General features: G+C 71.0%; 48 protein-coding genes and 1 pseudogene (2 of these 49 only partly in view). 32 read left to right on the top strand and 17 right to left on the bottom strand.

Going from position 1 to position 56,900, the window contains the following annotated elements:
• A protein-coding gene (locus tag ACFQU3_RS06985) for an isocitrate/isopropylmalate dehydrogenase family protein (RefSeq protein ID WP_385908076.1) crosses the window boundary here: on the bottom strand, nucleotides 1-986 show its 5' portion. The gene continues 70 nt to the left of window position 1, outside the view; only the first 986 of its 1,056 coding nucleotides appear in the window; its start codon is at nucleotides 984-986; its stop codon lies beyond the left edge, outside the window.
• A gap of 167 nt (nucleotides 987-1,153) precedes the next feature.
• Between ACFQU3_RS06985 and ACFQU3_RS06980 the strand changes: the two genes are divergently transcribed.
• Both ACFQU3_RS06980 and ACFQU3_RS06975 read left to right on the top strand, forming a co-directional pair.
• On the top strand, nucleotides 1,154-2,581 hold the full coding sequence (locus ACFQU3_RS06980; protein WP_385908074.1) for an amidase: 1,428 nt from the start codon (nucleotides 1,154-1,156) through the stop codon (nucleotides 2,579-2,581).
• Entirely contained in the window at nucleotides 2,578-3,348 is a 771-nt protein-coding gene (locus tag ACFQU3_RS06975; protein ID WP_385908073.1) for a FadR/GntR family transcriptional regulator, read from the top strand. Before ACFQU3_RS06980 ends, ACFQU3_RS06975 begins: the two co-directional genes overlap by 4 nt.
• A 39-nt stretch (nucleotides 3,349-3,387) precedes the next feature.
• On the opposite strand, the gene ACFQU3_RS06970 is transcribed toward ACFQU3_RS06975, so the two are convergent.
• Nucleotides 3,388-3,879 carry an adenosine-specific kinase gene (locus ACFQU3_RS06970; protein ID WP_385908071.1) on the bottom strand — a complete coding sequence of 164 codons (492 nt, stop codon included), beginning with the start codon at nucleotides 3,877-3,879 and terminating at the stop codon, nucleotides 3,388-3,390.
• Nucleotides 3,880-4,071: 192 nt separating this feature from the next.
• Between ACFQU3_RS06970 and ACFQU3_RS06965 the strand changes: the two genes are divergently transcribed.
• Nucleotides 4,072-6,516: a Tex family protein gene (locus ACFQU3_RS06965; protein ID WP_385908069.1), complete on the top strand. Its 2,445-nt coding sequence runs from the start codon at nucleotides 4,072-4,074 to the stop codon at nucleotides 6,514-6,516.
• Nucleotides 6,517-6,633: 117 nt separating this feature from the next.
• Nucleotides 6,634-7,068, top strand: coding sequence for an SRPBCC domain-containing protein (locus tag ACFQU3_RS06960; protein WP_385908068.1), 435 nt, complete (start codon nucleotides 6,634-6,636; stop codon nucleotides 7,066-7,068).
• Nucleotides 7,069-7,070: 2 nt separating this feature from the next.
• Here the strand turns inward: ACFQU3_RS06960 and ACFQU3_RS06955 are convergent, their stop codons facing one another.
• Entirely contained in the window at nucleotides 7,071-7,994 is a 924-nt protein-coding gene (locus ACFQU3_RS06955) for a universal stress protein (RefSeq protein WP_385908066.1), read from the bottom strand.
• Between the two features lie 159 nt (nucleotides 7,995-8,153).
• Between ACFQU3_RS06955 and ACFQU3_RS06950 the strand changes: the two genes are divergently transcribed.
• The 15 genes from ACFQU3_RS06950 (at nucleotide 8,154) to guaD (ending at nucleotide 27,137) form a co-directional block, all read left to right on the top strand.
• Entirely contained in the window at nucleotides 8,154-9,485 is a 1,332-nt protein-coding gene (locus ACFQU3_RS06950; protein ID WP_385908064.1) for a DUF6986 family protein, read from the top strand.
• 225 nt (nucleotides 9,486-9,710) lie between these two features.
• The gene (gene pucL / locus ACFQU3_RS06945; protein ID WP_385908062.1) at nucleotides 9,711-10,631 is read left to right on the top strand and encodes a factor-independent urate hydroxylase; all 921 of its coding nucleotides are present in this window, start codon (nucleotides 9,711-9,713) and stop codon (nucleotides 10,629-10,631) included.
• Nucleotides 10,632-10,651: 20 nt separating this feature from the next.
• Nucleotides 10,652-12,607 carry a 2-oxo-4-hydroxy-4-carboxy-5-ureidoimidazoline decarboxylase gene (gene uraD, locus ACFQU3_RS06940; protein WP_385908060.1) on the top strand — a complete coding sequence of 652 codons (1,956 nt, stop codon included), beginning with the start codon at nucleotides 10,652-10,654 and terminating at the stop codon, nucleotides 12,605-12,607.
• Nucleotides 12,604-13,170, top strand: coding sequence for a 2-oxo-4-hydroxy-4-carboxy-5-ureidoimidazoline decarboxylase (uraD, locus tag ACFQU3_RS06935; protein ID WP_385908058.1), 567 nt, complete (start codon nucleotides 12,604-12,606; stop codon nucleotides 13,168-13,170). The genes uraD (ACFQU3_RS06940) and uraD (ACFQU3_RS06935) overlap by 4 nt, the downstream gene beginning before the upstream one ends.
• Nucleotides 13,170-13,496, top strand: coding sequence for a hydroxyisourate hydrolase (gene uraH / locus ACFQU3_RS06930; RefSeq protein ID WP_385908056.1), 327 nt, complete (start codon nucleotides 13,170-13,172; stop codon nucleotides 13,494-13,496). The genes uraD (ACFQU3_RS06935) and uraH overlap by 1 nt, the downstream gene beginning before the upstream one ends.
• Nucleotides 13,497-13,758: 262 nt before the next feature.
• Nucleotides 13,759-14,634, top strand: a complete 876-nt coding sequence (locus tag ACFQU3_RS06925; protein WP_385908054.1) for a hydroxypyruvate isomerase family protein — start codon at nucleotides 13,759-13,761, stop codon at nucleotides 14,632-14,634.
• 16 nt (nucleotides 14,635-14,650) lie between these two features.
• Nucleotides 14,651-15,535 carry a 2-hydroxy-3-oxopropionate reductase gene (locus ACFQU3_RS06920; protein WP_385908052.1) on the top strand — a complete coding sequence of 295 codons (885 nt, stop codon included), beginning with the start codon at nucleotides 14,651-14,653 and terminating at the stop codon, nucleotides 15,533-15,535.
• Nucleotides 15,536-15,612: 77 nt separating this feature from the next.
• Nucleotides 15,613-17,391: a glyoxylate carboligase gene (gene gcl, locus ACFQU3_RS06915; protein ID WP_385908050.1), complete on the top strand. Its 1,779-nt coding sequence runs from the start codon at nucleotides 15,613-15,615 to the stop codon at nucleotides 17,389-17,391.
• Nucleotides 17,392-17,411: 20 nt separating this feature from the next.
• Nucleotides 17,412-18,626: a glycerate kinase gene (locus ACFQU3_RS06910; RefSeq protein ID WP_385908048.1), complete on the top strand. Its 1,215-nt coding sequence runs from the start codon at nucleotides 17,412-17,414 to the stop codon at nucleotides 18,624-18,626.
• The gene (gene allB, locus ACFQU3_RS06905; protein WP_385908046.1) at nucleotides 18,608-19,972 is read left to right on the top strand and encodes an allantoinase AllB; all 1,365 of its coding nucleotides are present in this window, start codon (nucleotides 18,608-18,610) and stop codon (nucleotides 19,970-19,972) included. Before ACFQU3_RS06910 ends, allB begins: the two co-directional genes overlap by 19 nt.
• Nucleotides 19,969-20,802 (top strand): bifunctional allantoicase/(S)-ureidoglycine aminohydrolase, encoded by an 834-nt coding sequence (locus tag ACFQU3_RS06900; RefSeq protein ID WP_385908044.1) that lies wholly within the window; start codon nucleotides 19,969-19,971, stop codon nucleotides 20,800-20,802. Before allB ends, ACFQU3_RS06900 begins: the two co-directional genes overlap by 4 nt.
• Before the next feature lie 197 nt (nucleotides 20,803-20,999).
• Entirely contained in the window at nucleotides 21,000-22,514 is a 1,515-nt protein-coding gene (locus tag ACFQU3_RS06895) for a xanthine dehydrogenase small subunit (RefSeq protein ID WP_385908042.1), read from the top strand.
• Nucleotides 22,511-24,994, top strand: a complete 2,484-nt coding sequence (gene xdhB, locus ACFQU3_RS06890) for a xanthine dehydrogenase molybdopterin binding subunit (protein WP_385908040.1) — start codon at nucleotides 22,511-22,513, stop codon at nucleotides 24,992-24,994. Before ACFQU3_RS06895 ends, xdhB begins: the two co-directional genes overlap by 4 nt.
• On the top strand, nucleotides 24,991-25,851 hold the full coding sequence (gene xdhC, locus ACFQU3_RS06885) for a xanthine dehydrogenase accessory protein XdhC (RefSeq protein ID WP_385908038.1): 861 nt from the start codon (nucleotides 24,991-24,993) through the stop codon (nucleotides 25,849-25,851). Before xdhB ends, xdhC begins: the two co-directional genes overlap by 4 nt.
• A complete protein-coding gene (gene guaD / locus ACFQU3_RS06880; protein ID WP_385908036.1) occupies nucleotides 25,848-27,137 on the top strand; it encodes a guanine deaminase in 1,290 nt (429 codons plus the stop codon). Before xdhC ends, guaD begins: the two co-directional genes overlap by 4 nt.
• A gap of 18 nt (nucleotides 27,138-27,155) precedes the next feature.
• Here guaD and aceB read toward each other — a convergent pair whose 3' ends face one another.
• Nucleotides 27,156-28,778 (bottom strand): malate synthase A, encoded by a 1,623-nt coding sequence (gene aceB, locus ACFQU3_RS06875; RefSeq protein ID WP_385908034.1) that lies wholly within the window; start codon nucleotides 28,776-28,778, stop codon nucleotides 27,156-27,158.
• Between the two features lie 191 nt (nucleotides 28,779-28,969).
• Between aceB and ACFQU3_RS06870 the strand changes: the two genes are divergently transcribed.
• Together ACFQU3_RS06870 and ACFQU3_RS06865 are read left to right on the top strand one after the other, a co-directional pair.
• Nucleotides 28,970-29,842: an IclR family transcriptional regulator gene (locus ACFQU3_RS06870; protein WP_385908032.1), complete on the top strand. Its 873-nt coding sequence runs from the start codon at nucleotides 28,970-28,972 to the stop codon at nucleotides 29,840-29,842.
• Nucleotides 29,843-29,991: 149 nt separating this feature from the next.
• Complete coding sequence (locus ACFQU3_RS06865; protein WP_385908030.1) at nucleotides 29,992-31,326, top strand: nuclease-related domain-containing protein; 1,335 nt, start codon at nucleotides 29,992-29,994, stop codon at nucleotides 31,324-31,326.
• Nucleotides 31,327-31,348: 22 nt separating this feature from the next.
• Here the strand turns inward: ACFQU3_RS06865 and ACFQU3_RS06860 are convergent, their stop codons facing one another.
• On the bottom strand, nucleotides 31,349-32,278 hold the full coding sequence (locus tag ACFQU3_RS06860; protein WP_385908028.1) for a universal stress protein: 930 nt from the start codon (nucleotides 32,276-32,278) through the stop codon (nucleotides 31,349-31,351).
• Nucleotides 32,279-32,428: 150 nt separating this feature from the next.
• Here ACFQU3_RS06860 and ACFQU3_RS06855 point away from each other — a divergent pair, with 150 nt between their 5' ends.
• The 3 genes from ACFQU3_RS06855 to ACFQU3_RS06845 are packed head-to-tail and all read left to right on the top strand — an operon-like array spanning nucleotide 32,429 to nucleotide 34,101.
• The gene (locus ACFQU3_RS06855; protein WP_385908026.1) at nucleotides 32,429-32,734 is read left to right on the top strand and encodes an ArsR/SmtB family transcription factor; all 306 of its coding nucleotides are present in this window, start codon (nucleotides 32,429-32,431) and stop codon (nucleotides 32,732-32,734) included.
• On the top strand, nucleotides 32,731-33,723 hold the full coding sequence (locus ACFQU3_RS06850) for a TIGR03086 family metal-binding protein (protein WP_385908025.1): 993 nt from the start codon (nucleotides 32,731-32,733) through the stop codon (nucleotides 33,721-33,723). The genes ACFQU3_RS06855 and ACFQU3_RS06850 overlap by 4 nt, the downstream gene beginning before the upstream one ends.
• Nucleotides 33,724-33,765: 42 nt before the next feature.
• Entirely contained in the window at nucleotides 33,766-34,101 is a 336-nt protein-coding gene (locus ACFQU3_RS06845) for a YciI family protein (RefSeq protein ID WP_385908023.1), read from the top strand.
• A 67-nt stretch (nucleotides 34,102-34,168) separates the two neighbouring features.
• Here ACFQU3_RS06845 and ACFQU3_RS06840 read toward each other — a convergent pair whose 3' ends face one another.
• A complete protein-coding gene (locus ACFQU3_RS06840; protein WP_385908021.1) occupies nucleotides 34,169-35,554 on the bottom strand; it encodes a pyridoxal phosphate-dependent decarboxylase family protein in 1,386 nt (461 codons plus the stop codon).
• A 152-nt stretch (nucleotides 35,555-35,706) separates the two neighbouring features.
• Between ACFQU3_RS06840 and ACFQU3_RS06835 the strand changes: the two genes are divergently transcribed.
• Entirely contained in the window at nucleotides 35,707-37,434 is a 1,728-nt protein-coding gene (locus tag ACFQU3_RS06835) for an HNH endonuclease (protein ID WP_385908019.1), read from the top strand.
• A gap of 5 nt (nucleotides 37,435-37,439) precedes the next feature.
• Here ACFQU3_RS06835 and ACFQU3_RS06830 read toward each other — a convergent pair whose 3' ends face one another.
• The 3 genes from ACFQU3_RS06830 to ACFQU3_RS06820 are packed head-to-tail and all read right to left on the bottom strand — an operon-like array spanning nucleotide 37,440 to nucleotide 39,214.
• Complete coding sequence (locus ACFQU3_RS06830) at nucleotides 37,440-37,901, bottom strand: hypothetical protein (protein ID WP_385908018.1); 462 nt, start codon at nucleotides 37,899-37,901, stop codon at nucleotides 37,440-37,442.
• Between the two features lie 36 nt (nucleotides 37,902-37,937).
• Nucleotides 37,938-38,663 carry a hypothetical protein gene (locus tag ACFQU3_RS06825; protein ID WP_385908016.1) on the bottom strand — a complete coding sequence of 242 codons (726 nt, stop codon included), beginning with the start codon at nucleotides 38,661-38,663 and terminating at the stop codon, nucleotides 37,938-37,940.
• Complete coding sequence (locus ACFQU3_RS06820) at nucleotides 38,660-39,214, bottom strand: RNA polymerase sigma factor (protein WP_385908014.1); 555 nt, start codon at nucleotides 39,212-39,214, stop codon at nucleotides 38,660-38,662. Before ACFQU3_RS06820 ends, ACFQU3_RS06825 begins: the two co-directional genes overlap by 4 nt.
• 235 nt (nucleotides 39,215-39,449) lie before the next feature.
• Between ACFQU3_RS06820 and ACFQU3_RS06815 the strand changes: the two genes are divergently transcribed.
• Nucleotides 39,450-39,755 (top strand): hypothetical protein, encoded by a 306-nt coding sequence (locus ACFQU3_RS06815; RefSeq protein ID WP_385908013.1) that lies wholly within the window; start codon nucleotides 39,450-39,452, stop codon nucleotides 39,753-39,755.
• A gap of 91 nt (nucleotides 39,756-39,846) precedes the next feature.
• Here the strand turns inward: ACFQU3_RS06815 and ACFQU3_RS06810 are convergent, their stop codons facing one another.
• Nucleotides 39,847-40,857, bottom strand: a complete 1,011-nt coding sequence (locus tag ACFQU3_RS06810; protein ID WP_385908011.1) for an aldo/keto reductase family protein — start codon at nucleotides 40,855-40,857, stop codon at nucleotides 39,847-39,849.
• Nucleotides 40,858-41,068: 211 nt separating this feature from the next.
• Here ACFQU3_RS06810 and ACFQU3_RS06805 point away from each other — a divergent pair, with 211 nt between their 5' ends.
• Nucleotides 41,069-41,476, top strand: coding sequence for a transferase (locus ACFQU3_RS06805; RefSeq protein WP_385908009.1), 408 nt, complete (start codon nucleotides 41,069-41,071; stop codon nucleotides 41,474-41,476).
• Between the two features lie 22 nt (nucleotides 41,477-41,498).
• Here ACFQU3_RS06805 and ACFQU3_RS06800 read toward each other — a convergent pair whose 3' ends face one another.
• Together ACFQU3_RS06800 and ACFQU3_RS06795 are read right to left on the bottom strand one after the other, a co-directional pair.
• Nucleotides 41,499-42,482, bottom strand: coding sequence for an aldo/keto reductase (locus tag ACFQU3_RS06800; protein ID WP_385908007.1), 984 nt, complete (start codon nucleotides 42,480-42,482; stop codon nucleotides 41,499-41,501).
• A gap of 9 nt (nucleotides 42,483-42,491) precedes the next feature.
• Nucleotides 42,492-43,982 (bottom strand): NAD-dependent malic enzyme, encoded by a 1,491-nt coding sequence (locus ACFQU3_RS06795; RefSeq protein WP_385908006.1) that lies wholly within the window; start codon nucleotides 43,980-43,982, stop codon nucleotides 42,492-42,494.
• A 132-nt stretch (nucleotides 43,983-44,114) separates the two neighbouring features.
• Between ACFQU3_RS06795 and ACFQU3_RS06790 the strand changes: the two genes are divergently transcribed.
• The gene (locus ACFQU3_RS06790) at nucleotides 44,115-45,320 is read left to right on the top strand and encodes a DUF2231 domain-containing protein (protein WP_385908005.1); all 1,206 of its coding nucleotides are present in this window, start codon (nucleotides 44,115-44,117) and stop codon (nucleotides 45,318-45,320) included.
• Between the two features lie 77 nt (nucleotides 45,321-45,397).
• Entirely contained in the window at nucleotides 45,398-45,766 is a 369-nt protein-coding gene (locus tag ACFQU3_RS06785) for a hypothetical protein (protein ID WP_385908003.1), read from the top strand.
• Between the two features lie 95 nt (nucleotides 45,767-45,861).
• On the opposite strand, the gene ACFQU3_RS06780 is transcribed toward ACFQU3_RS06785, so the two are convergent.
• Complete coding sequence (locus tag ACFQU3_RS06780; protein WP_385908001.1) at nucleotides 45,862-47,763, bottom strand: sialidase family protein; 1,902 nt, start codon at nucleotides 47,761-47,763, stop codon at nucleotides 45,862-45,864.
• A gap of 71 nt (nucleotides 47,764-47,834) precedes the next feature.
• Nucleotides 47,835-49,430, bottom strand: a complete 1,596-nt coding sequence (locus ACFQU3_RS06775) for a hypothetical protein (protein ID WP_385907999.1) — start codon at nucleotides 49,428-49,430, stop codon at nucleotides 47,835-47,837.
• Nucleotides 49,431-49,623: 193 nt separating this feature from the next.
• Between ACFQU3_RS06775 and ACFQU3_RS06770 the strand changes: the two genes are divergently transcribed.
• The gene (locus ACFQU3_RS06770) at nucleotides 49,624-50,790 is read left to right on the top strand and encodes a sensor histidine kinase (protein ID WP_385907998.1); all 1,167 of its coding nucleotides are present in this window, start codon (nucleotides 49,624-49,626) and stop codon (nucleotides 50,788-50,790) included.
• A pseudogene (locus tag ACFQU3_RS06765) lies at nucleotides 50,787-51,437 on the top strand (response regulator transcription factor); the annotation flags it as partial. The gene ACFQU3_RS06770 and the pseudogene ACFQU3_RS06765, both read left to right, overlap by 4 nt.
• 159 nt (nucleotides 51,438-51,596) lie before the next feature.
• On the opposite strand, the gene ACFQU3_RS06760 reads toward ACFQU3_RS06765, so the two are convergent.
• From ACFQU3_RS06760 to ACFQU3_RS06750, 3 genes are all read right to left on the bottom strand, one after another.
• Nucleotides 51,597-54,527 (bottom strand): vitamin B12-dependent ribonucleotide reductase, encoded by a 2,931-nt coding sequence (locus ACFQU3_RS06760; RefSeq protein ID WP_385907996.1) that lies wholly within the window; start codon nucleotides 54,525-54,527, stop codon nucleotides 51,597-51,599.
• Between the two features lie 138 nt (nucleotides 54,528-54,665).
• Entirely contained in the window at nucleotides 54,666-55,163 is a 498-nt protein-coding gene (nrdR, locus tag ACFQU3_RS06755) for a transcriptional regulator NrdR (protein ID WP_385907995.1), read from the bottom strand.
• 423 nt (nucleotides 55,164-55,586) lie between these two features.
• A complete protein-coding gene (locus ACFQU3_RS06750; protein WP_385907993.1) occupies nucleotides 55,587-56,015 on the bottom strand; it encodes a Crp/Fnr family transcriptional regulator in 429 nt (142 codons plus the stop codon).
• Between the two features lie 177 nt (nucleotides 56,016-56,192).
• Here ACFQU3_RS06750 and ACFQU3_RS06745 point away from each other — a divergent pair, with 177 nt between their 5' ends.
• A protein-coding gene (locus ACFQU3_RS06745; RefSeq protein WP_385907991.1) for an ATP-binding protein crosses the window boundary here: on the top strand, nucleotides 56,193-56,900 show its 5' portion. The gene runs 537 nt beyond the window's last position; only the first 708 of its 1,245 coding nucleotides appear in the window; its start codon is at nucleotides 56,193-56,195; its stop codon lies beyond the right edge, outside the window.

The raw sequence follows: 56,900 nt of genomic DNA, 5'->3' as shown, positions 1-56,900 counted from the left end.
GGGGTGTGGTTGACCGGTGTGGTCAGGGTTGCAGCCAGGGCCTCCCGGACAGCCTTGGCCGCGGCCTCGTGGCCGAGGTCGTCGAGGAGCATCGCGCCGGAGAGGATGCAGGCCGTCGGGTTGGCGATGCCACGTCCCGCGATGTCGGGTGCGGAGCCGTGCACCGGCTCGTAGACGCCGGGCACGTCACTGCCGGGCAGGATGTTCGCGCTCGGCGCCATCCCCATCCCGCCGGCGAGGACGGCGGCGAGGTCGCTGAGGATGTCGCCGAAGAGGTTGCCCGCGAGCAGCACGTCGAGCGAGCGGGGACTCTGCACCATGCGCGCTGCCATGGCGTCGACGAGCACGATCTCGAGCTCGACGTCGGGATGGCGCTGCCCGACCTCGCGTACGACGGCGTCCCAGAGCGGGTAGCCGTGCTTCATCGCGTTCGACTTCGTGACCAGCGCGAGCCGTCCGGTGCGCTGCTCGGCGAGGCTGAAGGCGTGCTCCGCGGCACGCTCTATGGCACGGCGCGAGTGGACGGCCACCTCGATGCCGAGGTCGTGGCCGGTGCCGGCGTGGGCGAGGCCACCTGCGCCGACGTACTCACCCTCGGTGTTCTCCCGCACGATCACCAGGTCGACACCCTCGACGTCGCGCACCTTGCTCGGCACGCCGGGGAACGCGCGTACGGGGCGGATGTTGACGGCGAGGTCGAGCTGCTGGCGCAGCCCGATGATCAGGCCCCAGACCAGCTCGTGGTCGGGCACGTCGGGACGTCCCACCGCCCCGAAGAGTGCCGCGTCGTGGGCCCGGATGGTGCTCGCGCCGTCGGCCGGCATGGCCGCACCTTCCCGGAGGAACCGCTCACCGCCCCAGTCGAGCTCGGTGGTCTCGAGCCGTTCCCCCTGCTGCTCGAGAGCGGCACGCAACACCGGCACGGTGGCCGCGACGACCTCGGGCCCGACACCGTCGCCAGGGATCACTGCGAGTCGCACCGTCATGGTTCTCCGTCCGTCCGGATGGGTCGTCGTCGACCCAGCCTCATCCACTGGTCTGACCAGTGGACTTTTCTGCATTGACAGGTACGGTTGCTCTCATCAGGCCGGATGTCAAGGGTTCGTCCGGTCCGCCAGACGGCCCCACGGCCGTCCATGAGGGAAGGGCATCGATGACGAACTCCTCTTCGCGAGCGGCGAACCTCACCGCGACAGAGCTCGTGGCGGCCTACCGGACCGGGGACCTCTCCCCGGTCGACGTGCTGCACGATGTCGCGTCGGTGATCGAGGCGCGCGAGCCGCAGCTCAACGCGTTCTGGCAGCTCGACCTCGAGGGTGCAGAGGACGCCGCGACACGCAGCGAGAAGCGCTGGAGCAAGGGCGAGCCGATCGGTCCGGTCGACGGAGTTCCCTTGACCGTCAAGGAGAATCTGGCCCGCGCGGGCGTCCCCATGCCCGCCGGAAACGCCGGCCTCACACCCGTGTGGCCCGAGCGCAGCAGCCCGGTCGTGGAACGCATCGAGGAGGCCGGGGGCGTCATCCTCGGCTCCACCGTCATGCCCGACTGGGGGATGCTCAGCTCCGGCGTGTCGAGCCTGCACGGCATCACCCGATCCCCCTGGAACCCTGTCCTCACCACCGGGGGGTCGAGCTCGGGCGCCGGGGCGGCGGCCGCCGCCGGCTACGGGCCACTGCACGTCGGCACCGACATCGGTGGCTCCATCCGGCTGCCGGGCACCTGGCTCGGGCTCACCACTCTCAAGCCGAGCGCGGGCCGGGTGCCGCTCGACGCGCCCTACCTCGGGCGCGCGGCCGGCCCGATGACGCGGTCCGCGCCGGACGCGGCGCTCCTGATGTCGGTGATCAGCCGTCCCGACCCACGCGACTGGACGAGCCTGCCTCCCGCCGAGCTCGACCTGTCCCTCGACCCCGCGGCGTTCGACGTGACGCGGTTGCGCATCGGCCTGCATCTCGACGCCGGGTGCGGGATGCCGCTCGATCCCGAGGTGCGCACCGCCGTCGAGCACGCGGCGGAGGTGTTCGCGGCGGCGGGTGCGAGGGTGGCAGAGGTCCCGCCGTTCATGACGGAGCGGATGCTCGCCGACCTCGACCAGTTCTGGCGCGTGCGGTCGCTCGTCGACTTCGAGGCCTTGGCGCAGGACGCCCGCGAGCGCGTCCTGCCCTTCATCCAGCGGTGGGTTCTCGCCGTGGCTGACGTCGACGGCCGGTCCGTGCTGCGCGACTACGCGAGCATCATGACCCTGCAGCGGGCCACGGTGACGGCGACCGAGGCCTTCGACTTCGTGCTCTCGCCGGTGGCACCGGTGGCCGCGTTCCCAGCGGAGTGGCCGATGCCCTGGGGCGAGACCGACGAGGGCATGGCGCACATCGGCTTCACCGCCCCGTACAACATGTCCGGCCAGCCGGCGGCCAGCGTGAACTGCGGGTTCACGTCCGACGGACGCACCATCGGGCTGCAGGTGTCCGGCCGACGCTTCGACGACGTGGGTGTGCTCCGTGCCGTCGACTGGTACGAGCAGCACCGAGGGGCCGAGGCGACACCTGCCTGGCCCATCCCCGAAGCAGGTGCGGGCGCATGACTGAGACAGCCGGGGACCCGCGGGGGTTCGAGCAGGTGCGTCCGGTGCGGCTCTACGAGCGCATCGTCGAGCAGATCGAGGAGGCCATCGCCAGGGGTGAGCTGCGGCCGGGGCAGCGCCTGCCGAGCGAGCGCGAGCTCGTCGTCCAGTTCGGAACGAGCCGGGCCACCGTGCGCGAGGCGTTGCGGGTGCTGTCCAGCAACGGCGTCGTGCGCTCCCGACCCGGCGACCCCAACGGCCCGGAGATCCTGCCCGTCACGGCAGGCGGGCTGACGAAGCAGATGCGCCGCCTCGCCCGGGCCGAGCACCTGACTCTCGCGCAGCTGCTCGTCTCACGGATGATGCTCGACTCGACGGCGAACCGGCTCGCCGCCATCCTGCGCACCGACGAGCAGCTCGCCGAGATGGAGGCGGCCATCGAGCGGATGCGCGGGGCGGTCAGCGGCGGCTACACGTCGTTCAGCGAGGCCGACTTCGCCTTCCACGAGGCCATCGCCCGCGCCAGCGGCAACACGCTGATCCAGGTGAGCAACGCCGTCGTACGCGACACCGTCCTCTCGCTCATCTCCGACAAGATCGCCCACGCACGCAACTCGAAGGCGCTCATGAAGCGGTCGCTCACCCACCACGAGCAGGTGCTCACCGCCATCCGTGAAGGCGACGGCCCGGCCGCGGCGCACGCCTCCCTGCACAGCCTCTACGACTACTACGCCAGCTACGTGCCCGCCTCCGAGCGCGCGACGCTCAAGGCCCTGCTCGCGAACTGACCGAACGCCGTCGGTGCTCGTGCACCCGGTCACCCACGGTCAGAGCTTGTACCCGATCGTGCGCAAGAGCGCGTGCCGGGCGCGTTCGTCCTCCTCGGTCTCCACGCCGAGCGGCGATGCGCCGTCGACGACCGCGAGGATGCCGCGCCCCTGGTCGGTCTGCACGACGACGACCTCGAGCGGGTTGGCTGTCGCGGCGTAGACGTGGCACACCTCAGGAACCACCTTGATCTGGTTGAGGACGTTGACCGGGAAGCCGTCACGCAGGAACACGACGAACGAGTGCCCGGCCCCCACGGCGACGGCTGCGTCGACCGCCAGGCCGACGAGCTCGTCGTCGTTGCCCGACCGACGGACGAGGCGTGGGCCGGAGGCCTCGCAGAACGCGATGCCGAAGTGAAGGTGCGGCGAGCTGCCGACGAGTGCCTCGTAGAGGTCCTCGACGGTCTTGATGAAATGGGACTGTCCGAGGATGACGTTGAGCCCCTCCGGCACCTCGACGGGCACCGTGACGATCGCCGGCTCGCTCATGGCGGCCTCCCTCCCTCGTGTGCGACTACCTCGGGGGCCTCGTGACAGCCCCGCTCAAGGGTCCGCCCGTGGGCTCCCGACCGCAACGGCTCGCCGTGGGTGGGCGCCCGGCCGCCTCGCCGGCCCGCCCGGCGTCGGCGCGTGCACTCGCTCGGTGGGTCGCCGTCCGGCCGCGATCTCGTGCCCGGCAGAATGCGTGCCTCAGGCGTCGGTGACAAGGAGTGGGATTCTGTGGGTGTGCAGTCGATCGAGCGTCGCATCGCCGAAGAGCTCGGAGTTCGCGACGGCCAGGTGACCGCAGCCGTCGGTCTGCTCGACGGGGGCTCGACCGTCCCGTTCGTCGCGCGCTACCGCAAGGAGGCCACGGGCGGGCTCGACGACGCGCAGCTGCGCACGCTCGAGGAGCGTCTCGGCTACCTCAGGGAGCTCGAGGAGCGCCGCGCGGCCGTGCTCGCCTCGGTCGAGGAGCAGGGCAAGCTCGACGACACCCTCCGCGCGCAGATCCTCGCAGCCGAGACGAAGGCACGCCTCGAGGACATCTACCTCCCCTTCAAGCCCAAGCGCCGCACCAAGGCGCAGATCGCTCGCGAAGCCGGCCTCGAGCCCCTCGCCGACCTGCTGATCGGCTCCCCTGAGACCGAGCCCGATACGGCCGCAGCCGCATTCGTGGACCCGGAGCGAGCCGTCGCAGACGCCGCTGCCGCTCTCGAGGGAGCCCGCGCCATCCTGGTCGAACGCTTCGCCGAGGACGCCGACCTCATCGGAGACCTGCGCGAGCGTGTCTGGCGGCAGGGCCACCTCGGGTCGCGCGTCCGATCGGGAAAGGAGGAGGAAGGCGCGAAGTTCTCCGACTACTTCGAGTTCACCGAGCCGCTGTCGAAGCTCCCGTCTCACCGCATCCTCGCGCTCTTCCGCGGCGAGAAGGAGGACATCCTCTCGCTCGAGATCCACCCCGAGGACCCAGCCGCCGAGCAGCAACCCGGCCCCACGGCATACGAGCGCTCCATCGCCCGCCGCTTCGGTGTCGAGAACGGCGGCCGCCCCGCGGACAAGTGGCTCGCCGACACGGTCCGCTGGGCCTGGCGCACGAAGATCCTCGTCCACCTCGGCATCGACGCGCGGATGCAGCTGCGCCGCGCCGCCGAGGAGGAGGCCGTACGCGTGTTCGCCGCCAACCTGCGCGACCTGCTGCTCGCTGCCCCTGCCGGTGCGCGTGCCACGATGGGCCTCGACCCGGGCTTCCGCACGGGCGTCAAGGTCGCGGTCGTCGACGGGACCGGCCGCGTCGTCGCCACCGAGGTCATCTACCCACACGTCCCGCAGAACCAGTGGGACCGCTCGATCACCACCTTCGCGAGGCTGGCCAAGGAGCACTCCGTCGAGCTCGTGGCCATCGGCAACGGCACGGCCTCGCGCGAGACCGACCGGCTCGCCGCAGAACTCGTCAAGCGCCACCCGGAGCTCGGGCTGGCGACGGCGGTCGTCTCCGAGGCCGGCGCATCGGTCTACTCCGCGTCGGCCTTCGCGTCGCAGGAGCTGCCAGGCATGGACGTCTCCCTCCGCGGCGCCGTGTCGATCGCGCGGCGCCTGCAGGACCCGCTCGCCGAGCTCGTCAAGATCGACCCGAAGTCGATCGGCGTCGGCCAGTACCAGCACGACCTCAGCCAGACCGCGCTGTCGCGGTCTCTCGACGCGGTCGTCGAGGACTGCGTCAACGCTGTCGGGGTCGACGTCAACACCGCCTCCGCTCCCCTGCTGACCCGCGTCTCGGGCATCACGCCCGGCCTCGCCGACAGCATCGTGGCGCACCGCGACGCGACCGGGCCGTTCCGCACCCGGAGGGCCCTCAAGGACGTGCCGCGCCTCGGGCCCAAGGCGTTCGAGCAGGCGGCGGGCTTCCTCCGCATTCCCGGGGGCGACGACCCGCTCGACGCGTCGGCGGTGCACCCGGAGGCCTACCCGGTCGTCCGCCGCATGCTCGAGTCCACGGGCCGGAAGCTCACCTCACTGATCGGGAACACCCCTGCGCTCCAGGCGATCCGGCCTGCCGACTTCGTCGACGACACGTTCGGGCTCCCGACCGTCACCGACATCCTCAGCGAGCTCGACAAGCCGGGCCGCGACCCGCGACCGACGTTCAGGACGGCCACCTTCAAGGAGGGTGTCGAGGAGATCAAGCACCTGAGGCCCGGCATGACGCTCGAGGGCGTCGTCACGAACGTCGCGGCCTTCGGCGCGTTCATCGACGTCGGCGTGCACCAGGACGGCCTCGCCCACGTCTCCGCACTCTCGAAGAGCTTCGTGCGCGACCCACGCGAGGTCGTCAAGCCCGGCGACGTCGTCATGGTCAAGGTGCTCGACGTCGACGTGCCTCGCAAGCGCATCTCGCTGACACTGCGCCTCGACGACGAGGTGACGCCGGGCGGCACCGCGCAGGGCGGCCAGCGCGGGTCCGGTGCAGGCCAGCGTGGCGGGGGTGGTCAGCCACCGCGACCGGGTCAGCGGCAGGCTGGACAGGGTCAGCGACAGACGCAGGGGCGGGGGCAGGGTGGACCGGCAGGCCGGCAGCGCCGAGACGACGCTCCCGTCGACAGCGCGATGGCCGAGGCGCTCCGGCGCGCCGGCTTCACCGGCTGAGGGGTCGGACGCCCACATCCCACGGCCCAGACCATTGTGATCCGGGCCAGTCTTTGGTCGACTGTCTGTGGTGGGTCGGGCCCATGAGGGGCCGGTCCGAGCGACACGGAGGTACCCATGAGCAGTTCAACCCAGTCGATCCCCGAGTACGCCGAGGACGCGGACTTCGAGGGATCTCCTGCGGGCGTGCACTCGAGCGTCACGCTGGGTGCGCCAGTCCCGCAGGTGTGGCAGCACCTGATCAGTGCACGTGGCACCGAGGCCCTGCTCGGCCCGGGCGTCACGCTCGGCAGCAAGGGAGAGTCCTGGCACAGCGCCGAGGGACCCCACGGCGTGGTGCGCAGCTACCACCCGCTGGAGCAGATTCGCGTCTCGTGGCACCCGCACGAGGACGGCCCCCTCAGCATCGTCGACCTCCAGCTCAAGCCGGACGGTGACGGCACGCGCGTCGACCTCTACCACGAGGGCCAGGGCATCGCCGAGGACGGCGCCGGCGACAAGTCACGCTGGGACGACGCACTCGGCCGGTTCGCACAGACCCTCGACGCCTGAGGTCACCTCACGACCATCACCGGGCAGGTCGCGTCGTGGATGACGCGGTGGCTCACCGAGCCGAGCAGCATCCCGGTGAATCCTCCGTGCCCGCGCGAGCCGACGACGATGAGCCCGGCGGTCGCCCCCAGGTCGGCGAGCGACTGTCCGGGATCGCCGTAGAGCACCTCGGTGGTCACCTCGACCTCGGGGTGCTGCGCACGCACGCGGTCCGCCGAGCGCGTCACGGACTGCTCGGCATGGTCGCGGATCGCGTGCGTCTCCTCCGTGCCGCCCCTGGCCGTCTCGGCGTAGGTCCAGGCCTCCATCGAGGGCGAGCGCGCGACACGGACGATGTGCAAGGTGGCCGTCTCCTGCTCGGCCACGACGGCCGCAGCGTCGACGGCGCGTGCCGCGGCGTCGGAGTCGTCCACTCCCACGACGACGTCGCGCTCCGGGCCGGGGCGCGCAGGCGCGCGCATGTCCTGGGTGTCGTGCCCTCCCGGTCCGCGGACCACGACGACGGGGCAGTGCGCGTGGGCGGCGACGGAGTACGACGTCGAGCCGAGGAGGCCCGCCAGCAGTCGGCCGCGGCCCCTGCTGCCGACGACGACGAGGTCAGCGTCCCTGGACATCTCCACGAGCTGGGCGGCCGAGCTGCCCAGCCAGTACTGGGTCTCGACGCGCGAGGCGTCCAGCAGGCGTCCGACGCGCTCCGCACCCTCGTCGACGAGAGCCTTCGCCGCACTCTCGTACGACGGCTCCACCGGCGAATGGTCCATGGCTGGGCGCGCGGGGACGGTCGTCACGTCGACGCCGTGCACCAGCGTGAGATGCGCTCCCCGGAGTCGGGCCGTCTCCGCGGCCCACGTCAGCGCGAGCCGTGATCCCGTCGAGCCGTCGTAGCCGACGACGATGCCGTGCCTGGTCCGAACCTGGCCGTTCATGGTGGGTGCCTCCTCGGATGAGGCCGGGGCCGATCCACCGGCCATCTCCATCGTCTCTCCACCCCGGTCCGTGGGCGCCGTTCCTCCCTTGAGCGTGCGTTGACTTCCACATTGCAGAAGTTATTATCCGCAGAACAGAAACTGCGAGAGAGTTGAGCCATGCCGACCCAGCCCACCGACCAGCCCACCGACCAGCCCACCGACCAGCCCACCGACCAGCCGTCCCACCAGACCACCGACCAGACCACCGACCACCAAGCCCGGGGAGCGGGGGTCGACGTGGCGGCGCTCGCCGATGCGCTCGACGAGCGCCTCCGCGACGCGGACCGGGAGCTCGCCCGACGCTTTCCCGGGCCGCGGGCGGGTCGGCAGCCCGTGCACACGGTCTATGTCCCGGCCGACCGCTACGACGCCGGCCTCACAGCGGCCTGGGGCGCCGCGGCGACCGCCGCGGTCGACCTGCACCACGACGCGTTCGCCCGCATCGTCGGTGACGACGCCCTCGAGGAGGCGGTCCGCCGCAAGCTCGCGAGCGAGCCCGTCGAGGACCTGAGGATCGACTTCGAGGACGGGTACGGCACCCGCCCGGACGCCGAGGAGGACGCCGCCGTCGATCGGGCAGCCCGAGAGCTGCGCTCCTCCATGGAGCAGGGAACGGCCCCGCCCTTCACGGGCATCCGCTTCAAGTCGTTCGAGTCGCCGACCCGGCGGCGGGGTCTTCGCACCCTGGTCCGGTTCCTCGAACAGCTGTGTCAGGACGGTTCCCTCCCAACCGGCTTCGTGGTCACGCTGCCCAAGGTGACGAGCGTCGACCAGGTCGAGGCCATGGTGCTTGCAGCCCAGCGGATCGAGGCAGGGGTCGGACTGACGACTCCACTCGGCTTCGAGATCCAGGTCGAGACGCCGCAGTCGATCCTCGGCCCGGACGGCACGGCGCTCGTCGCCCGGATGGTCCACGCGGCCGCCGGCCGCTGCACCGGGCTGCACTACGGCACGTATGACTACTCCGCCTCCATCGGTATCGCGGCCGAGTTCCAGGCCATGGACCATCCCGCGGCCGACCACGCCAAGGCCGTCATGCAGGTGGCCGCAGCCGAGACGGGCGTCCGGCTCTCCGACGGGTCGACGAACGTCATCCCCGTCGGCGGACCCGAGTCGGTCGCCGCGGCCTGGGCCCTGCACCACCGGCTCGTCGGCCGCTCCCTCGCGCGCGGCTACTACCAGGGGTGGGACCTGCACCCGGCCCAGCTGCCGACGCGGTACGCCGCCGTGTTCTCCTTCTACCGCAAGGGTTTCGCCGCGGCGTCGACGCGCCTGCATGACTACGTCGCGCAGCGGGAGTCGGCGTTCATGGACGAGCCGGCCACAGCGCGCGCCCTCGCCGACTTCGTCCTTCGGGGCCTGGACTGCGGCGCCCTCGACGATGACGATGCGGTGAGGCGGTGCGGACTCGACCGTGCGGCCCTGGCCCGACTGGCCCGCCGCGCCTGAGGCACCTGACGCGCGACGCGCCCGGCACGCGAGACGGCTCCCCGGCCCCGTTGACGCCGCCGGAGGACCCCGCCTATCCTTCCATTATTCGATAATTTAATTCCGCATCATGGAATCACAGACAAGTGGAGGCGCAACACACTCCACCGCGACCTCAACCACGGCACCCTGTTGGAAAGCACCGTCGCGAAACAGAACCGCCAGCATCGACAACGGAGTTGAAACATGAGCATCGTTCTGGGACCGAACCAGTACGGCAAGGCTGAGAACCGGGTGGTGCGCATCACGCGAGACACCGCCCGCCACGAGATCGTCGACCTCAACGTGTCGACGTCGCTCCGCGGTGACTTCGCCGACGCACACGTGACGGGCGACCAGTCGAAGATCCTTCCGACGGACACGCAGAAGAACACCGCCTTCATCTATGCCAAGAAGCACGGCGTGAGCTCACCCGAGGACTACGCACTCGCCCTCGCCGGCCGCTTCCTCGACGCCGCCCCCGCCGCCACGGGCGCCCGCATCGAGGTCGAGCAGTACCAGTGGGACCGCATCCCCGTCGGCGACACCGGCCACGACCACGCGTTCGTGCGCCGGGGCGGCGACACCCGCACCACGGTCGTCACGGTCGAGCGCCCCGGCCACGAGACGACCGGCGAGCGGACGACGCATGTCGTCTCCGGTCTCACCGACCTCGTCGTCCTCAAGTCGACGGGCTCGGAGTTCAAGGGCTACCTGAAGGACGAGTACACGACCCTCGCCGAGACCGACGACCGGATCCTCGCCACGTCTCTCGTCGCCCGGTGGCGCCACGTCGGCACCGACAGCGACTGGAACAAGTCGTTCGAGAGCGTGCGCGAGACCCTGCTCGAGGTGTTCGCGACGACGTACAGCCGCGCCCTGCAGGAGACCCTGCACGCGATGGGCCAGGCCGTGCTGGAGCGGCACTCCGACATCGCCGAGATCCGGTTCTCCGCTCCCAACAAGCACCACTTCCTCGTCGACTTCTCCGCCTTCCCGGACGTCGAGAACAACGGCGAGGTCTTCATCGCCGCCGACCGGCCCTACGGACTCATCGAGGCGACGGTGCTGCGCGACGACGTGCCGGCCGCCCCCGAGGCCTGGCTCGCAACCCCCGGCTTCTGCTGACCGGAAAGGGAATTCACACCATGACCACCGCTGCCACCGGAGCCACTCAGGCCCCGTCCCCGCGCCCCCGCAGGTCCCGCCACCCCGTCGACGAGGTCCTGCCCGCCCCGAAGCTCTTCGTCTACGGCTTCCAGCACGTCCTCGCCTTCTACGCCGGGGCCGTCATCGTGCCGATCCTGCTCGCGAGCGCGATCGACCTGTCGACCGAGGAGCTCATCCACCTCATCAACGCCGACCTCTTCACGTGCGGCATCGCCTCGATCATCCAGTCGGTGGGCTTCTGGAAGATCGGCGTGCGCCTGCCACTGCTGCAGGGCGTGACGTTCACGGCCGTCTCCCCCATGATCGCCATCGGCCTCGCGGCCGGTGGCGGCACCGAGGGACTGCTCGTCATCTACGGCGCCGTCATCGTCGCGGGGCTCTTTACCTTCTTCGTCGCCCCGTACTTCAGCCGCCTGATCCGCTTCTTCCCCCCGGTCGTCACCGGCTCGGTCATCACGATCATCGGCATCGCGCTGCTGCCTGTCGCCGCGGCGGACGCCGTCGGTGGCGCGGGGCCCGGCCTCGACCCCGCGAGCGGGCGCAACATGGCGTACGCCCTCGGCACCCTCGCGCTCATCGTCGTGATCCAGCGTGTCTTCAAGGGGTTCATGGCGACGGTCGCCGTGCTGGTCGGCCTCGTCGCGGGCACGCTCGTCGCCTGGGTGCTCGGAGACGCCCACTTCGCCGACGTCTCGAGCTCGGGATGGTTCGGGGTGACCACGCCGTTCTACTTCGGCTGGCCGAAGTTCTCGGTCGCAGCCATCATCTCGATGGTCGTCGTCATGCTCATCACGGCAGTCGAGACGACGGGAGACGTCTTCGCCACCGGCGAGATCGTCGAGAAGCGCATCGAGCGCGACGACATCGCGCGTGCGCTGCGAGCCGACGGCATGGCCACGACGATCGGCGGCGTCTTCAACTCCTTCCCGTACACGTGCTTCGCCGAGAACGTCGGACTCGTGCGGCTGACCCGGGTCAAGAGCCGCTACGTCGTGGCCATGGCCGGCGCGATCATGATCGTCATCGGACTCATCCCCAAGGCGGGGGCGCTCGTCGCCGGCATCCCGCACCCCGTGCTCGGCGGTGCCGCGCTCGCGATGTTCGCCACGGTCGCCGTCGTCGGCTTCCAGACCCTGTCGCGCGTGGACTTCCACGACCACCGCAACGTCGTCATCGTCGGCACGAGCGTCGGGCTCGCGATGTACGTCACCGCGCAGCCCGACGTCGCCAAGGCCGTTCCCGACTGGGCGCAGATCATCCTCGGCTCGGGCATCACGCTCGGCAGCATCACCGCGATCGTGCTCAACCTCCTCTTCCACCACGTCGGGTCGAGGCGCGGACCCGCCGTCGCAGGCACCCCCGGCTCCCTGATCCGGCTCAGCGAGGTCAACGAGATGACACGGGAGCAGTTCGTCGACACCTTCGGCAGCCTCTTCCAGGGCCCGACGTGGGTCGTCGAGCGCGCCTACGACCAGCGCCCGTTCGCCGACACGAAGGACCTGCGCCAGGCGTTCCAGGAGGCGCTCTTCTCCGCCACGACCGAGGAGCAGCTGGCGCTCATCGACTCCTACCCCGACCTCGGCGCGGAGAGCGTGGCCGGCGGCGACGAGGGCGAGGACTCGCTGCGCGACCAGGCGAGCCGCGGCCTGACGCGGCTCGACGAGAAGGACCACCTGGAGCTCTCCGAGCTGACGCGCCAGTACCGTGAGCGTTTCGGCGTCCCGCTCGTCACGTGCGTGCGTGACCGTGACTCCTACGCCCAGGTCCTGCGTCACGGCTGGGAACGCCTCAACAACTCCGCCAGCCAGGAGCATGCCGCGGCCCTCGTCGAGATCTCCAAGATCGCGGCCTACCGGTTCGACGACCTCGTCGCCGACGCCAACCCGATCCACAGCGCGCGTACGCGCATCGTCGACGTGGACCAGATGGCATGAGCAACCGGACCGACACCAGCCCGTCCGCGGCCGACGCGAGCCCCGCGGCCGACGCGAGCCCCGCGGCCGGGGGGACCCTCGAGGCCTTCAACGAGGAGCCGGCAGCCACCCTGCGGGCCCGCCTGCTCGCCTGCCTCGGCGTCGACCGCTGGGCCGACGACGTGCTCGCCGGACGCCCGTATGCCGCCCGCGCAGCCGTGTTCGAGGCCGCCGACCGAGCAGCTCGCCGGCTCGACGACGGCGAGCTCGCCTCGGCGCTCGCCGGGCACCCGCGGATCGGCGAGCGCGCCAGCGCCCCGCAGCACGACGCCGAGCTCTCGGCGCGTGAGCAGGCGGGCGTCGACCCGGCCGACACCGAGGTCCGGGCGGCGCTGGCGGCCGGCAACACGGCATACGAGGAGCGCTTCGACCGCGTCTTCCTCATCCGCGCCGCGGGCCGCTCCGCACACGAGATCCTCGCCGAGCTGCGCCGGCGCCTGGGCAACGGGGACGAGGCAGAGCGGACCGAGACGGTCGACCAGCTGCGCGAGATCGCCCTGCTGCGGCTCGAGTCGGTGCTGTGATGGGCACGCTCTCGACCCACGTCCTCGACACCAGCACCGGGCGTCCCGCGCAGGGCCTCACGGTCACGCTCGAGTCGGCTTCCGGGCAGAGTCTCGGCACCGGGACGACGGACGCCGACGGACGCATCCCCTCGATCGGGCCCGAGCGGCTCGACGCCGGCGACTACCGGCTCCGCTTCGACACCGGTGCGTGGTTCGCGGCAACCGGAACCCGAGGCTTCTACCCCGAGGTGACGATCGCGTTCACGGTCGCCGACGCCGAGGAGCACTACCACGTGCCGCTGCTGCTCAACCCGTTCGGCTACTCCACGTACCGCGGCAGCTGAGCCACCCACCGGCAGCTTCCCACCACCCACCACCCACCACCCACCACCGTCGAGTGGGCACTTTGCACCGGGGTTCCCGGGCCCGGGTGCAAAGTGCCCATTCGACGTGTCTGTGGCGCGGCGACTCGTGACGTCGTAGGCCCTTGCAGCACAACGCTGTTCACCAGGTGGGACAGCGAGACCTCGGACCTTGACCCTCGGGGTCTCGAGCCCTACCGTTTTGCATATCGGAAATTAGTTTCCACATTACGGAAGTGATGAGATGACGACGAACCAGCCCTCCGGGACCCCGGCCGCCCCGGCCGCCCCGGCCGCCCCCGCCGGCCTGCGCTACCTGGCCAACTGCTCGATGCTCTTCACCGAGCTGCCCCTCCTCGAGCGCCCGCAGGCCGCCCGCGACGCCGGCTTCGACACCATCGAGCTGTGGTGGCCGTGGCCCGAGCAGCCGGTGCCGGGCGACCGCGAGGTCGAGGAGCTCGTCCGGGCCGTCGGGGATGCCGGTGTGCGCCTGGCCGGGCTCAACTTCTTCGCCGGCGACCTGGCCGGCCCCGACTGCGGCGTGCTCTCGATCCCCTCCGGGGTGAAGCAGTTCCGGGACAACATCGACGTCGCCGTCGGCATCGGTGAGCGGCTCGGCGTCAGCGCGTTCAACGCGCTCTACGGCAACCGCGTCAGCGACTCCACGCCCGCGGAGCAGGACGCGCTCGGCCGGGAGAGCATCATCGCCGCGGCCCACGCGGCCGACGGCATCGGCGCGACGGTCCTCGTCGAGGCCGTCAGCGGTCCCAAGCCCTACCCGCTGCGCACGGCTGCCGACGCCGTCACGGTCGTCGACGACGTGCGGGCCGCGGGCGCGCACAACGTCGGCTTCCTGCTCGACCTCTTCCACCTGGCCAACAACGGCGACGACCTGGACTCCGCGGTGACCGCGTACGCCGACCGGGTGGCCCACGTCCAGGTGGCCGACTGGCCCGGCCGCGGCGAACCGGGGTCCGGGCGGCTGGACCTCGACCGCCACCTCGAGGCTCTCGCCGACCACGGCTACACCGGCTGGGTCGGCCTCGAGTACACGCCGACGACCTCGACGGCCGAGAGCCTCACCTGGCTCACCGCCCCCGCACACCAGACATCCCACTGACCGCAAGGAGATCGACATGACCACCATCGCCTTCATCGGACTCGGCATCATGGGCAGCCCGATGTCCGTGCACCTGGCCGACGCCGGCTACGACGTCGTCGGCTACAACCTGACCCCCGACCGCTACGGACCGCTCGTCGAGGTCGGGGGGCGCGGCGCCGACTCGATCGCCGAGGCGGTCAAGGCCGCAGACGTCGTCGCCGTCATGGTGCCCGACTCGCCCGACGTCAAGGCGGTCCTCACCGGAGACGACGGCGTCCTCGCGAACGCCCAGCCCGGCACCCTCGTCATCGACTTCTCCTCGATCCGTCCCGACGTCACCGCCGAGCTCGCGACGGAGGCCGCCGCCAAGGGCTTCCGCCTGCTCGACGCACCGGTCTCGGGCGGCGAGGCCGGGGCGCGCAACGCGACGCTGTCGATCATGGTCGGGGGTTCCGATATGGACTTCGCCGAGGCGAAGCCGATCCTCGACACGGTCGGCGGCACCGTCGTCCACGTCGGCGGCAACGGTGCCGGCCAGACCGTCAAGGCCGCGAACCAGCTCATCGTCGCGGCGAACATCCAGGCGCTCGCGGAGGCCGTCGTCTTCCTCCGCGCCTACGGCGTCGACCTCGACGCGGCACTCACCGTCCTCGGCGGCGGCCTCGCCGGCTCGAAGGTGCTCGACCAGAAGCGCGACAACATGCTGACCGACTCCTTCGACCCCGGCTTCCGGATCGACCTGCACCACAAGGACATGGGCATCGTCAGCTCTGCAGCCCGCGAGGCGGGCGTCGTACTCCCGCTCGGCAACCTCGTCGCGACGCTCATGGCCGCGGCCCGCGCCAACGGCGACGGCGGCCTCGACCACTCCGGCCTGCTCCGCGGTGTGCAGCGCCTCTCGGGCCAACGGCCCGCCTGACCGACAGACCTCGCCCGACGGCATACGGCCCGAACAGCAGCCGTATGCCGTGGGGTGGCCCACGCAAGGACACGAACATGGCACGCATGACAGCAGCCCAGGCAGCGGTGGAGATCCTCAAGAAGGAGGGCATCACCAACCTCTTCGGCCTCCCGGGGGCAGCGATCAACCCGTTCTACAAGGCGATGCAGACCAACGGGGGCCTGCACCACACCCTCGCGCGGCACGTCGAGGGCGCCTCCCACATGGCCGAGGGCTGGACCCGCGCGAGGGCCGGCAACATCGGCGTCTGCGTCGGCACGAGCGGTCCGGCCGGCACCGACATGATCACCGGGCTCTATTCGGCGAGCGCCGACTCCATCCCGATCCTCTGCATCACCGGGCAGGCGCCGGTCGCCAAGCTGCACAAGGAGGACTTCCAGGCCGTCGACATCGCCGCCATCGCCAAGCCCCTGACGAAGATGGCGGTGACGGTGCTCGAGGCCGCCCAGGTGCCGGGCACCTTCCAGCAGGCGTTCCACCTCATGCGGTCCGGCCGCCCCGGGCCCGTGCTCATCGACCTGCCCATCGACGTGCAGCTGACCGAGATCGAGTTCGACGTCGACACCTACGAGCCGCTGCCCGTCTACAAGCCGGCCGCGAGCCGACGCCAGGTCGACAAGGCGCTCGACCTGCTCGAGTCGGCGGAGCGACCGCTCATCGTGGCCGGCGGCGGCATCATCAACGCCGACGCCGCCGACCTGCTCGTCGAGCTCGCCGAGCTGACCGGCGTGCCCGTCGTCCCGACCCTCATGGGCTGGGGCACGATCCCGGACGACCACGCTCTCAACGTCGGCATGGTCGGGCTCCAGACGAGCCACCGCTACGGCAACGCGACGCTGCTCGCGTCGGACTTCGTGCTCGGCATCGGCAACCGGTGGGCCAACCGCCACACCGGTGACCTCGAGACCTACACGCAGGGGCGCACGTTCGTGCACGTCGACATCGAGCCGACCCAGATCGGGCGCGTCTTCGCCCCCGACTACGGCATCGTCTCCGACGCGAAGGCGGCACTCGAGCTGTTCGTCGAGGCGGCCCACGAGCGCCGTGACGCTGGTCGTCTGCCCGACCGCACCGGCTGGGCGGCGGACTGCGCCGAGCGCAAGCGCACCCTCTGGCGCAAGACGAACTTCGACGCCGTGCCGATCAAGCCGCAGCGCGTCTACCAGGAGATGAACAAGGCCTTCGGCGCCGACGTGCGCTACGTCAGCACGATCGGCCTCTCCCAGATCCAGGCTGCCCAGCTGCTCCACGTCTACCAGCCGCGCCACTGGATCAACGCCGGCCAGGCGGGACCCCTCGGCTGGACCGTGCCCGCCGCCCTCGGGGTGGCCACGGCCGACCCCGACTCCACCGTCGTGGCCCTGTCCGGTGACTACGACTTCCAGTTCATGATCGAGGAGCTCGCGGTCGGCGCCCAGTTCAACATCCCCTACATCCACGTGCTGGTGAACAACGCGTACCTCGGGCTCATCCGTCAGGCCCAGCGCGGCTTCGACATGGACTACTGCGTCCAGCTCTCCTTCGACAACGTCAACGCCCCGGAGGTCAACGGCTACGGCGTCGACCACGTCAAGGTCGCCGAAGGACTGGGGTGCAAGGCGATTCGCGTCACCGAGCCTGACGACATCCTGCCCGCGCTGGAGCAGGCGAAGAAGCTGATGGTCGAGCACCGGGTGCCCGTCATCGTCGAGGTCATCCTCGAGCGGGTGACCAACGTGTCGATGGGGACCTCGGTCGGCAACGTCACCGAGTTCGAGGAGCTCGCCCTCAGCGAGCTCGACGCCCCGACCGCGCTCTACGCGAACCTCGACTGAGCGTCGAGGAAGGAGAGCCGATGCCTCGCGTCGTCATCGCCCCGGACAAGTTCAAGGGCAGCCTGAGCGCAGCCACCGTCGCGACCTGCCTCGCCGTGGGTGTCCTGGCGGGATGCCCGGGCGCCGACGTCGTCACGGTCCCGGTCGCTGACGGCGGTGACGGCACCGTCGACGCGGCCGTCGCGGCCGGCTTCGACCGCGTGCGGCTCCGGGCGACCGGCCCGACCGGCGTCCCGGTGACGACGTCGTGGGCCCGCCGGGGTGACGACGCCGTCGTCGAGCTCGCCGACGTCAGCGGCTTGGGCCGTCTGCCCGACGGACGTGCGGCACCGCTCTCGTCGACGAGCCGCGGCACCGGTGAGGTCATCGTCGCAGCCCTCGACGCGGGCTGCCGGCGCATCGTCGTCGGCGTCGGCGGCAGCGCCGGCACCGACGGCGGGGCCGGCCTGCTGCGGGCCCTCGGAGCCCGGACCCTGGACGCAGACGGACGAGAGGTCGCGGAGGGCGGCGCGGCGCTGGCTCGCGTCACGACCCTCGACCTCAGCGGCCTGCACCGCCGGGTCCGCCAGGTCGAGCTCGTCGTCGCCTGCGACGTGGACAACCCGCTCACCGGACCACACGGCGCGGCAGCGGTCTACGGTCCGCAGAAGGGGGCAGACCCCGTCGACGTCGTCCGCCTCGACGCCGCCCTCGGCCACTGGGCCGACGTCGTCGCGTCGGCGACGGGCGCCGACCTCCGCGACGTCCCCGGAGCAGGAGCCGCCGGTGGGGTCGGGTTCGCTCTCACGGCCGTTCTGGGGGCGGCCGCGAGACCCGGGGCCGAGCTCGTCTTCGAGCTCACGGGGCTGCTCGACCTGCTCACCGGAGCCGACCTCGTCATCACGGGGGAGGGCTCGCTCGACGAGCAGACCCTGCGCGGCAAGGCGCCTGCTGCGGTCGCGGCGGCCGCGCGCGCGGCCGGCGTGCCCGTCGTCGCGGTCGCCGGCCGATGCCTGGTCGACCCGCAGACGTGGGCGGCCGCGGGCTTCGCCGACGTGCTCACGACGACCGACGAGGCCGGTTCGGTCGAGGCGTCCCTCGCGGCGCCCGGACCCGCCCTGGAGGCGATCGGTCGGCGCCTCTCGCAGTCCCTCGGGCGAGCTTCGCGCATGAGGTCGCCGGGCTCGGCCGCACGGCATACGGTCGGACACGAAGGCACGACGAAGGAGTCCCCGGCATGGCTCTCGACACCCTGATCCGCGCACCACGCGCCGTCGTCGACGGACGCGTCACCGCCGCGCTCGTCGGCGTGCAGGACGGGCGCGTCGTCGAGGTCCGCACGGCCGAGGCGCTCGATGACCTGGAGCGCTCCGCGGACACGCTCGAGGCCCGCGTCGTCGTCGACCTGAGGCCCGACGAGGTGCTCCTTCCGGGCCTCGTCGACACGCACGTGCACGTCAACGAGCCCGGCCGCACCGAGTGGGAGGGCTTCACGAGCGCCACGCGTGCCGCGGCCCGTGGCGGGGTCACGACGATCGTCGACATGCCCCTCAACTCCGTACCTCCGACGACGAGTGTCCGCGCGCTGGAGGCGAAGCGCGACGTCGCGCGCGGCCAGGCGTTCGTCGACGTCGGCTTCTGGGGCGGAGCGGTGCCGGGCAACCTCGAGGAGCTCGGCCCGCTCCACGACGAGGGCGTGTTGGGCTTCAAGTGCTTCCTGCTGCACTCCGGCGTCGACGAGTTCCCGCACCTCCCGCCCGACGACTTCGAGGCGGCCATGCGCGAGACGGCCCGCCTGGGCGCACTCATGATCGTGCACGCCGAGGACGCGCACGCCATCGAGCACGCGCACCCGGCCGACGGCAGGGCGTATGCCGGTTTCCTGCACTCCCGCCCGCGCGGCGCCGAGAACCTCGCCATCGCCCAGGTCATCGAGCTGGCTCGCTGGACCGGCGCCCGGGCTCACGTGCTCCACCTGTCGAGCTCCGACGCCCTTCCGATGATCCGGTCGGCCCGCGACGACGGGGTCGCACTCAGCGTCGAGACGTGCCCGCACTACCTCACCTTCGCCGCCGAGGAGATCTCCGACGGGGCGACCGAGTTCAAGTGCTGCCCGCCGATCCGCGAGGCCACCAACCGGGACCGGCTCTGGGACGGGCTCGTTCGCGGCGACATCGATCTCGTCGTCACCGACCACTCACCGTGCACGGTCGACCTCAAGGCCTTCGACAGCGGCGACTTCGGCAAGGCCTGGGGCGGCATCGCCGGGCTCCAGCTCGGCCTCGCGGCGACGTGGACCGGCGCCCGTGCCCGCGGCCTGGGCCTGCCGGACGTCGCCCGGTGGATGGCCGAGGCCCCCGCCGCTCTGGTCGGCCTCACGGCCAAGGGACGCATCGCCGTGGGCCTCGACGCCGACCTGGCCGTGTTCGCCCCGGACGACGAGTTCGTCGTCGAGCCGGCCGCCCTGCACCACAAGAACCCCGTGTCGGCGTATGCCGGCCGCACGCTCACGGGCGTCGTGCGCCAGACCTGGCTGCACGGCATACCCGTTGACATCGACGCAGCGCCGCGTGGGCGGCTGCTGCGGAGAGGAGACGCATGAACCAGCCCAGGTACTACTCCCCCACCGGCGGGCTCCCGCCGCAGACGGACCTCACGACCGACCGAGCCGTCTTCACCGAGGCGTATGCCGTGTTGCCGCGCGGGACGATGCGCGACATCGTCACGAGCGCCCTGCCGCACTGGGACCAGACCCGCACGTGGATCATCGCGCGGCCGCTGTCCGGTTTCGCCGAGACGTTCTCGCAGTACATCGTCGAGGTGTCGCCCGGCGGAGGCAGCAGCCGGCCGGAGCTCGACCCCGGCGCCGAGGGCGTGCTGTTCGTCGTGAGGGGTGCCCTGACGCTGGACGTCGACGACCAGTCCTTCGACCTCACCGAGGGCGGCTACGCCTTCCTGCCCCCGGGCGCGGCGTGGACCCTCCGCAACGAGGCCGACGCACCGGCGACGTTCCACTGGGTGCGCAAGGCGTACGAGCCCGTCGAGGGCATCGAGGTGCCCGAGGCGTTCGTGACGAACGAGGCGGACGTCGCCGGTGAGCCGATGCCCGGCACGGACGGCGTCTGGTCGACGAAGCGCTTCGTCGACCCCATGGACGTGCGCCACGACATGCACGTCACCATCGTCAGCTTCGAGCCCGGCGGGGCGATCCCCTTCCCGGAGACCCACGTCATGGAGCACGGGCTCTACGTGCTCGAGGGCAAGGCGGTCTACCTGCTCAACAACGACTGGGTCGAGGTGCAGGCGGGTGACTTCATGTGGCTGCGCGCGTTCTGCCCGCAGGCCTGCTACGCGGGTGGGCCGGGCCGCTTCCGGTACCTGCTCTACAAAGACGTGAACCGCCACGCGAAGCTGTCCCGCCAGTTCCTCTGACCGGAACTTGATATCCACATAGTGGAATAACAGCCGAGCCAAACCTTCCCTTCACGCGGGCCCCCGCGTACGATCGATGCAGCGCCCGACCGTTGTTCTGCATGGATAACCAGCGGCTCGGTTCACCCCCAACCATGCGGCCGATCGTCTTTCACGACCGGTCGAACCCCGGTGCCTCGCACCATGAGGAGTGGACAATGGCGTCTTCGACCACCGCACCGACCCCGTCGGTCACCGTCAACGGCGAGCGCTTCGGCCTCGACGACGTGCCCGCCTGGACTACCGCGCTGGACCTGATCCGGTCGCGCGGGCTCACCGGCGCGAAGGAGGGCTGCGCCGAGGGCGAGTGCGGCGCGTGCGCGATCCTGGTCGCTCGCCCCGACGTCAGCACGGGTGGCACGCCCGAGGGCACCGCCTGGACGGCCATCAACGCGTGCCTCGTGCCGGCGGCCTCGCTCGACGGCCAGGAGATCGTGACCGCCGAGGGTCTGGGCACCCCGTCGAGGCTGCACCCCGTGCAGCAGGAGCTGGCCGTGCGTGGCGGTTCGCAGTGCGGCTACTGCACGCCGGGGTTCGCGTGCAGCATGGCGGCCGAGTACTACCGCCCGGGCCGGTGCAGCGGCGCCGCAGCACACGACGAGGCGCCCACCGCAACGGAGCCCGACCAGCGTGCCGCGCACGAGCACGGACCGAACGGCTTCGACCTGCACGCCCTGTCGGGCAACCTGTGCCGGTGCACCGGGTACCGGCCGATCCGCGACGCCGCGTACGCGTTGGGTGAGCCCAGCGAGTCCGACGTGCTCGCGGCCCGCCGGGGGCAGCCGGCACCGACAGCGGTCGCGACGCGGGTCAGCGCGCCGTCGGGCGGCTACGCCCGAGCGGCCGACCTCGCCGACGTCTTCGCCCTCATGGCCGAGCACCCCGGCGCCGTGCTCGTCGCTGGTTCGACGGACTGGGGCGTCGAGGTCAACCTGCGCGGGGTGAGAGCACCCCAGGTCATCGGGATCGACCGGGTCGAGGAGCTGCGCTGCCTCGAGGTGGGCGACACCTCGATCGAGATCGGTGCTGCCCTGACCCTGTCCGAGGTCGAGAGCAGGCTGGCCGGGCGCGTGCCGCTGCTCGCCGAGGTCTTCCCCCAGTTCGCCTCGCGCCTGATCCGCAACGGCGCCACGATCGGCGGCAACCTCGGCACCGGCTCCCCCATCGGCGACCTGCCCCCGGCGCTCCTCGCCCTCGAGGCGGGCGTCGTCCTCGCCTCCCCCGGCGGAGACCGTGAGGTGCCGCTGGCCGACTACTTCACCGGCTACCGGCAGACGGTCCGGACCACCGACGAGGTGATCCGCGCCGTGCGGATCCCACTGCCGCTCGCACCCGTCTCGGCCTTCCACAAGATCGCGAAGCGCCGGTTCGACGACATCAGCAGCGTCGCCGTGGGCTTCGCCGTGACCGTCGAGGACGGCACCGTCGTCAGGGCCCGGATCGGCCTGGGCGGTGTCGCCGCCACCCCGATCCGCGCGTCGGCCACTGAGGCCGCCCTCGAGGGCCGCGCGTGGAGCAAGGGGGTCGTCCGCGAGGCGGCCGCGGTGATGCGCCGCGAGGGCACACCACTCGACGACCACCGAGCCAGCGCGGCCTACCGAAGCACGATGCTCGGCACGGCCCTGCTCAAGCTCCATGCCCAGCACGCGACGCAGGAGGAGGTCGGAACATGAGCCGGCTTTCCGAGCGACCAACGAACCCCGTTGTCGGACAAGAGATCCCGCACGAGGCGGCAGCGCTCCACGTCACCGGGCGCGCGCTCTACACCGACGACCTCGTCGGTCGCACCGCCGACGTGCTGCATGCCTGGCCGGTGCAGGCACCCCACGCCCGGGCCACCGTCACGGCGCTCCGCACCGACCCCGCCTACGCCGTCGACGGGGTCGTGCGGGTCCTGACCGCCGCCGACGTTCCGGGCGTCAACGACGCCGGCGTCAAGCACGACGAGCCGCTCTTCCCCACCGAGGTCATGTACGTCGGCCACGCCGTCTGCTGGGTGCTCGGTGAGACGCTCGAGGCCGCACGCCTCGGCGCGGCCGCGGTCGAGGTCGACTACGACCCCCACCCCGCGATCGTCACCGTCCGCGAGGCCATCGCCGCGGAGGCGTTCCAGGGAGCTCAGCCACGCCTCGAGCGGGGCGACGTCGAGGCCGCGTTCGCCCGGTCCGCCCGCGTCCTCAGCGGCGAGATCGAGTTCGCCGGGCAGGAGCACTTCTACCTCGAGACCCACTGCTCGCTCGCGCTCGTCGACGAGAACGGCCAGATCTTCGCGCAGTCGAGCACCCAGCACCCGAGCGAGACCCAGGAGATCATCGCCCACGTCCTCGGCGTCCCGAGCAACGAGGTCACCGTGCAGTGCCTGCGGATGGGCGGTGGCTTCGGGGGCAAGGAGATGCAGCCACACGGGCTGGCCGCCATCGCGGCCCTCGGCTCGACCCTCACCGGTCGCCCGGTTCGCCTGCGGCTCAACCGGACCCAGGACATCACCATGACCGGCAAGCGACACGGCTTCCACGCCGAGTGGCGCGTCGGGTTCGACGAGGAAGGGCGCCTCCAGGCCCTCGACGCCACCCTCACGGCCGACGGCGGCTGGAGCCTGGACCTGTCCGAGCCCGTGCTCGCCCGGGCCCTGTGCCACATCGACAACGCCTACTGGATCCCCGACGTCCGCGTGAACGGGCGCATCGCCCGGACGCACAAGACCTCGCAGACGGCGTTCCGCGGGTTCGGCGGACCTCAGGGCATGCTCGTCATCGAGGACATCCTGGGCCGGTGCGCCCCGCTGCTCGGGATCGACCCCGCCGAGCTCAGGCGGCGCAACTTCTACGTCGACGGCCAGAGCACGCCCTACGGCCAGACGGTGCGGCACCCGGAGCGGCTCGTGACGGCCTGGGACAGCGTCGTCGCCGGCGGTGAGCTCGAACGGCGCAGGGCCGAGATCGAGGCGTTCAACGCCGGCCACGACGACACGAAGCGCGCCCTGGCGATCACGCCGGTGAAGTTCGGCATCTCGTTCAACCTCACCGCCTTCAACCAGGCCGGAGCCCTCGTCCACGTCTACAAGGACGGCTCCGTCCTCATCAACCACGGCGGCACGGAGATGGGTCAGGGCCTGCACACGAAGATGCTGCAGGTCGCTGCCACGACTCTCGGGGTGCCGCTGCACAGGGTGCGACTGGCGCCGACCCGCACCGACAAGGTGCCGAACACGTCTGCCACTGCGGCGAGCTCGGGCGCCGACCTCAACGGCGGTGCGGTCAAGAACGCGTGCGAGCAGATCCGTGAACGGCTGGCGCAGGTCGCTGCCGGCACCCTCGGCGTGCACCCGGGTGACGTGCGCTTCGACGACGGCATCGCGCACGCCGTGGGAGGCGCCGGCGAGCAGATCGCATGGGATGACCTCGTCGAGCGGGCGTACTTCCAACGCGTCCAGCTCTGGGCGGCCGGCTTCTACCGGACCGAGGGCCTGCACTGGGACTCCTCACAGATGCAGGGGTCGCCGTTCAAGTACTTCGCCTACGGCGTGGCCGCCACCGAGGTGGAGGTCGACGGTTACACCGGCGCATACCGGACCCTCCGAGTCGACATCGTGCACGACGTCGGCGACAGCCTCTCGCCTCTCGTCGACGTCGGCCAGATCGAGGGTGGCTTCGTCCAGGGCGCCGGGTGGCTCACGCTCGAGGACCTCCGCTGGGACGAGAGCGACGGACCCGCACGGGGCCGGCTCGCCACCCAGTCGGCGAGCACCTACAAGCTCCCGTCCTTCTCCGAGATGCCCGAGGTGTTCAACGTGTCGCTGCTCGAGCACGCTCACGAGGAGGGAGCGGTCTACGGCTCCAAGGCGGTCGGGGAGCCGCCCCTCATGCTCGCCTTCTCGGTGCGCGAGGCGCTGCGCCAGGCCGCCGCGGCGTTCGGGCCCGAGGGCACGAGCGTCGACCTCGCCTCACCGGCCACGCCGGAGGCCGTCTACTGGGCCATCGAGTCAGCCCGTGCCCAGCACGCCGCCGACCGCGCGACCGAGCACGCGGCGAGCGCCGGGATGACCCTCGGTGACCACGCGCCGGCCCCCGAGCAGCCGTCGGACGACGCACCGCGCCTGCGCCCCGACTCCGAGCAGGTCTCCGCCGGCGTCACGGCCGGAGCAGGACGATGAACTGGGTGCGCGCCGTCGAGGCGCTGCGCCGTGAGAGGCGCGCCGGCGTCCTCGTGACCGTGACTGCCGTCCGCGGCCACGCCCCCCGCGAGGCCGGGGCCAAGATGGTCGTGGCCAGCGACGACGTGTGGGACACCATCGGCGGCGGCAACCTCGAGGCGACGGCCGTCGAGCGCGCCCGCGCGCTCATCGCCCGCGGCGAGACCGTGCCGCAGACCATGACGATGTCGTTGAGCGACAAGGCACCGAGCGAGCACGGGCAGCAGTGCTGCGGCGGTGAGGTGACCCTCCTGCTGGAGCCGCTGGCCGTCGTACCGGCCGTCGCGATCTTCGGCGTCGGTCACGTCGGGCTCGAGCTCGCCCGCATCCTCGCGCGCCACGACCTCGAGCTGCACCTCGTCGACTCGCGGGCCGAGCACGTCGAGCCGCGCCGGCTCACCGTGCTCGGTGACGCGGTCGCCCGCATCCACGTGCACCACTCACCCGTGCCCGAGGTCGTGCTGGGCCAGGTCCCGAGCGGCACCCACGTGCTCGTCATGACCCACGACCACGCCGAGGACGCCGCGCTGTGCGACATGGCCCTGCGCAGCGGCCACCTCGGCTCGATCGGCCTCATCGGGTCGTCGGCCAAGTGGCGTCGCTTCGAGGTGCTCCTGCGCCGCGAGGGTCACGACGACGCGGCGCTGTCCCGGATCACTACTCCCATCGGGCTGCCCGACGTCGTCGGCAAGGACCCGGCGACCATCGCCGTGAGCGTGGCCGCCGATCTCCTGCGCAGGTTCGCCGCCTCTCCGGCGTCGTCCTCGGCGTCGGCGTCGGCCGCTCCGGCTGGGGACCGTTCGGAGGCGACCTCGTGACGATCTACCGGGGCACGTTCCTCGACACCCCAGACGGGGACGGCCCGACGGGCAACGTCCTGCGCGCCGACGCCGACATCGCCCTTCGCGTCGTCGACGGGACGATCGTCGAGCGGGGCACCGCCGCGGACGTCCTGGGGCGGCACCCGGGTGAGGACGTCGTGGACCTACGCGAGGGCATCGTGCTCCCCGGCCTCGTCGACACGCACGTCCACTTCCCTCAGGTCCGCGCCATCGGCGCCCTCGGGATGCCGCTGCTGCAGTGGCTCGACCGGAGCGCGCTGCCGGAGGAGGCCCGGCTGGAGTCGGTGACCTACGCGCGCGAGGTGGCGACGGAGTTCGTCGCGGGCCTGGTCTCCGCGGGTACCACGACCGCACTCGTCTTCGGCTCGCACTTCGCGACTGCCGTCGACGCGCTCTTCGAGGAGGTCGAGCGGGTCGGCGTTCGCGTCACGGCCGGGCTCGTGGTGAGCGACCGTTCGCTGCCCGACGCGCTCCTCAGCACGCCGGAGCGGACGTACGACGAGGCCGTCGCGCTCGCCGGCCGCTGGCACGGGCGCGGCCGCGCGAGGTATGCCGTGACGCCGCGCTTCTCGTACTCCGCGAGTGACGACCTGCTCGACTCGTGCCGAGCCGTGCTCAAGGACGTGCCAGGTACCTGGTTCACCTCGCACGTCAACGAGAACGCGGCCGAGGTCGCGGCCGTGGCCCGGCTGTTCGCCGATGCCGAGCACTACGTCGACACGTACGACCGCCACGGTCTGGTGGGTCCGAGCACGGTGCTCGCGCACAACGTCCACCCGACCGACCGTGAGCTGACGGTCCTCGCCTCGCAGGGGGCCGCGGTGGCGCACTGCCCGACAAGCAACGCCGCCCTCGGCAGCGGTCTCTTCCCGCTGCGGGCCCACGCCGAGCACGGCGTCCGGGTCGCGCTCGGCTCGGACGTCGGCGCCGGGACCGGCTTCTCGCTGTTCAAGGAGGGGCTGCAGGCCTACTTCATGCAGCAGCTGCTCGGGGCCGAGGGCCTGCCGCTCACGGCTCCGGACCTGCTGCACCTGGCGACCCGGGCGGGTGCGCTCGCCCTCGGTCTCGACGACCACGTCGGCGACCTCTCGGTGGGCAAGCAGTTCGACGCCGTGTGGGTGCGCCCGGCGGCCGGCGACCCGCTCGACGTGGGCCTGCGTCACGCCGCGTGCGCGGAGGACGCCCTCGCCAAGACGTTCGCGCTCGCCGGCGCGTCCGACCTGGCAGGGGTCTGGGTCGGCGGCGACCGCCTCAAGGGCTAGGAGAGCGCCGAGGCCGGCTCAGGACCGCTCGCCGGCGAGGACGGCACGGTAGGCGGGCAGGGTGAGGAAGTCAGGGAAGTCGTCGGAGACCGCGCTGCCGACGAAGAGCTCGCGCGCCAGGCCCCAGAGGGGGTCCGCGTCGAAGGGCTCCTCGCCCACGGCAGCCCGGAGGGCGGCATACTCCTCGGCCACCACCTGCCCGACGAGGTCGGCTGTCACCGTCACACCGCCGTCCAGCGTCACGTCGTTGTGCAGCCACTGCCAGACCTGCGAACGGGAGATCTCGGCGGTGGCGGCGTCCTCCATGAGGTTGTCGATGGCGGCGGCTCCGTTGCCCGCCAGCCAGGCGTGGAGGTACTGGATGCCCACGGACACGTTGCCGCGCAGGCCTGCCGTCGTGCGGTCACCCGGCGTGGCGGCGACGGCGAGCAGGTCGCCCGCCTGCACGGACACGTCCGGGCGCTGCCGGTCCAGCTGGTTGGGGCGGCCGCCGAGGCTCTCGCCGAACACCTCGGCGCACAGCTCGACGAGGTCGGGGTGTGCGACCCAGGACCCGTCGAAGCCGGCGCTCGCCTCGCGGCTCTTGTCCGCGCGGACCTTGGCGAAGGCCCGCTCGTTCGCCTCGGCGTCGCGGCGGCTCGGGATGAACGCCGCCATCCCACCGATCGCCATGGCGCCCCGGCGGTGGCACGTCGCGACGAGGAGGTCGCTGTAGGCCTTCATCATCGGTGCGTTCATCGTCACGTCGTTGCGGTCGGGCAGCGTGAAGGCTGGGCCGGCGTCCCGGAAGTTCTTGATGATCGAGAAGAGGTAGTCCCACCGTCCGGCGTTGAGGCCCGCGGCGTGGTCACGCAGCTCGTAGAGGATCTCGTCCATCTCGAACGCGGCGGTGATCGTCTCGATCAGCACCGTGGCCCTGATCGTCCCGTGGTCGAGGCCGAGGGCCTCCTCGCCGTGGGTGAAGACGTCGTCCCAGAGCCTCGCCTCCAGGTGGGACTCCATCTTCGGCAGGTAGAAGTACGGGCCGCGGCCCTGGCGGAGCAGCTCGTGCGCGTTGTGGAAGGTGAAAAGGCCGAAGTCCAGCAGGGCTGCGACGACGGGCGCCCCGTCGAGGGTCACGTGCGCCTCGTCGAAGTGCCATCCCCGTGGCCGGGGCACGATGACGGGCGTGGCGTCGGCGTCGCGCAGCGCGTAGTGCTTGCCCTCCGGGCTCGTGTACGCGATGGTCCCGCGGACGGCGTCGCGCAGCGTCACCTGGCCTCCGACGACGTTGCGCCAGTGCGGCGTGTTGGCGTCCTCGAGGTCGGCGAGCCACACCTTGGCGCCGCTGTTGAGGGCGTTGATCGCCATCTTGCGGTCGGTTGGCCCCGTGATCTCGACCCGGCGGTCGAGCAGGGCAGCGGGCGGTGCGGGGACGGTCCAGTCGCCCGCCCGGACGTCTGCCGTCTCGGGCAGGAAGTCGAGCGTGTCTCCGGCCGCGAGCGCCTCTCGACGAGCCACCCTGGCGCGGAGAAGCTCGTCCCGCCTCGCGCCGAACCGGCGCTGCAGATCGGCCACGAAGTCGAGCGCGTCGGGCGTCAGCACCTCGTCGCTGCGCTCCACGGCCGGTCCGTCGACGGTGAGGGTCCCGCTGGCTGCCATGCTCGCTCCTTGCTGCTGGTCGGACACGCGGCCCCGCTCCGGAGGCGTCGCCGCTCTCCCTGCGAGACTTGGTTCGAGGCGGACGGTCCAGCCAGTGCCGGACCTCGCTGGGCTATGATTTCATCATACGGAAAACATTTCTCACAAACAGGCTTCTGTGCGTGAGACGACGAGCCGACAGGTAGGACCGCATGCCCGCACGCACGACCGGAGCGCGATCGAGTGCCCTCTCCAGTGCCCGCTCCAGCGCCGCGTCGAGCGCGAGCTCGTCCGCGTCCGGCCGGGACGCCCGATCGGGCGCGGGCAACGGCACCAAGGCGTCCGGCGGCGTGCAGTCGCTCGACCGCGCCTTCGCCATCCTCGAGACGATCGCCGACGCGGGCGGGGTGATCAGCCTGTCGCAGCTGGCGTCCGGCACCAACCTCCCCCTGCCGACGATCCACCGGCTCGTACGCACCCTCGTCGACCTCGGCTACGTGCGGCAGGAGCCCTCCCGCCAGTACGCCCTCGGGCCGCGCCTCATCCGCCTGGGCGAGACGACGTCCCGGCGTCTTGCCACCTGGGCTCGACCCCACCTGTCGGCGGTGGTCGCCGAGCTCGGCGAGTCGGTCAACCTGGCCATGCTCGATGGAGACCAGGTCGTCTACGTCGGTCAGGTCATGCCGTCGCAGAACTCCATGCGGATGTTCACCGAGGTCGGCCGCCGCGTCGACCCGCACACGACGGCGGTCGGGAAGGCCATCCTCGCCTCGTGCGACGACGACGTGATCCGTGGGCTCCTCAGTCGCACGGGAATGGCGAGCCGCACCGAGCACTCGATCACCACGCCCGACGAGTTCATCGCCGAGATCGAGCGCACCCGCAGCCGCGGCTACGCACTCGACAACGAGGAGCAGGAGCTCGGCGTGCGTTGCGTGGCCGTGGCAGTCCCCGGCGACAGCCGGCTCGCGATCTCGATGTCGGGGCCGCTCACGCGCATGAGCGACAGCAACGTCGAGAAGGCGGTCCGCCCGCTGCGGGCGGCCGCCGAGGCCGTCGCCGCCGAGCTGCACACGCGCGACTGAAGGTCGCGCACCGTCACGTCTCGCAGCCCGCGTATGCCGGGCGGCCCGGTCCTCGCCTCCAGGATCGAGCACCAGTTGTGCCGATTCCGGCGCGGGGCCGGCCGCGACGTGCCTAGAGTCGCCGGCGAGAGTGGCACAGGGGGCACGGGATGGCAGAGGGCGGATCCGCGCGGGCGCGCGCCGAGGAGCTGTGGGCGCGCGCGGCGGCAGAGCGTGAGAAGCAAGAGGCGGCTCGCGCGCTCGCGGAGTCACTCGAGGCCCAGGCCGGGGCCTGGGACGCCGGAGCCGAGGGTGAACGTCGTGTCGCTGCTGCCTTGGCGCGGCTGCCCGAGGGGTGGGTCGTGCTGCACGACCGGCTGCTGCGACCCGGCCACAGCCGCGTCAACCTCGACCATGTCGTCGTGGGTCCTGCCGGGATCTTCCTCATAGACGCGAAGAACTGGGCCGGCGGCACGAGCGTCCACGACGGCAACCTGTGGCAGCACACGGGCCGGAGCGCCCCGAAAGGCGTCGAGCTCGACAGGCTGAGCCGCTTCGCCGCAGAGATGGAGAAGTCCCTCCGGGTGCCGGTCGTGCCGGTCGTCGCGCTGGCCGGCGGCCACGGGTCGAGGTTCCGCGCACAACGGGTCCGTGGCGTCGACGTCGTGCCGTGCGTCCGGCTCGCGAAATGGCTGCGGGGCCAGCCCGCCGGCACGGACGCGATCAGCGTCGACCTGCTGGCGCGCAAGGTCGCTCACTCCTATCCCCGGGCGTCACCTGACGACCCCATGAGCGTCACCGCGGCGGTTGGCACAGGGCCCTTCACCGTGCGGGACGTGCTGGAGTCGCAACGCCCGGTCGCCTCTCGCGCGAGCGGGCGCGCACCGAGGGCATCACGGCGAACGAGGCCCGGCCGTCGGAAGCGACCCGTGATGTCCGCCGTGGTCGCGTTCCTGATGCTGATGGCGCTCGCCTACGCCGGCCCGCACCTGATCCCCCGCCTTCTCGAGAGCGTCTTGCCCAGACCGGCGATCTCTTTGGGCGGCTCGACGGCAGCGCCGTCGCCGGGCAAGAGCTGCCACGCCCTGACGAAGGCCACGATTCAGAGGATCACGGGATCGAAGACCGTCCTCGAGCAGCCCCGCGGCATGGACGACGTCTGCGCCTGGTGGCTCGCCAAGCCCCGCTATGCGACCGACAGGGCCGACCTGACCCTGTCGATGGGGCAGAGGGTCCAGAGCCGCATCACGGCCAGTGGGACGACCGACTCACGCCTCGACCTGGTCCCGGGCGAGGTCTCCGCCTGGGTTCCCCAGGGCACGACGCTCAGCGCGTGGAAGAGTCGCACCGCGGCCAGCCAGCCCTTCATGATCTCGCTGCGCTTCAGGTATGCCGAAAGGGCGAGCGCGAAGCAGGTCCGCGCCACGGAGTCGGCTGCCGAGACGAGGGTGACACGGCTGGCCGAGGAGCTGGCCCGAACCCTGGCGGCGCGGTCCAGCACCTAGGGGCCGCTCTGACGGTGCCGTGTCAGTGGACGACCATCACTGGACACGTCGCGTCGTGGAGCACCCGGTGGCTCACGGAGCCGAGGAGCATGCCGGCGAAGCCGCCGTGCCCACGCGACCCCATGACGACCAGTCCGGCGTTCACGTCCTCGGCGTAGCCGGCGATCGCGTGGCCGACGGCGCCGCCCACGATGTTCGTGTGCACGTCGAGGCCCGGGTGAGCCCGTCGGGTCTCGGACTGCACCGAGGACAACGTCGCTCGCAGGTGGTCGTGCATCGCGTCGAGGATCTCCTCGCGCCCGAGGATCGTGTCGGTCTCGGGCCACGCCTCGAGCCCTCCGACGTTGTCGACCGACACGACGTGAAGCTGCGCCTCGGCGGCACAGGCGATGGGGATCGCCAGGTCGAGGGCCGCCTGGGCGTGCTTGGAGTCGTCGAATGCGACGACCACCGGGCGCGAGGGTCCGGCGTGGACGACCCCGGGTCCGCGCACGACGACCGCGGGACAGTGCGCGTGGGCCGTGACGGCATACGACGTGGAGCCGAGCAGGCCACCGGTGATGGCGCCATGTCCGCGCGAGCCGGTGACGACGAGGTCGGCCCTGGCGGAGATCTCGGTCAGCTCGGCGGCAGCACTCCCGATGACGCTCAGCGGCCGGATGTCGTTGCGGTCCAACGTCTTTGCGGCGATCTCGACCGCTTCGCTCATCACGCCGCGTGCCATCTCCTCGTAGGCGTGGGCGTGCACTGCCGGGTCGTAGGCCCCGAACGTCGGCGTCATCGTCAAGCCCACGGAGTGCAGCAGCGTCAGCGGTCGGTCGTCACGCTTCGCCGTCTCGACGGCCCAGTCGAGGGCCTGGCGCGCCCCGGGCGAGGCGTCGTAGCCGACGACGATGCCGTAGTCCGTGACCTCGTCCGCGGTCTCATCGGTGGGACTCGTGGCCGTACTCATGGCTCTCCCCTTCCGCTGTGGTCGGGGCCGCATGCTCCGGCCACTTCCATGGTGACGCGTCGGCGGCTCGTCGTGCGGGTTCTGTGACAGCTGAGACAGCGCGAAGGGTGGGGCTTGCGGAACGCGTTAGTGGTCACTAACGTATTTTTCGTGACCGACGCCCTCTCCGCAGCCGCTGAGCCGAACCGGCGCCGCATCCTTCAGCTGCTCGCCACGGGGCCGCTGACGGTGAGCGAGATCGCGAGCGACTTCACCGTGACCCGTTCGGCGATCTCGCAGCACCTGCTCGTCCTGGCCGATGCCGGGCTCGTGGACGCGGAGAAGCTCGGTCGCCAACGCATCTACCGAGTTCTGCCGTCCGGACTGCGTCGGTTGCAGGCGGAGATCGACCGGTTCTGGACCGACGAGCTCGACCAGCTCGTCGCCGACGCGCACACCCTGAGGAGCACGACATGAGCTACACCAAGACCGCACACCTTCCCGTCACCCCCGACGAGGCGTTCGCTCTCGTGACCGAGCCTGAACGCCTGCGGCGCTGGAAGACCGTGTCGGCCGTCGTCGACCTCCGCGCCGGGGGCGCGTACCGCTTCACCGTCATTCCCGGCCACGTCGCCGCCGGCCACTTCCGCGTGGTCGAGCCGGGTCGCCGCGTCGTGTTCGGCTGGGGCTGGGAGGGCAACGAGGAGCTGCCGCCGGACGCGTCCACGGTCACGGTGACGATCGAGCCCGCGGACGGCGGTTCCCTCGTGACGCTCGTGCACGAGGGCCTCTCCGACGCCCAGGCCGCGATGCATGCCGAGGGCTGGACGCACTTCTTCGATCGCCTCGAGCGACTGGCCACCACTGGCGACGCCGGGCTGGACGAGTGGGCGGCCACCCCGCAGGAGCTGACTCCGGTGACCGCCTCCGAGTCGGTGCTGGCCGCGCTCCAGCCGGTCCTGCGCGCCCTGACCACCGAGGACCGGACGAAGCAGACCCCCTGCGCCGACTTCACCTGCCACGAGCTCGTCGAGCACCTCTTCGACTCTCTTGTCCAGCTGGGTGCGATGGCTGGAGCAACCGTCGCCAACCCGGAACAGGGGTCGCTCGAGAACCGCGTCTCCGTCATGGCCGCCCAGGCGATCGACGGCTGGCGCGACGTCGACCTCGGCGGCTCGGTGCCCGGCGACGGCGGTCGCGACCTTCCCGCCACCTCCGCCGCCGGGATCCTTCCGGTCGAGCTCGCTCTGCACGGCTGGGACATCGCGCAGGCGAGCGGTCAGCACCTGCGGCTCTCGGACGAGGTCGTGGCCTACCTCCGCACGCTCGCCGAGGGCTTCGTGCCCGCAGGGCGTGGGAACGGCTCGTTCGGGCCGGAGGTGGAGCCGGGTGCGAACGCGGGAGCACTCGACCGCCTCGCCGCCTTCTCGGGGCGGACCGCAATGCTCGCCCCGACGCCTCTATGAGTCCAGGAAACACCCCAACCCAACCAACACAAGGAGATCGACATGAGCAAGTACCTCTTCGTCTACCACGCGCCGATGACGCCCGCTGACGCAGCACCACCCGACCCGGCGCAGATGGATGCCGTCATGGGCGAGTGGAACGCGTGGGCGGGGCGCGTCGGAGACGGCATGGTCGACTTCGGCACGCCACTCGCGGGCGGCGTCCGCGTCACGAAGGACGGCACGTCGCCGAGCACGCGCGAGGTCGCCGGCTACTCGATCATCGAGGCCGACGACATGGAGGCGGCGCTGGAGCTCGCCAAGGGGCACCCGCACCTCGACATGCCGGGTGGCTGCGAGATCGAGGTGCACGAGGCCCAGCCCATCCCGGGCATGTGAACCGAGCAGGTATGCCGCCGCGCGAGCTCATGTGAGCCGGCTCGGCGGCATACCTGCTGGGCTGACGTCAGGACACCTGCTTGGCCGCCCGGAGGATCACCTCGGCGGAGGCGTCGATGTCTGCCTCGGTCGTGGTCGCGTTGGAGACGGACACACGGATGAGGCGCTGCCCGCGCCACGTGGTGCCGCCGACCCAGCACGTGCCCTCGCTCTGGACGCGCGCGATGATCTCGTCCGTGCGCAAGGTGTCACCGATGCTGAAGAGCACCTGGTTCAGGACGACGTCGTTGTGGACGGTCGCGCCGTGGGCCATGAGCCGGTCTGCCATCCGCCGCGCCAGGCTGCAGGAACGGTCGACGAGGTCGGCCACGCCGTGGCTCCCGAGCTCCCTCAGGGCGGCCCAGGTCGCGAATCCCCTTGCGCGCCTTGACGACTCGGGCGTCAGATCTCCCAGCACGAAGTCCGAGCGCGCGCCCGACCCGGTGAGGTAGGACGCGGCATACGACATCGTGGCGGCGTGCAGCGCAGGATCCGCGCAGAACGCCAGACCACAGTCGTACGGGACGTTGAGCCACTTGTGCGCATCGGTGCCCCACGAGTCGGGCAGCTCGACGCCGTCGACGAGGTGCGCCGTGCGCGGGCTGGCTGCGGCCCAGAGGCCGAACGCCCCGTCGACGTGCACCCAGGCGCCGTACTCGTGGGCGAGGGTCGTGGCGGCGCGAAGATCGTCGCAGGCCCCGGTGTTGATGTTCCCCGCCTGCAGGCACACGATCACGGGACGACCCGCCATGGAGTCCAGCGCGGCACGGAGCCGCTCGACGTCGATGGCGCCCTGGTGGGTCACCCCGACGGGCTCGAGACTCGCCTGGCCGAACCCGAGCAGGCGGGCAGCGCGGTCGATCGTGGCGTGGCGCTCCTCGCTGGCCACGATCGCGACCCGGGGCGCGCCGAAGAGACCGTCGGTCTCGACGTCCCAGCCGGCGTCGGCGAGGACCCGATGACGCCCGACGGCAAGACCGACCGTGTTGGCCGCCTGTGCCCCCGTGACGAAGCCGACCGACGCGGTCTCGGGGATGCCGAGCAGCTGCTTGCACCACGCCCCGGCGGCCCGCTCGGCCGCTGCGGCGGCAGGAGCCAGGACCTCGTTGTAGGCGCACTGGTCCCAGCCCGCCGCGAGGATGTCGGCGGCGGTCGCAGCAGGAGACGACCCGCCGATGACGAAGCCGAAGAACCTGGGACCGACCGTGCCGACGAGACCCGGTGTCGCGGCGGCGGCGAGCTCGTCGACGACGGCCGTCGGGTCGGCCGGCGCGGTGGGAAGGGGCCCGCCGAAGGCAGCCGCGAGAGCCGCGGGATCAGGCGCGGGGTGGGCCGGCCGCTCGGCAACGGTGGCTCGGTGGCGGGCACCCTCCGCTGCCGCTCGGGTGAACAGCTCGTGCAGGTCCACGTCCATGCCCGTACGCTCCTCCCCCCGATGCCAGGCGTGCAAGGGTGCGGACCGGAGGACAGCGGCATGGCGACGGACTGGGTGTGGTTCCCTTGACAACCTGGTCGAACACATGTTCGAATGAAGTGAGTGACATCGCCAACGGGGAGGTGACGGGCATGACGCAAGCGGCCAGTGGCCATGTGCCCGCCCTTGTCCCTGCCGCTGCGTCGCACCGGGCGGATGCCGTCCTCGACGTCTCCGACCTCGCGGACCTGTATCGCGTTCGCGCCGCACAACGAGTGCCCGTGGCGCGGCACGACCTCTCCCTGGTCGAGCGCGCGGTCCGTCGCGAGGTCGCGCAGACCGTGCTCGACCACCAGCTCCCGGTGCTCGTCGCCGAGCTGGTCTCTGCCGCGACGGACGATCTGTCGCCGGCGCCCCCGACCGACGCCGAGACGATGGCCGACGCCGAGCTCCGGGTCGTTGAAGCCGTCGAGCGGTGCAAGGCAGTCCTCGACGGTCTGGCGCTGGAGGCGCTCGCACGGCTCGAGTCGGGCATCGAGGCGAGCGACCGGGCGCGGTTCGCCGAGCTCGGACGTGCCACGCCTCCCGGGTGGGTGAGCGCCGAGACCTTGACGACGCTCGAGGTGTCGACCGCGACTGGACTCGGCCAGCAGACGGTCCAGACCCGGCTGCAGCTCGCCACCGCGCGCACGCCGGGCGCCGCCGACCTGCGTGCGCGCCTACGACGGGGCACGGTGAGTCTTCACCGTGCGTGCACGATCCAGGCCGAGATCGCAGGTCTCCCGGCGGAGGTGGGGCCGTCGATCATCGCGTCAACACTGCGCCCGAAGGACGAAGCCCCGCCCTCCCCCACCCTGTTCCGTCAGCGCCTCACCCGCTCGTGTCTCGCGGCCGACCGCCAGGCGGTCGAGCGCCGACGCGCCGCTCGTCGGCGTAGAGGCGCGCACGCGCGGATCGACCCCGACGGGATGGGTGTGCTGACGGTCGTCAACGACGCCGACAAGATCGTCGCGGCGATGGAGCGGGCCGACGCAGTCGCCCGAGCGGCCCGACAGGCGGGCGACCCGCGCAACCTGGACTCCCTCCGGGCCGACGTCATCACCGACACGCTCATCTTCGGGGACCCGGATCCGGCGCAGCGCGCTGACCCTACAGACCGTGGTGCCGCGACCGAGCCGGCGGCCCGGGTCGGCGACGTGGCAGGGCACGGGACCCCCGGTGACTTCATGGCCGGGCACTGGACCAGCGTCGACGGCATGGCAGCGCACCGGACCACGCTCGTTGACGAGGCGGCGCCCAGGACCACCGTGGGGCGCCGACCTCCCGCGCACGTCACTGTCATCGTGCCGCTCACGACCGCGATCGGCCTCACGGACGCCCCGTGCGAGGTCCCCGGCTACGGGTGGGTCGCCGCCGAGCACGCGCGTCAGATCATGCTCAACGACGACTCGACGTGGCAGAGGCTGGTCGTCGACCCGCAGAGCGGCGCTGCCCTCCAGCTCGAGACGACGGCCTACCGACCCACCGCGGCCATGCGCGCCCACGTCGAGGCCGTCGACGGGACGTGCCGCGGCCCGGGCTGCACTGTGCCCGCAGCCCGGTGCGATCTCGACCACGACATCCCGTGGCCCCAGGGACCGACCGCCGTCGGCAACCTGACCCACAAGCACCGCCAGCACCACAGCCTGCACACCCACGGCCACTGGAGCGTGCACCGTGACGCTGACGACACCGTTCGCTGGCGCACCAAGGCCGGGCGCACCTACCTGACCAGGCCCAAGGACTGGCTCGAGGTCGTCCGCGACTCACCCGCTCCGGGCGACCCACCCTCGCACCGCGAGCCGCCGGCGCACACAGGCGATGAGACTCCGCCGTTCTGACCGACTCAGGACGCTTCCGTCAGCGGCTCGGGCAGGCGGAACACTCCGTCACCCGTGGCGAGGTAGAAGCCGAGGAGAGGCACACCGGCCTCCTCACAGAGGTCGATGGTGCGCTGGTGCCAGGCACGGTCGACGTCGTCGGGCACCCTTCCACGCGGTCGCCCACGACCGATGAGCACCGAACCGTCGTTCTCGCGGACCAACGGGAGGACGAGCTTCAGCAGCTGTGCCAGTCCGCTCGCCTCGGCGTCGGCCGGGATGTCGTGCAGCACGAGCGGCTGGAGACCGCGATGCTCGCTGTCGCAGATCATCAGACCGACGCAGCCCGTGGCTCGGTCGGTGTCTCCGATGATGAGGTCGATGACGTCCGCGGCGACACGGCGGTCACTGAGCGGGATCTTGCTGGCCCGTGGGGGCAGGTCTTCGAAGGTCATGCCGGCCATCGTGACGGCGACGCTGAGCTCCACGTCAGAGTTGTCCCCAGCCTGCCGGCAGCGGGTGCCTCAGCCGCCGAAGGCCTCGGCGTAGGCGGCCGCCATCTGGGGCGTCCACGCCCCCGAGAAGCCGCACGCGTTGACTGTGCCCCGGGTCGCCGTCACGAGGTAGCGCCCGCCGTGCTCGAACACGATCCCGCCCTCGAGGATGACCGAGTCGCCGAGGGTCCTCAGCGTGATCGTGGTCGAGCCGTCGCTGCCCTTGTACCAGTGGTCCGGGGTCAGGGTGACCGTGCTCCTGCCGACCTCGGTGGCCGTGCCGGACAGGGCCACGTCCATCGGCCTGAGGGCGTCGACGGAGAACCGCAGGCACATGCCGGAGGCGTCGCCGGCGGGCAGGGTGAGCGTCATCGTCTTGGCCGGCTTTGCTGCGGGCGGTGCGGAAGGGTCCCCGCGCCCGGCGACGAGGCCCACGCCCGCGGCGACCAAGGTTGCGGCGGCCGCGCTGATCGCCCAGGTCGCGCGGCGGCGCGACCGCGCCGTCCGGACCTTGCGTTGCGTCGTTCCGGTGGCGCCGTCGGTCGTCGTGTCGGTCGTACTGCCGATCGAGGAATCGGTCGCGGTCTTGCTCATGGTGGCCTCCGTCAGGTCGTCGATCCACGAGCCGGCCGGGTCAGCGGTGCCGGCCGGGCCTGCGGTGCCCGCCGGGTCCGCGGCACGAAGCCGAGCGAGCAGCTCGGCGTCGCTCAGGGACCGCCCGCTGTGCGAACTCCCCTGCTGCGTCTCGTCGTTCACCGTGGCCTCCTCTCTGTGTCTCTTTCATGTCCGGCACGTGACGGAGTCTTTCCGAGGTCAGCAGCGAGGACCTTCTTCGCCTTGTGCAGCCGGATGCTGACGGCGTTGGGCGTGAGGCCGGTGACGGTCGCGATCTCGCGGGGGGCGAGTCCCTCCCAGGCCCACAGCATCACGACTTCGCGGTCGAGCTCACGGAGCTGAGCCAGGGCGGCGTGGACGTCCGCCTCGTCATCGGAGGAGTCGTCGGTGGGGCCGTGGGAGGCAAGCCGCCCGTACGGCCTCTCCAACCGCGTCAGCCGCTGGACGAGCCGCAGGTGTCGGCCGACCGCCCGGTGGTGGTTGGCCAAGCAGCCTCGCGCCACGGCATACGCCCAGGGCAGGGGTTCGTCGATGGGCACGTCGGCGAGCCGGCGCCACAGGACGAGCAGGACGTCGGAGACGACGTCGTCGACCGAGGCGGGCTCGGTTCGGCGAGCGATGTAGCGCCGCAGGGGCGCCGCGACCTCGTGCGTGAGCGCGGTGAAGCGCTCCGCCTGATCGGTCTCTGACATGGTTTCCACACTTGCATGTGTCCCGCTGGGCTCGTTTCCTTTCCGCGCGGGATCAGCGCGGCACCACCGGCGTGCGACCTACGCTGGCAGGGTGGCGATGTCGCGCTCCAAGTCGGTTCGGGGCTCGCGGCTGCGCCGCCCGTCGCGGTGGGCCCTCGTCGTCACCGCATCTGTCTCGTGCGCCGGACTCGCAGGCTGCGGCGCCCAGGGCCTCGGCGCCGCGGCAGGCTCCGGGGTGACCGGCACCGTCCACCTCGGCCCGCAGTGTCCCGTCGAAACCGTCGACGACAAGTGCGACGACAGACCAGCGGCAGGCGTCGAGGTCACGGTCGCCGAGCACGTGCCCGGTGACTCGTACACGGCTGGCCCAGTGGTCGCGAGCGGATTGACGAATGCGGACGGCCTCTTTCGCATCGCCGTCGCTCCCGGCGAGTACGTCGTGACTGCCGAGGCTGGCATGTCGTGTGAGCTGCTGGATGCCCGCGTGGTCGCGGACTCCTTTGTTGCCGTTGACGTTCCGTGCGACACCGGTATCCGCTGAGTGGTGGCATGTAAGCGGGTTCCGACCCCGATCCGCGTATGCCGCTCAGCGGGCACGAGTGCCCGCTGAGCGGCATACGCGGTGGGTTCGGTCAGGCGACGCGCTGCTGCGGCGACGTCTCCTTCGTCTTGGCCGGGTCGCGCTCGACGATGTCACCGAGGACGTCGTCGATCTTGGCGAGGAGCTCTGGCTCGAGCTTCACGCCGGCGGCCTTGACGTTCTCGGCGACCTGCTCGGGCCGCGAGGCGCCGACGAGCGCGGCGGCCACGTTCGCGTTCTGGAGCACCCACGCGACGGCGAGCTGCGCCATCGTCAGGCCGGCCTCGTCGGCGATCGGCTTGAGGTTCTGCACGCGGGTCAGCACGTCGTCGTTCATGAACCGCTTGATCATGTCCGCACCGCCCTTCTCGTCGGCGGCGCGCGAGCCCTCCGGCGGCTTCTGACCGGGCTGGTACTTGCCCGTCAGCACCCCCTGCGCGATCGGGCTCCACACGATCTGGCTCACGCCGAGCTCCTCGCACGTCGGGACGACCTCGCCCTCGATGACGCGCCACAGCATGGAGTACTGCGGCTGGCTCGAGATGAGCTGGAAGCCGAGCTCCCTGGAGAGCTTGACGCCCTCGCGGATCTGGTCGGCGCTCCACTCGCTGACGCCGATGTAGAGGGCCTTGCCCTGCCGGACGACATCGGCGAAGGCCTGCATCGTCTCCTCGAGAGGAGTCTCGGTGTCGTACCGGTGCGCCTGGTAGAGGTCGACGTAGTCGGTCTGGAGCCGCTGGAGCGAGCCGTTGATCGACTCCATGATGTGCTTGCGCGACAGGCCGGTGTCGTTCTTGCCTCCGGGGCCGGTGGGCCAGTACACCTTCGTGAAGATCTCGAGGCTCTCGCGGCGTTCGCCCTTGAGCGCCTCGCCGAGGACGGTCTCGGCCTTGGTGTTGGCGTAGACGTCGGCGGTGTCGAACGTGCTGATGCCGGCGTCGAGCGCCGCCTGCACGCACTGGGCCGCGACGTCGTTCTCCACCTGCGAACCGTGGGTCAGCCAGTTGCCGTAGGTGATCTCGGAGATCTTGAGTCCGCTGTTGCCGAGGTATCGGAAGTTCATGCCGACCACCGTATGCCGCGGGCCCCAGCCAGCCGGAGGCGCCCGGTCGCGTCGTGAGACAGGTGCAGGCGGAACTGTCGGTGTGGGTACGGACGTTGCTTCAGTGACCGGCGGACGCCGGTCCTGCGGAATCTTAAGGTTCACTTGAACGTTGACCCGCATGAGAAATGGGCGTGCAGAGCGTCCGCGTCAAACCCTGGAGCGGGTGCACATGAGGCGAAGGAAGTACGAAGAGTTCGAAGAGGACAACGGAACGATGCTGCGCTACGCCCGTCACGACAACGGCGGCGGATTCGTCGAGTCGCACGCCCACGTCGACCCGACGGCATACATCGGCGAGTCCGCCTACGTCGACCGCGACGCCGTCATCGGGGCGGGAGCCCGAATCGGCACCGGCGCCTGGATCGACCGTGGCGCTGTTGTCCACGCGGCGGCGGTCATCGGCTCCGCCGCGCACGTCGGCGCCGGAGCGGTCGTCGGACGTGACGCCAAGATCGGCGCGCGCGCCAAGGTCGGCGCCAACGCCCACGTCTGGGACGGTGCCCGGGTCGACACCGACAAGGTCATCCCCGAGGGCGCCGTCGTGCGACCCGGATCACGAGGACGGCGCGCTGCCTGACGCGCGGACCGCAAGGTGAAGATCACCAGCGGTCGTGCACGTGCTCGCGAATCTCGGAGTCGTAGATCTCGCGCAGTCCCTCACGAACGTCGTCGGAGAGCGGACTGAGCGCTGCCGCGGCGGCATTGCCGTGCACCTGGGACTCGTTGCGCGCCCCGGGGATCACGGTGGTGACACCGGGCTGGTCGATCACCCAGCGCAGGGCCACCTGCGACGCCGGGAGCGGGTCGGCGAGCTCGGTCACCCGCCGGGCGGCACGCACCCCGACGTCGAACGGCACCCCCGAGAAGGTCTCGCCGACGTCGAACGCCTCGCCGCCACGGTTGTACGTGCGGTGGTCCTCGGGCGCGAACGTCGTGCTCTCGTGGTACTTCCCGGACAGCAGTCCACTCGCGAGCGGCACCCGCGCGATGATCCCGACCCCAGCGGCCTCTGCCGCGGGCAGCACTTTCTCGAGCGGCTTGCGCCGGAAGGCGTTGAGGATGATCTGGACGCTCGAGACGTGGGGTCGGGCGATGGCCGTGAGCGCCTCGTCGCACGTCTCCACGGAGACGCCGTAGGCCGCGATGGCGCCCTCCTCGACCAGCGCGTCGAGCGCGTCGTAGACGCGGTCGTCGGACAGGACCGGCGTGGGCGGGCAGTGCAGCTGCACGAGGTCGAGACGTTCGACCCCGAGGTTGCGCCGGCTCCGGTCGGTCCACGCTCGGAAGGCGGCGAGCGTGAACGCCTCGGGCACGTGCGGATCGGCGCGACGGCCCAGCTTCGTCGCGACCGTCAGCCCGGCGTCCGGACGCTCCGCGAGGAGCCGGCCGATGAGCGTCTCGCTCCGTCCATCGCCGTAGACGTCGGCGGTGTCGAGGAAGGTGACGCCCGCATCGACAGCCGCGTGGAGCACCTTCATCGCGTCCGCCTCACCGACGTCGCCCCAGTCGGCGCCGAGCTGCCAGCAGCCCAGCCCGACGACGGAGACCTGACGACCGGTGCGACCCAGCGGGCGACTCTGCATGCGGCGAGCCTAGGGCCCGGCGGAGGGGGCTGCGGCGGCGGGCTCGGCTGCGGCCTCGGCTGCGGGAGCGGCCCGACTTCCGGCGGCAGCCGAGGCTGCGGCAGACGAGACTGCGGTGGACGCCGCGGCGGCGTGGCGGACGGCCTCGGCCACGGCGGGTGCGACCTTGGTGTCGAACACGCTGGGAATGATGAAGCTGGCGTTGAGCTCGCCCGGCTCCACGGTGTCGGCGATGGCGGTGGCGGCAGCGACCATCATCTCGTCGGTGATGTCGGAGACGTGGGCGTCGAGCAGGCCCCGGAAGAACCCCGGGAACACGAGCACGTTGTTGATCTGGTTCGGGAAGTCGGAACGACCCGTGGCGACGACGGCGGCGTGCTCGCTCGCGGCGATGGCGTCGACCTCCGGCACCGGGTTGGCGAGGGCGAAGACGACGGCGTCGGGGGCCATCGTCGCGATGTCGTCGCCGGTGAGCAGGTCGGGGGCGGAGACACCGATGAAGACGTCTGCCCCGGCCAGCACCTCCTGGAGCGTGCCGGTCTGCCGGCTGGCGTTCGTGTGGTCGGCGATCCACTGCCGGAACGGCTCCATCCCGTCCTGACCGGCGTGCACCGCCCCGCTGCGACCGCAGGCGACGATGTCAGAGGCGCCCTGGCTCAGCAGGAGCCGGATGATCGCGTGCCCGGCGGCGCCCACGCCGGAGACGACGATGCGTACGTCGTGGATCGACTTGCCCACGACGCGGAGCGCGTTGGTCAACGCGGCGAGCACGACGATCGCGGTTCCGTGCTGGTCGTCGTGGAACACCGGGATGTCGAGCAGCTCGCGAAGACGCGCCTCGATCTCGAAGCATCGGGGGGCCGAGATGTCCTCGAGGTTGATGCCGCCGTAGACCGGTGCGATGGCCCGCACGATCTCGACGAGCTCGTCGGAGTCCTGGGTGTCGAGACAGACGGGCCACGCGTCGACACCGCCGAACTGCTTGAAGAGCGCCGCCTTGCCCTCCATCACCGGAAGGGCTGCGAGCGGCCCGATGTTGCCCAGGCCGAGCACGGCCGAGCCGTCGGTGACGACCGCGACCGTGTTGCGCTTGATCGTGAGGCGCCGGGCGTCCTCGGGGTGCTCCGCGATGGCGCGACAGATCCGGGCGACGCCCGGGGTGTAGGCGCGCGACAGGTCGTCGCGGTGCTTGAGCGGCACCTTCGGGTTGACCTCGATCTTGCCGCCGAGGTGCAGCAGGAACGTCTGGTCGCTGACCTTGCGCACCTCGGCTCCGGGGATGCGCGCGATCGCTTCGGTGATGAGCTGCGCATGGGCCTCGTCGGTCGTGTCGCACGTGACGTCGACGACGAGTCGGTCGGTGCGGCTCTCGGCCACGTCCAGCGCCGTGAGGGCTCCTCCGGCGGACGCAACCGCGGTGGTCAGCGCGGCGGTGGCGGTGGACGCCGCCGGCAGCTCGACCCGGACCGTGATCGAGTACCCGGGGCTCGGGGTGGCCATGAGCGATCCTCCTGCGTGGTGGGGACTGGCGACCCGCCCATCCTCCACCCGTGGCGCCGTCCTGGCGCACCCACACGCCATCCGATCTCCGGCTTCCGCGAGTGGGCGGCGCCTGCGGGGTAAGGGCCCTGCATGACCTCGCGACACGCCCTTCGACACCTGCCCCTTCCCGCGAGGGCCGCCGTGGCCCTCGAGCAGGACGCGCGTCTCGATCCGGTCGTCGACACGCTCGGCCGGCTCACCGGTCCCTTCGGCAGCAGGCCCGCCCGCACGGCGTTGGGCGGTGACTGGATGGGGCATGCGCTCCATCCGAGCCTCACCGACCTTCCGCTCGGGCTGTGGACTGCGACCACGGTCCTCGACCTGTTCGGCGGCAGCACGGCCCGACCAGCCGCCCAGCGCCTGCTCGGCATCGGGTTGCTGTCCGCGGCGCCCACCGCGGCATCGGGTTGGGTCGAGTGGCACCGCATCGAACGCCCCGTGCAGCGGGTCGGGGTGGTGCACGCGGCGCTCAACGTCACGGCCATCGCGCTCTACGCGAGCTCGTGGACCGCCCGGCGCCGTGACCGTCACGGAGCGGGAAGGGCACTGGCTCTCGCGGGCGCGGGCGCCGCCACCGCAGCCGGCTACCTCGGCGGGCACCTGACATCGGCCCGCAAGGTGTCCAGCCGCCACCCGGCCTTCGATGGAGCCGGCCCGGGCGCGGCTGTCGCTGGTGGCGACGGCTCGCGGGCGGTGCCCTGGACGGCCGGCGGGTCGACGGACAGGGCGTTCGACGGGTCGAGCGCCGGTGTGGGTGGCGTGGGGAACCCGGCGACCGTCCCGGGGCGGCCGGCACCGGACCTGCTCGAGGCGGTCACCGCCCAGCACGCCCGCATCAGGATCATGCTCCAGGAGCTGGGCACCGCCGACACCGGCGAGCGAGCATCGGCGCTTAGGCACCTGCTCGCCTACCTCGCGGGTCACGAGGCCGTGGAGGAGGAGCTGCTGCATCCGCGCGTCCCTGCCGTTGACGGTGCGGACATCGGCGCCGAGCGCCTACGCGAGGAGGCGGGTGTCGCCCTCCAGATCGAGCGGCTCGAGCAGCTGGGCGTCGACTCCCCGGCCTTCGCCACACAGCTCAGCCTCATCGAGGACGCCGTCACGCGGCACGCGCAGGCCGAGGAGCTGGAGGAGCTGCCCGGCCTCGCCGAGCAGCTCAGTGCGGCAGGTGCCGCGGTCGTCGTCAGGGCCTTCGCCGCGCAGGAGGCGTGGGCGCAGACCCGCAGCGGGAGCTTCGCCGAGATGCTCGAGGCGGCGAAGCGCGAGGTCCGCCACCTCGCGTCGACCCAGGCCTGACCTACCCGCTCGTGCGTCGGAACCGGCTGCGGGTATGGGCAGGAGGTCAGTTCCGTCCACGAGAAGGAGCAGAGCCGATGACAGTGACCAGCTTCCAGGACCTTCCCCTCGCGGATCGCGACCGGGAGTGGGACGGCGACGCGGCCGAGAAGCGCGTGCGCAAGCTCGCGGGCGCGCAGGACGAGCCGAACGAGCGCTACCGCGATGCCCACGTCTGGTACGACGCCGACAAGAAGGACAACTTCACGGCATACAAGCTGCTCATCGCCGACGTCGTGGGCGGCAGGCTCGTCGCAGTGCCACGCGGCGTCATGGCGGCGGCCGCGGTGATGCAGGGCTCCCGCGGCGGGGTCGACCTGCCCAGCAAGGACGTCGACCGCGTCAAGAGCCACCTCGCGAAGTACTACAAGAAGATGGGCGAGGACGCGCCGTGGGAGCGCGACTGATCACCGAGCCGGCCTCGGTCTCACCGACACGAGGCGCCACCGGGCACGAGCCCGACGGCGCCTCGTCCTGATCCCCGGAACAGGGTTGGAGCACGTCAGTCGAGCAGGAGCCGTGTCCCGAAGATGTCCTGGTCGAGGCCTCCGCCGTTGCCGCAGTTGTCGCCCGTGTACGGGGCGTCCGCGCGCGCGAGCGGGACATCGCGGTTGACCTCACCCTCCGCGCGACCCAGGTCGACGCGGCACTGGAGCACGTCGAACCCGTCGACGAAGCCGCCCTCCGCCTCGGTCTCTCGTGGGTCCACGCCGGGCACGACCTCACGGTTGTCCGTCCACGCGGCGTAGGCGAAGAGGCCACCGGCCGCCGCGCCGTTGCCGTCGGCGACCGCGACCCAGTTGTAGTCACCCTGGAACGGGATGTCGCGGCTGCCGAACATCTCGTAGGACGGCTGGTGGGTCGTGGCCGAGATCATGCCGCGCGGCGTCCACGTGACGCCGTTGGTCGACGTCGCGGCATAGGTCGCGATGACGTCCGTCCCCGACGCGACGGCCCGGCCCTGGGCGTCGAGCCTGTTGCCGATCGGGCGCTGCACGGAGTAGGCGTCGTCGGTCCGGTTGTCCTGCCAGACCGCGACCAGGATGCCACCGTAGGCGTCGACGTCCGAGAAGAACTGGTGGCCGGGGTCGCCCGGTGACGGGTCGACGGGAACCCCTGGGGACCAGCTCGTTCCGTCCATCGACCGTGCCACGTAGACGAGCGAGCGACCGACGGTGCCCGGAGTCGCAGACGAGTATGCCGTCTGGCTCGGCACGATGCTCGCGGGGTCGACGGCGTTCCACGTCGCGAAGACGCCGGGGACGGTGCCCGTCTGGTCCGCGGTCAGCCTGGGCTCCAAGGGAATTCGCGGGAACACAAAGCTCGGAGGAGCACACAGGAACGGACCGTCGCCGCAGTCACGCTGCCCGCCGATGTTCGGGAAGTAGGGCGTGAACGTGGCGATCTGCACGGGCTTGCTGAAGTTCAGGCCGCCGTCCGTCGACCTCACGACGCGCATACCGCTTCGCTGGTTCGGGTTGCTCGTGCCGAAGCTGCGCCACGAGACGTAGACGTCGCCGTCGTGCTCGACCGCGATGTCACAGCCCTGGACCGCCCCGTCTGAGACGATCTGGCCGTTCTGCCACGTCGCCCCGTGGTCGGTCGACCGCGAGAAGTAGATCTTCGTGCGGCCGGCGTTGCCCTGGAACTTCGACCAGCAGAAGTAGACGTTGTCCTCGAACTGGCTGGCCGTGCTGCGATCCACCTCCATCGACGGCTTGTCCTGGAAGATGCCTGCCAGAGCGGGGGTTCCCGCCTTGTCGATGATGCGGGTCCGGAGGTAGTCCTTCGGGAGCTGTCCCGAGGGGCCAGCAGGACCCGGGTTGGCCGCGTACGTCGCGACGAAGACCGAGCCGTTCTGAGGCATCGCGCGGTTGAAGGCGATGCCACCGACGAAGAGCCGGCCGTCGTTGTCGAACGCGACGAGCGGGTCGCCCGAGTCGGTTCGCCCCTTGAGCGGCGAGGCCAGGCCCTCGGTCGAGGTGTCGAGCGGGTAGCCCGGGAGCGTCGAGTCGGTCCAGGTGCGGCCTCCGTCCGTGGAGAAGCCGAGGCCCATCCACCCGGCCGCGAGGTCGGTCATGCAGTAGTCGTTCCACCCCGCAGCGACGATGTCGGGGTTGGTCGGGTCGATGGCCACCGTGGGCTCGTTGCCCTGGCGCCGGTTGCCCCCGTCGTTGGAGTCGGTGTCCCCGTCATCCGGGACGTTGTCGGCGGCGGGGCTGGTGGCGGCGTTGCCGCAGTGGGCGATCGCCTGGTCGGTGCCGCCGTCGTGTCGTGTGTAGGCGCCGTCGTCGGAGACCGCGAAATCCGCCATCGGCGCGGCCGAGGTCGTGCCCGTGACCGCGATGGGTGCCAGTACCGTCGCAACACCGGTGACGATGCCGACGATGAGTCGTCTGTGCATGGCTCTGTCCTGTCGGGAGTGCCGTAGTGGACCTGTCCACGCTCCTCCGCCGGTGGCGCGCTGTCAGCCGTTCAGCGCGGTTTGTCGGTCGCCAGTTCAGGAGCGCCCGCGTACTTCCTGCGTTCGCTTCGAGCGAGGCGCTGATGCATGAGTTTCTCTCCGGAGAGCCCCGATGGGCGCGGTCTCCTCCGGATGACCATCGCCGTGGCTCCCACGGCATACAGCCAGGTCACGGCGAGGCCGGCCCACCACGGAAGCGGGTAGAAGCCTTCGAAGGGCGCTGTGTGGGCGAGCACCTGCGGGTAGTCGACGCGTGTCTGCGTGACCGAGAAGCCGGCGGCCGGCGTCACCCGGAGGATCCACCGTGCGACCTCGTCCGGCAGCAGCGGCAGGGCCGTGACGAGGTGGAGCAGCACCACTGCCACGGCCGACAGTGCGGCAGCGGCACCGCGCCGACCCATCAGCTCTGCGGCAGCCAGGGCGATGAGGCACGACGCTGCGGCCAGCGCACCGACGCCGGCGACGACTCGCAGCTCGGTGAGCCACGAGGTGGGCGCCATGGGTGTCCCGTTGACCGTGGCGAGGGTCACGCCGACGACGACCGAGGCTCCCGTGCCGATCAGCCCGGCGACGAGACCGGCCGCGGCGACGACCGCGCCGCGAGCCCGGACGCGGCGGCGCGGGCTGGCTCCGCCGTGTCGGGCGCTTGCAGCCACCACGATGAGGATCAGCAGCGCGATGGGCAGACCACGCAGCAGGCTCTCGAGGTGCGCCTCGCCGACCTCGCCGACCGGGCCGATGTCGCCCGAGCCGGTCACGGTGAGGGTGTCACCCGAGACGGTGAGGCCGGGGGCGCGGTGCAGTCGCTCCCAGTCGGTCGCCCCCATCTCGCCGACGAGGTCCGCGTCCCAAGCATTCGGTGAGACCGCCCCGGTCGTCAGGACGTGGTCGAAGGTGCCGCTCGCCTGCGTGAACCGTGTCTCGACGGTGCTCGCCCCCAACGCCGCGGAGCGCAGGGTCTGGTCGCCGGGTGAGGTGGCGAAGAGGCCGACCTCGACGGTCGTCGGCAGACCGGCGAGGTGCACCGAGCCGACCGTCGTCCAGGTCGAGCCATCCGGTGACTCCTCACCCGTGACCAGTTCACCCGCTCGCGTGAGGCGCAGCCATCGGGGAGCCTTCGGGGTGACTGCGCCTGCGCTCCCTTCGACGTCGTTGACGTAGTCGTGCTGCAGGTGCACGCCGTGCCGGCCGGTCATCATGAGCGCGGCGTAGCGCGAGCCCGGGCGGGTGCCGTCCTTGATGATCACTCCCGTCTTGGCCCAGGGCACGAGCCCGGCCACGATCTCGTCATGGTCCGGTGGCGGGTAGGTGATGATCCCGGTGAAGCTCGTCAAGCGGGCTGTGATGCTCCCGTCGCCCTCGAGCGTGCGATGCGCGAAAGCCAGCCGGTCTGTCACGCCGGCCCCCTGGGGTCCGATCGGATCGGCCGGGCAGGGGGTCTCGACGGTGCCCTGGCTGCACGAGGCGCGCGGAGGCATCGCGGCGAGTACCGCACCGGCGACCATGACCAGCATCGCGGCGAGGACCGCCAGTGCGCGGCCGCGGGTCCAGAAGGCAGTCCACTCCTGCCGGAGCGGGAGGCGTCGGGGGTCGTTGTCGTGGCTCATGGCTCGGTTCTACGGGGATGGTGGACACAGGGGCGGAACGGCCGTCGTCACACCGCTGTTAGGTCCGGGCGGGCATGCTGGGCGGAACGAGAGGAGCGGCATGACGAACCGATGGCTGAGTGCGCGGCCAAGTAGGGCGGCGAGGTCGCCTGCTGCGTGGTCGGCGAGGTGGCCAGTACGGCGACGGTTCACGGTGCTCTTTGCGGGCGGCTTCGTCGCTTCCGCGCTCGTGCTCCTCGTCCTCATCAACGTGGTGGCCGGGGGCAAGGTGTCCGAGGTGGCCCCGGGCGGCGCTGGGGCGGTCTCGGTGACGGACCTGGCCGCGGCCCGTGAGCGCATCGCAGGCCTCGAGACGGAGCTGTCGGCCGTGCACGAGGTGTGGTCGCGCCAGCTGCTCGTCGGCTCGCTCATCGCCCTCCTGGTCGTGCTCGGCCTGTCGGTGGCGCTCGGGGCCGTGCTCGCGCGCCGCGTCGTCGCGCCCTTGCGGTCGATGACCGAGACGACACGGCGGATCACCGCGGAGACCCTTCACGAGCGGCTGGGCGTGACCGGCCCCGACGACGAGGTGAAGCACCTCGCCGACACCATCGACGACCTGCTCGACCGGCTCGAGGCGGCGTTCTCGTCGGAGCGCCGGTTCGTGGCCAACGCCTCGCACGAGCTGCGCACTCCCCTGACGACCATGCGGGCCGCAGTCGACGTGGCGTCCGTGAAGGCGGATGCGGCACCTGCCCTCGCGTCGCTGTCGAGGCGGCTGCGAGGCGAGCTCGACCGGGTCGATGACCTGCTCGAGGGGCTGCTCGTCCTGTCCCGTGCGAACCACCGTGCGCTGCCGGACAAGGGGCCGGTCTCGTTGGCCGAGGTCGCCGCGTCGTCCCTCGCGGCGCGTGCCGCCGACCTGGCCGCTCGGGGACTGGTCGTTGTTTGCAATCTCGGTGCGGCAGGGGGGACGAGCGGCAGCGCGACGCTCCTGCGTCGAGTGGTCGACAACCTCGTCGACAACGCGGTCGTCCACGCGTCGCCTCATGGGCCGGTCGTGCTGACGAGCGCGGACGGCGCGGAGTCCGTCTCGCTCGTGGTCGAGACGGCCGGACCGACGCTCGAGCCGTCAGCAGTGGCTCGGCTCGGCGGCCCCTTCGAACGGCTGTCCTCCGATCGCACCGGCTCCGAGCGCGGTTCGGGCCTCGGGCTGTCCATCGCGGGGGCGATCGCGCACGCTCACGGGGGTGAGCTGGTCCTCTCCGCGCGGACAGGCGGCGGCCTTCGCGCCGAGCTGCGGCTTCCGTCGGCACGGCGGCATCCGTCGCAGGAGCCTGCTGCTGTCGGAGCCAGCTCCGCTCGGGAGCGGGGGGTGTCGTGAGGGTGCTTGTCGTGGAGGACGCGGTCGCCCTTGCCGACGTGGTCGCCGAAGGGCTGCGTGACCAGGGACTGGCGGTCGACGTGGCGTACGAAGGCATCGCCGCGGCGGCGCGACTCGATGCGAACGCCTACGACGTCGTCGTGCTCGACCGGGACCTGCCCGGCATCCACGGCGACACGCTCTGCCACATGATCACCTCGCACGATGACCGACCCATGGTGCTCATGCTCACCGCGTCGGGTGCGCCGGAGGACCGTGTCGAGGGTCTGTCGGCCGGCGCCGACGACTACCTGGCCAAGCCGTTCCACTTCCCCGAGCTCGTCCTGCGCATCCGGTCTCTGGCGCGGCGGCGACCGGCTGCGCGTGGAAGGGTGCTGCGGGCCGGTGGCGTCGAGCTCGACGCGGTGCGGCACGTCGTGACACGGGCTGGGCGGCGGATCGACCTGTCCGTCAAGGAGTTCGCCGTGCTGGAGGCACTGCTGCTGGCCCACCCAGGACATCTCAGCGCGGAGGCGTTGCTCGAGCAGGTGTGGGACGAGCATGCCGACCCCTTCACGAACACGGTGACGGTCACGATCGGCCGCCTTCGACGCAAGCTGGGCGACCCGCCGGTGATCGCTACGACCCCGAGGCTCGGGTACCGGATCATCGATCACCCACCGAGCCCGGAGCGTGAGCACCACGCTTCCGAAGTGACTTCCATGGATGCTTCCGAGCCATGTGCTCCCCGCCATGAGCGCTGACAGCGATGCGGTACGACGAAGGGCCCGAACCATGACGGTCCGGGCCCTTCGTTTCGGTCAGTCTCAGCTGCAGCCGCTGGTGCTTCCGCAGCCCTCGCACACGTAGCACGACCCAGCAGGACGCATCTTCGTGCCGCACGTCATGCAGATCGGTGCGTCAGCCGTGATGCCGCCGAACTTCTCGAGCAGCTCGGCGGAGCTGTGCACGTCGCCCGAGGCCTCGCGAGCGGAGGCGGCGCCGGCGCCGAACTTGACGTCGACCGCGACCTGCTTGGACTCGGCCTTGGCCGTCTCCTCAGCCTTGTGCTCGGCCTTCTTCGACACCGGGGCCGACTGCTGAAGCGACTTGAGCTCGTCCTCGAGGTCCTCGTCGGACTCGTCGGACTCGATGGCCTCGTAGGAGCCGGTCTCGACCTGGCGAGCCCGCTCGGCAGCCGTGTGGATGCCCATGAAGGAGCGGGTGTCGTAGTCGAGGTAGTCGAGCGCGAGGCGACGGAAGACGTAGTCCATGATGGACGACGCCATGCGCACGTCCGGGTCGTCCGTGAGGCCGGCCGGCTCGAAGCGCAGGTTGGTGAACTTCTCCACGAACGTCTCGAGAGGCACGCCGTACTGCAGGCCGATGGAGACGGCGATCGAGAACGCGTCCATCACGCCGGCCAGGGTCGAGCCCTGCTTGCCGAACTTGAGGAAGATCTCGCCGAGCTGCTGGTCGTCGTACGTGCCGGCCGTGAGGTAGCCCTCGCCGCCACCGACGGCGAACGACGTCGTCTGCGAGGTGCGGCGCTTCGGCAGCCGGCGACGGACCGGGCGGTACTCGATGACCTTCTCGACCTTGACCTCACCGGCCGCGGCGGCCTTGTCGGCAGCAGCATCCTTCGCGGTGGAGCCACCGTCGGACAGGGGCTGGCCGACCTTGCAGTTGTCCCGGTAGACGGCGAGCGCCTTGATGCCGAGCTTCCAGCCCTGCATGTAGACGTCCTGGATCTCCTCGACCGTGGCCGTCTCGGGCAGGTTGACCGTCTTCGAGATGGCACCGGAGAGGAACGGCTGCGTCGCGGCCATCATGCGCACGTGCCCCATCGGCGGGATGGCGCGCGCACCCATGGCCGTGTCGAAGACCTCGTAGTGCTCGGGCTTGAGGCCCGGCGCGTCGATGACGTGGCCCTTGTCGGCGATGTACTCGACGATCGCCTCGACGGTCTCGCCGGTGTAGCCCATCTTGCGGAGCGCCCGCGGGATCGTGAGGTTGACGATCTGCATCGAGCCGCCGCCGACGAGCTTCTTGAACTTCACGAGCGAGAAGTCCGGCTCGATGCCGGTGGTGTCGCAGTCCATCATGAAGCCGATGGTGCCGGTCGGGGCGAGCACCGACGCCTGCGCGTTGCGGTAGCCGTGCTTCTCGCCGAGCTTGACGACGTCGTCCCACGCCTTCGTGGCGAGCTTGTGGACGTCGGAGTCCATCGCGTCGAGCGTCCTGATGTTGTCGTTGGCGGCCTGGTGCTTGCGCATGACCCGCTTGTGCGCGTCGGCGTTGCGGGCGTATCCCGCATACGCCCCGACGACGCCGGCCATCTCGGCGCTGCGCTTGTAGGCGGCACCGGTGAGCAGCGAGGTGATCGCGGCGGCGAGCGAACGGCCACCCTCGGAGTCGTAGCCGTGGCCGGTCGCCATGAGCAGCGCACCGAGGTTGGCGTAGCCGATGCCGAGCTGGCGGTAGTTGCGCGTGGTCTCGCCGATGGGCTCGGTCGGGAAGTCCGCGAAGCAGATGGAGATGTCCATCGCCGTGATGACGAGCTCGACGACCTTCTGGAAGGTCACGCCGTCGAACGTGTCGTCGTCGCGCAGGAACTTCAGCAGGTTGAGCGAGGCGAGGTTGCACGACGAGTTGTCGAGCGACATGTACTCCGAGCACGGGTTGGAGGCCGTGATGCGGCCCGTCTCGGGGTTCGTGTGCCACGCGTTGATCGTGTCGTCGTACTGGATGCCCGGGTCGGCGCACTCCCACGCGGCCTTGGCGATCTTGCCGAAGAGCTCACGCGCGTCGACCTCCTCGATGACGGAGCCGTCGAGGCGCGAACGCAGGCCGAAGGTCGTGCCCTCCTCGACGGCCTTCATGAACTCGTCGTTGACGCGGACCGAGTTGTTCGCGTTCTGGTACTGGACGGAGACGATGTCCTTGCCGCCGAGGTCCATGTCGAAGCCGGCGTCACGCAGGGCGCGGATCTTGTCCTCCTCGCGCGCCTTGGTCTCGACGAACTCCTCGATGTCGGGGTGGTCGACGTCGAGCACGACCATCTTGGCCGCACGACGCGTCGCGCCGCCCGACTTGATCGTGCCGGCGGACGCATCGGCGCCGCGCATGAACGACACCGGGCCGGAGGCCGTGCCACCGGAGGAGAGCAGCTCCTTCGACGAGCGGATGCGCGAGAGGTTGAGGCCCGCGCCGGAGCCGCCTTGGAAGATCTTGCCCTCTTCCTTGTACCAGTTGAGGATCGAGTCCATCGAGTCGTCGACGGACAGGATGAAGCAGGCCGAGACCTGCTGCGGGCTCTTCGTCCCGACGTTGAACCACACCGGCGAGTTGAACGAGAAGACCTGGTGCAGCAGGGCGTGCGTCAGCTCGTGCTCGAAGATCTCGGCGTCGTCGGCCGTGGCGAAGTAGCCGTTGCTCTTGCCTGCGGCGACATAGGTGAGCACCACGCGGTCGATGAGCTGCTTGAGCGAGACCTCACGGGCGGCGGTGCCGACGGCACCGCGGAAGTACTTGGTGGTGACGATCGTGCTCCCGTTGACGGACCAGAAGTCGGGGAACTCGACTCCGCGCTGCTCGAAGATCGTCTCGCCGGTCTTCCAGTTCTGCTGGACGACGTCGCGCTTCTCCCACGTCACCTCGTCGTACGGGTGGACGCCGGGCGTGGTGTAGATGCGCTCGATCTTGACGCCCTTGGCGCCTGCCTTCGAGCGTGAGCTGCGGTTACCGATCTCCGTCATGTCGTGCGGCCTCCCTGACCGTGTGTGCCCTCATGGGCCCTAAGTGCTGCTTGTCGTACTGCGTGCTCACTGCAGTCAGTTTCTCGCCGGGGTCTGACAGTCCCCTTGGCCTTTCGGCGACCTGTTCGTGGAGGGTGGTTACCGCTGGGCGTCGAGCTGTGAGGGAGCCGTGGGCTCCTCCCCCAGCGCGTCGCGCTCGGCTCGGAGGAGCGCGATGGCTCCCTCGAAGTCATCGAGGCTCTCCCACGCCTGGTACACGCTGGCGAACCTGAGGTAGGCGACTTCGTCGAGCTCGCGGAGCGGCTCGAGGACGGCCATGCCGACCTCGTGCGCCTCGATCTCGGCGTTCCCCTGCGACCGGATGGCCTCCTCGACCTTCTGGGCGAGCAGTGCCAGGTCGTCCTCACTGACGGGCCGGCCCTGGCATGCCTTGCGCACGCCGGAGAGGACCTTGGCCCGACTGAACGGCTCCGATGCCCCGGACCGCTTGATGACGTTGAGGCTCGAGGTCTCGAGCGTCGTGAAGCGGCGGTTGCACTCGGGGCACTGGCGCCGGCGCCGGATGCAGGCGCCGTCGTCGGTCGTGCGCGAGTCGATGACCCGCGAGTCGGTGTGGCGACAGAACGGACAGTGCACGCCTGGTCACCTTCCCTTCCCCGAGACCCAGTCGTTCAACGTTGGGCGGTCATTCCGTATGCCGTCCGCTGCCCTTCCCGTGCCCCGGCCGGTGTTCGTGGGACCGACCGGGGCTGGGGATGGCTCTGGGGACGACATGGGGATGACTTGTGTGTAACCCCCGATTGGCTGGGGACTACATGTGGACGTCTTACATCTGTGTAACTACTAGATGTAGGGGTAACTGTAGGCATGGTGCGACCGCCATCGCAAGCAGATCGACACGGCCCGGCGCGTCGTGTCGCTGACCTGCACAAACGTCACATCAGTCCCATAGGTCTCGGGCGTGTCGCGCTCCCCCGACCCCAACATCTGGGGATGACGGCATCGACATACACCCCATCTTGGGGACGATGGAAGCAGGGTGCCTTGGCCGGCGCGGCCTCAGCCGGGGGCGGCCCCATCCACCTGACCCTCGAGCTGACGCACCCGGGTGACCAACCCCTTGAGGAGCAGCACGGCGGTGTGCGGGTGCTGCTGGATCAGGTCCATGAAGGCTGCCGGAGAGAGCCGGAACGCGGTCGCACCCCCGGGCCCGCTCGTGACCGTGGCCGTGCGGCCCGACCCGTCGATGAGGGACATCTCGCCGAAGTAGTCACCAGCCGACAGCGATCCCACGGCCCGCCCGTCGATGTCGACGTCGGCGGTGCCGTTGAGGAGCATCACCATCCCGGCGCTGGGGTCCCCCTGCCGGACCAGCGGGACACCGGGGCTGACCTCGTACGTCGAGCCGCGCGCGATCATCTCCTCGACGAGGTCGTCGGGCAGCTCGCAGAACAGCTCCACCTCGCACAGCGAGTCCTTCAGGTTCATGGTCGCCTCCCACACTGCGGCCCGCCTGACGGACCGACCTTTCGACCGTAGTCCTCAGGCCCGCTTGGTTGGGCCCATTGGGCAAGGTCCGTGGCAGGTGGACATCGGTGGGCGCGTCGTGAGACACGGGGCCGGTCCTGCTTGCCCCGACGGAGCCCATGGCGGAGGCTGCTAAACGTGACAAACCGGACATCGGAGCTCGACCGGCTCGTAGCAGACGAGCGGCGCGAAGCCGAGCTGTGGCGCTACGACGTGCTCGGCCACGCGCCGGGACGCGAGCTCCAGGCCCTGGTCGAGATCGCTGCGCAGATCAGCGCCGTGCCCACTGCGGCGATCAACATCGTCACCTCGACGACGCAGCAGCAGCTCGCGACGACGGGGTTCACGCCGGCGATCTGCGCGCGCGAGGACGCGATGTGCGCGGCGGTGCTCGACCAACCCGAACGGGTCGTCGTGCCGGATGCCAGGGAGGACGAGCGGTTCCGCGACAACCCCTTCGTGTCAGGCGCGCTCAGCAGGGTTCGCTTCTACGCCTCCTCCCCGCTCACGACACCGACGGGCGTCATCATCGGCCGCCTCTGTGTGTTCGACTTCAAACCGCGCCACCTCGACGAGGCCCAGCAGGACGCCCTCGTCGCGATCGCCGAACGCGTCGTCGACGTGCTCGAGCTGCGCCTGCGGAGTCGGGAGCTCGAGGACTCGCTCGCCCAGCTGACCGAGACCCGTGACGAGCTGCGCCGGTCCAACGAGGCGCTCTCCGTCTTCGCCGGTCAGATCAGCCACGACCTGCGCACGCCGCTCACCGCGATCATGGCGAGTACCGAGATGCTCGGGCAGCAGCCGTCGGTCGTCCAGGACGAGTGGGCCGAGCGCCTCGTCGCAACC

Source organism: Terrabacter sp. GCM10028922 (assembly GCF_042666095.1).
GTDB lineage: Bacteria > Actinomycetota > Actinomycetes > Actinomycetales > Dermatophilaceae > Terrabacter.
Note: the sequence above shows the minus strand (reverse complement) of the source record. Positions and strands in the feature narration are given on the sequence as shown.

Coding starts and splice junctions, on each gene's coding strand:
- ACFQU3_RS06840 (WP_385908021.1), bottom strand. CDS start 35,554: ATGGACGTGGACCTGCACGAGCTGTTCACCCGAGCGGCAGCGGAGGGT.
- ACFQU3_RS06920 (WP_385908052.1), top strand. CDS start 14,651: ATGACCACCATCGCCTTCATCGGACTCGGCATCATGGGCAGCCCGATG.
- ACFQU3_RS06960 (WP_385908068.1), top strand. CDS start 6,634: ATGAGCAGTTCAACCCAGTCGATCCCCGAGTACGCCGAGGACGCGGAC.
- ACFQU3_RS06805 (WP_385908009.1), top strand. CDS start 41,069: ATGAGGCGAAGGAAGTACGAAGAGTTCGAAGAGGACAACGGAACGATG.
- ACFQU3_RS06810 (WP_385908011.1), bottom strand. CDS start 40,857: ATGAACTTCCGATACCTCGGCAACAGCGGACTCAAGATCTCCGAGATC.
- xdhB (WP_385908040.1), top strand. CDS start 22,511: ATGAGCCGGCTTTCCGAGCGACCAACGAACCCCGTTGTCGGACAAGAG.
- uraH (WP_385908056.1), top strand. CDS start 13,170: ATGGGCACGCTCTCGACCCACGTCCTCGACACCAGCACCGGGCGTCCC.
- allB (WP_385908046.1), top strand. CDS start 18,608: ATGGCTCTCGACACCCTGATCCGCGCACCACGCGCCGTCGTCGACGGA.
- ACFQU3_RS06860 (WP_385908028.1), bottom strand. CDS start 32,278: ATGAGTACGGCCACGAGTCCCACCGATGAGACCGCGGACGAGGTCACG.
- ACFQU3_RS06910 (WP_385908048.1), top strand. CDS start 17,412: ATGCCTCGCGTCGTCATCGCCCCGGACAAGTTCAAGGGCAGCCTGAGC.
- ACFQU3_RS06975 (WP_385908073.1), top strand. CDS start 2,578: ATGACTGAGACAGCCGGGGACCCGCGGGGGTTCGAGCAGGTGCGTCCG.
- ACFQU3_RS06750 (WP_385907993.1), bottom strand. CDS start 56,015: ATGAACCTGAAGGACTCGCTGTGCGAGGTGGAGCTGTTCTGCGAGCTG.
- gcl (WP_385908050.1), top strand. CDS start 15,613: ATGGCACGCATGACAGCAGCCCAGGCAGCGGTGGAGATCCTCAAGAAG.
- ACFQU3_RS06850 (WP_385908025.1), top strand. CDS start 32,731: ATGAGCTACACCAAGACCGCACACCTTCCCGTCACCCCCGACGAGGCG.
- uraD (WP_385908060.1), top strand. CDS start 10,652: ATGACCACCGCTGCCACCGGAGCCACTCAGGCCCCGTCCCCGCGCCCC.
- ACFQU3_RS06955 (WP_385908066.1), bottom strand. CDS start 7,994: ATGAACGGCCAGGTTCGGACCAGGCACGGCATCGTCGTCGGCTACGAC.
- ACFQU3_RS06900 (WP_385908044.1), top strand. CDS start 19,969: ATGAACCAGCCCAGGTACTACTCCCCCACCGGCGGGCTCCCGCCGCAG.
- pucL (WP_385908062.1), top strand. CDS start 9,711: ATGAGCATCGTTCTGGGACCGAACCAGTACGGCAAGGCTGAGAACCGG.
- ACFQU3_RS06780 (WP_385908001.1), bottom strand. CDS start 47,763: ATGCACAGACGACTCATCGTCGGCATCGTCACCGGTGTTGCGACGGTA.
- ACFQU3_RS06970 (WP_385908071.1), bottom strand. CDS start 3,879: ATGAGCGAGCCGGCGATCGTCACGGTGCCCGTCGAGGTGCCGGAGGGG.
- ACFQU3_RS06980 (WP_385908074.1), top strand. CDS start 1,154: ATGACGAACTCCTCTTCGCGAGCGGCGAACCTCACCGCGACAGAGCTC.
- ACFQU3_RS06835 (WP_385908019.1), top strand. CDS start 35,707: ATGACGCAAGCGGCCAGTGGCCATGTGCCCGCCCTTGTCCCTGCCGCT.
- ACFQU3_RS06895 (WP_385908042.1), top strand. CDS start 21,000: ATGGCGTCTTCGACCACCGCACCGACCCCGTCGGTCACCGTCAACGGC.
- xdhC (WP_385908038.1), top strand. CDS start 24,991: ATGAACTGGGTGCGCGCCGTCGAGGCGCTGCGCCGTGAGAGGCGCGCC.
- ACFQU3_RS06820 (WP_385908014.1), bottom strand. CDS start 39,214: ATGTCAGAGACCGATCAGGCGGAGCGCTTCACCGCGCTCACGCACGAG.
- ACFQU3_RS06950 (WP_385908064.1), top strand. CDS start 8,154: ATGCCGACCCAGCCCACCGACCAGCCCACCGACCAGCCCACCGACCAG.
- ACFQU3_RS06795 (WP_385908006.1), bottom strand. CDS start 43,982: ATGGCCACCCCGAGCCCCGGGTACTCGATCACGGTCCGGGTCGAGCTG.
- ACFQU3_RS06760 (WP_385907996.1), bottom strand. CDS start 54,527: ATGACGGAGATCGGTAACCGCAGCTCACGCTCGAAGGCAGGCGCCAAG.
- ACFQU3_RS06870 (WP_385908032.1), top strand. CDS start 28,970: ATGCCCGCACGCACGACCGGAGCGCGATCGAGTGCCCTCTCCAGTGCC.
- aceB (WP_385908034.1), bottom strand. CDS start 28,778: ATGGCAGCCAGCGGGACCCTCACCGTCGACGGACCGGCCGTGGAGCGC.
- ACFQU3_RS06845 (WP_385908023.1), top strand. CDS start 33,766: ATGAGCAAGTACCTCTTCGTCTACCACGCGCCGATGACGCCCGCTGAC.
- ACFQU3_RS06785 (WP_385908003.1), top strand. CDS start 45,398: ATGACAGTGACCAGCTTCCAGGACCTTCCCCTCGCGGATCGCGACCGG.
- uraD (WP_385908058.1), top strand. CDS start 12,604: ATGAGCAACCGGACCGACACCAGCCCGTCCGCGGCCGACGCGAGCCCC.
- ACFQU3_RS06925 (WP_385908054.1), top strand. CDS start 13,759: ATGACGACGAACCAGCCCTCCGGGACCCCGGCCGCCCCGGCCGCCCCG.
- ACFQU3_RS06965 (WP_385908069.1), top strand. CDS start 4,072: ATGCGTGCCTCAGGCGTCGGTGACAAGGAGTGGGATTCTGTGGGTGTG.
- ACFQU3_RS06790 (WP_385908005.1), top strand. CDS start 44,115: ATGACCTCGCGACACGCCCTTCGACACCTGCCCCTTCCCGCGAGGGCC.
- ACFQU3_RS06775 (WP_385907999.1), bottom strand. CDS start 49,430: ATGAGCCACGACAACGACCCCCGACGCCTCCCGCTCCGGCAGGAGTGG.
- ACFQU3_RS06800 (WP_385908007.1), bottom strand. CDS start 42,482: ATGCAGAGTCGCCCGCTGGGTCGCACCGGTCGTCAGGTCTCCGTCGTC.
- ACFQU3_RS06865 (WP_385908030.1), top strand. CDS start 29,992: ATGGCAGAGGGCGGATCCGCGCGGGCGCGCGCCGAGGAGCTGTGGGCG.